This window comes from Streptomyces sp. NRRL F-6492 (genome assembly GCF_001280125.1).
GTDB lineage: Bacteria > Actinomycetota > Actinomycetes > Streptomycetales > Streptomycetaceae > Streptomyces.
Genome location: NZ_LGEG01000257.1, coordinates 1 through 56,058, shown reverse-complemented (window position 1 = coordinate 56,058; position 56,058 = coordinate 1). Strand labels below are relative to the sequence as shown.

Here is a 56,058-nt window from a genome sequence, read left to right as displayed (position 1 = left end):
GGTCCGGGGCCTGCGCCTGGGCCGGTACGGAGGCGGCGGGCCGCTCGGGCCCGGCGGCCGGCGCGGGAGCGGGGGCGGCGACGGGGGCGGGAGCGGGGCCGGAGGCCAGGATCGGGCCGGCCGGGGCCGCGGGCGGGTGGGGCGGGGCGTCGTCGTCCGAGGGGGCGGGCCGGCTCGTGCCGGGAACCCACGCGCCCCCGTTCCAGTACCGGATGTACCCGGGAATGGACGGGTCCGGGTAGTACCCCGCCTGCGGTACCTCTCCGCCGCCTCCAGGAGGAGTAGCCACTGCCCCGACTCCGTTCAGTCACAACGCCCTTGATCCGCACGGCAGCGCGCCGGGCGTGCCGCGCCCAGGGATGACAGTAACGAAGAACGTCGCCGAGGGAGGAAGGAGCGGGTGAGAAAGGCCGCCTTCGGGCGACACTCCCCGGAATCGGTCACTCCGTGTGATGTTCGGGCCGATGCCTTCCGTTCGCTCGTCCAGAGGAGCATGCCCGGCAGGACCCCGGGCACACGGGAGCGGAAAAAACTTCCCGGAAAAATCTTCCCGAAGTCGCGTAATGAGTCGCGGGCACCCCGCTCTCTCCTGGCGAAGGCCCGCCCGGGGCCGTCCGTGAGAAGGAGTACGACCATGCAGAACACCGACGACACCACCGTCGAGCGCGAGCTGGAGCTGAAGCTGGTGCTCTCCCCCGAGCGCGCCGTCCCGGTGCCCGCGCGGCTCGCCTACCGGACCGACGACCCGTACGCCGTCCACATCACCTTCCACGTCGGCACGGACCACCCGGTCCACTGGACCTTCGCGCGCGAACTGCTCGTCGAGGGCGTCTTCCGGGCCTGCGGCCACGGGGACGTCCGCATCTGGCCCACCAAGGTCGACGGCCGCGGCGTCGTCCTGATGGCGCTCTCCTCCCCCGACGGCGACGCCCTGCTCGAAGCCCCGTCCGCGCAGGTGTCCGCCTGGCTGGAGCGGACCCTGCGCGCCGTGCCGCCGGGCACCGAGTCGGAGCGGCTCGGCATCGACGACGGGCTCGCCGAACTGCTCGCGGCCACCGTGGCCGCCGACGACCTGTGGCTGCGCGACCCGTGGCCGTCGGACGAGTCGCAGGACGGCGAGCGCTGATCCCGTGCGCGGGCCCTTCCGGGGAGCCTCAGAAGAGCTTTCCGGGGTTGAGGAGCCCCAGGGGGTCGAAGGTCGCCTTGATCCCGCGCTGGAGCTCCAGGCCGACCGGTCCCAACTCGCGGGCCAGCCACTCCTTCTTGAGGACGCCGACGCCGTGCTCGCCGGTGATCGTGCCGCCGAGGGCGAGCCCGAGCGCCATGATCTCGTCGAAGGACTCGCGGGCCCGCCGCGACTCGTCCTCGTCGGTGTGGTCGAAGCAGACGACGGGGTGGGTGTTGCCGTCGCCCGCGTGCGCGCAGACGCCGATGGTCAGGCCGTACTTCTCCGCGACGGCCGCCGTGCCGTCGAGCATCTCGGCGAGCCGGGTGCGGGGCACGCACACGTCGTCGATCATCGTGGCGGACTTGATGGTCTCCAGGGCGGTGAGGGAGAGCCGGCGGGCCTGGAGGAGGAGTTCGGACTCGGCGGCGTCGGCGGCCGGCACGACCTCGGTGGCGCCCGCCGCCGTGCACAGCTCTCCGACGGCGGCCAGGTCGGCGGCCGGGTCGGGGGTGTCGAAGGCGCACAGGAGGAGCGCCTCGGTGGTGTCGGGCAGACCCATGCGCGCCAGCTCGTTGACGGCCCGGACGGTCGTGCGGTCCATCAGTTCGAGGAGCGACGGGGTGTGGCCTCGCTCCATGATCGCGCAGACGGCGGCGCAGGCGGCGGCCGCGGAGGGGAACTCGGCGGCGAGCGCGAGTTGTACCGGGGGCCGCGGCTTGAGGGCGAGGACGGCCTTCACGACGACGCCGAGGCTGCCCTCGGAGCCGACGAAGAGCCGGGTCAGGTCGTATCCGGCGACGCCCTTGGCGGTGCGGCGGCCGGTGGTCAGGAGCCGTCCGTCGGCGAGGACGACGTCGAGGCCGAGGACGTACTCGGCGGTGACCCCGTACTTGACGCAGCACAGGCCGCCGGAGGCGGTGCCGATGTTGCCGCCGATGGTGCACGTCTCCCAGCTGGAGGGGTCCGGCGGGTAGTACAGGCCCCGTTCGGCGACGGCCCGGGACAGCACGGCGTTGACCACGCCCGGTTCGACGACGGCGATCCGGTCGACGGGGTCGATCTCCAGGATCCGGTCCATCTTCACCAGGGAGAGCACGATGCAGTCGTCGGAGGCGTTGGCGCCGCCGGAGAGGCCGGTGCGGGCGCCCTGCGGGACGACGGGGACCCGGAGTTCGGTCGCGGTGCGCATGACGTGCCGCACCTGTTCCACGGTGCGCGGGAGCACCACGGCCGCGGGGGTGCCGGCCGTGCAGAAGCTCGCCATGTCGTGGGCGTAGGAGGAGGTCACGTCGGGGTCGGTGAGCAGGGCCTCGGCGGGCAGTCCGGTGAGCAGGCGCTCGTGGAGCCGTGACCGGAGGTCGTCCTTCTGCTGCCTCGGGAGCCGCTGCCTCTGGAGATCGTCCATGCGTCCAGCGTGGCACCCGGGGCCATCGGTGTGAACCCGCCGGAGCGGGCGCTTCGTGTGCTCTTCGTACGGCCGGGCGCGGGCGCACAGTGAGTGCCGTGAAGAGCCAGAACGTGTCGAGGGCGGTCCTCGCCGCCGGAGTGGGGGCGGTGCTCGCGGCGACGGCGCTGCTGTGCGCCCCGGAGTTCCTCGGCCGGGGGGCGCCGCCCCCGCCGGGACCGGCGGAGCGGGCGGTGATCGCGGCCCACGCGGGCGCGCCGGCGGCGCTCCCGGACCTGGCCGCGCTGATCGCGGACCGGGAGGCGTGGCTGCGCGCGCATCCGGACGACGGGGCGTCCTGGGCGGAGCTCGGCGCCGCGTACACGGAGCGCGGGACGCGCCTCGGGGACGTACGGGACTATCCGCGGGCCGAGGAGGCGCTGCGCCGCTCCCTGGCCGAGCGGCCCGCCGCGCGCGGCAACACGGCCGCGCAGCTGGGCCTGGGGGTCCTCGCGGGGGCGCGGGGCGACTGGCGGACGGCCAGGGAGTGGGGCGAGCGGGTGCGGAAGGTCGAGCCGGGACGCTGGCCGGTGTACCCGGTCCTGATCGACGCCTACAACGGCCTGGGCGCGTACGGGTCGGCGCGCGAGGCGATGGAGAAGCTGGAGGAGCTGCACACGGGCGCGGTGGTACGCGCGCGTGCCGCGCAGACGTACCGCGACCGGGGCTGGCGCGAGGACGCGGACGCGGCGGGCCTGGACGCGGTGGCGCTCGCGGGGGCGGACGCGGAGCGGGCGGCGGCCCTGGGGCGGCTCGGGGACCTGGCGTGGGAGCGGGGCGAGCCGGAGGAGGCCCTGGAGCGGTACGGGGCGGCGCTGCGGCTCGTACGGGACCACGGGCCCTCGCTCGCGGGCCGGGCGCGGGCGCTCGCGGCCCTGGGGCGCACGGACGAGGCCGTACGGGAGTGGTCGGCGGCCCTGGCCCGGCTGCCGCTGCCGGAGTACGTCCTGGAGGCGGGCGAGCTGTACGAGTCGCTGGGCCTGGCGGAGGAGGCGCGGGCGCGGTACGAGCGGCTGCGGACGGGCACCTGGGCGCGGGCGGAGGTGCCCCTGGGGCTGCTCGGCGCGGACCACGGCGACCCGGCGGCGGCGGTCGTCCGGCTGCGGGCGGAGTGGGCGCGCGGGCACCGCTCGGTGGGGGTGGCGGACGCGCTGGGGTGGGCGCTCTTCCGGTCGGGGCGGGCGGAGGAGGCCCTGGAGTACGTGAGGCGGGCCACGGACGAGGGGCTGCGGAGCGCCCTCTTCTCGTACCACCGGGGCGAGGTCGAGCGGGCCCTCGGCCTCCGGGGCCCGGCCCGGCGCCATCTGGCGGAGGCCCTGCGGATCAACCCGGCCTTCTCGCCCCTGCACGCCCCGAGGGCGGCGGCGGCGCTGGCGGCGGTCGGGGAGCCGCCGGACGAGCTGCCGGAGGGAGTGGAGCCCCCGCGCACGGAGAAGGCGGCCGCGGGGCCGGGCACGCGCGCGTAGGCACGGTGCGGGTGCGGGTGCCGTGCGGGACGGCGTACGGGGGACGTGCAGCCGGGTACGCGCGCGGAGGCGCGGTGCGGGTGCGGGCACGCGCGCGTAGGCACGGTGCGGGTGCGGGCACGCGCGCGTAGGCACGGTGCGGGTGCGGGTGCCGTGCGGGACGGCGTACGGGGGACGTGCAGCCGGGTACGCGCGCGTGTGGTCAGGTGCGCGCGCGTACCCGGCCGTCCTTGAAGGGTGGCGTCCCGGGCAGGCCCCGTGTCCCGCCGGAACGCCGGGGCCGGACGCCGGGTCCGGCGGACGGCCGGGCCCGGGCCGGCCCGGTCGGTGGCGCGGCGAGGGGGTCCGGGGTGCTGCCCCGGACCCCCTCGCGCGCGTGGGCGGCCCCTAGAGGTTGCCGCGCTTCTCCTGCTCGCGCTCGATCGCCTCGAACAGGGCCTTGAAGTTGCCCTTGCCGAAGCCCATCGAGCCGTGGCGCTCGATCATCTCGAAGAAGACGGTCGGGCGGTCCTGGACCGGCTTGGTGAAGATCTGGAGCAGGTAGCCGTCCTCGTCGCGGTCGACGAGGATCTTCAGCTCGCGCAGGGTCTCGACGGGCACCCGGGTCTCGCCGGCCCACTCGCCGAGGGTGTCGTAGTACGAGTCGGGGGTGTCGAGGAAGGCGACGCCCGCGGCCCGCATCGCGCGCACGGTGGAGACGATGTCGTTGGTGGCGAGGGCGATGTGCTGGACGCCGGCGCCGCCGTAGAACTCCAGGTACTCGTCGATCTGCGACTTCTTCTTCGCGATCGCGGGCTCGTTGATCGGGAACTTCACCTTGAGGGTGCCGTCCGCGACGACCTTCGACATGAGCGCCGAGTACTCGGTCGCGATGTCGTCGCCCACGAACTCCTTCATGTTCGTGAAGCCCATGACCTTGTTGTAGAACCCGACCCAGTCGTTCATCCGGCCGAGCTCGACGTTGCCGACGCAGTGGTCGATGGCCTGGAAGGTGCGCTTGGCCGGGGGCTCGACGATCGGGTTCGCGGCGACGAAGCCCGGCAGGTACGGGCCGCTGTAGCCGGAGCGCTCGACGAGGGTGTGGCGGGTCTTGCCGTAGGTGGCGATGGCGGCGAGGACGACGGTGCCGTGCTCGTCCTCCACCTCGTGCGGCTCGGTGACGCCGGTGGCGCCGTGCTCGACGGCGTACGCGTAGGCGGCGCGGGCGTCCGGGACCTCGATGGCCAGGTCGACGACGCCGTCGCCGTGCTCGGCGACGTGCTCGGCGAGGAAGCGGCCCCGGTCGGTGGAGGCCTTGATGACGGAGGTGAACACGAAGCGCGCGGCGCCGTTGGTGAGGACGTAGCTCGCCGTCTCGCGGCTGCCGTTCTCCGGTCCGGAGTAGGCGACCAGCTTCATGCCGAAGGCGGTGGAGTAGTAGTGGGCGGCCTGCTTGGCGTTGCCGACGGCGAAGACGACCGCGTCCATTCCCTTCACGGGGAAGGGATCGGCCTGCCGCGCCGTGGAGGGGGTGTGGTGGATGGTCTCAGTCATGGCAGCAATGTCCCTTCGTTCGGCAAGGTGCGCAAGAGTTTGCTGTTCCCCTGGTCAATCTGCACAGCGACACGCGAGCATGGCCGTGCGACTTGTACATCCTGACTACGGAGGGGCCGCTGTGGCGATCGATCATTTGGACGGGCGGCTGATCGCGCTGCTCGCGCGCGAGCCGCGCATAGGGGTCCTGGAGGCGTCCCGGCGGCTCGGGGTGGCGCGGGGGACGGTGCAGGCGCGGCTCGACCGGCTCCAGGCGTCGGGGGTGATCAGGGGGTTCGGGCCGGAGGTGGACCCGGCGGCGCTCGGCTATCCGGTGACTGCCTTCGCGACCCTGGAGATCAAGCAGGGGCAGGGCGCGGACGTGCGGGGGCACCTGGCGACGGTGCCGGAGGTCCTGGAGCTGCACACGACCACGGGGCACGGGGACATGCTCTGCCGACTGGTGGCCCGCTCCAACGCGGACCTCCAGCGGGTGATCGACAAGGTGGTGGGGTTCGAGGGGATCGTGCGGGCGTCCACGGCGATCGTGATGGAGAACCCGGTGCCGCTGCGGATCATCCCGCTGGTGGAGCAGGCGGCGAGCGGGGAGCCGCTGACGTGACGGGACCCGGCGGGCGCCGGGCCGGGGACGCAAAGGAAACACTGCAAAGAAGTACTTGCAAAGAAAGCCTTGCAAGTACTTCTTTGCACGTCTACGCTCAGGGCATGCCCGAGCCCGAGAAGCGCCCCGGGGAGACCCCCGGAGAACACGTCGTCCGCTCCCTGGACCCCCGCTCCCTGCGCGGCCTCGCCCACCCCCTCCGCATCCAGCTCCTGCGCGCCCTGCGCCGCCAGGGCTCCGCCACCGCCTCCCAACTGGCCGAGCGGCTGGGCGAGTCCAGCGGGGCGACCAGCTACCACCTGCGCCAGCTCGCCGCCCACGGCTTCGTCGAGGACGACCCGGAGCGCGGCAAGGGCCGGGAGCGGTGGTGGAAGGCGGTCCCGGGCGGCACGGTCTTCGACGAGTCGCTCTACCGGAACGAGGACCCGGAGGTCCGGGGCGCCGTCGACGTCTACCTCCACGAGATCGCGACGATCCACACCCAGGAGCTGAACACCTACCTCGGCACCCGGGGCGACTGGGACCAGAAGTGGCTCGGCTCCGCCGACATGAGCGACTTCACGCTGCGGCTGCCGCCCGCGAAGCTGCGCGAGCTCAGCGAGAAGGCGCACGCCCTGATGGAGGAGTACCGGACCGCCCCCGAGCAGGACGCGCCGGACGCCGAGCGCATACGGGTCCACCTCCACGCGTTCCCGCAGCGCGAGGACTGAGCGCCGCGCCCGCCGGGCATCCCGAACCCAGCACGGAAGGACCACGCACCATGCATGCCGACATCCACCTCCAGCTGCACGCCCTGACCGCCGCCGAGGCCCACCGCACCGCCGAACTCCGTTTCACCCGCGAGGAGTCCGCCTCCCCCTCCCTGCGCGTCCAGCTCGGCTGGCGCCTGGTCGAGCTGGGCCTGCGGCTCGCGACGCCCGCCGACCGCCCGGTCACCCTGGCCGCGTGACCGCGCCGGAGGGCGGAAAAAAGAAAGGGGACGCACGGCCGCTGGCCACCGTCCTGACCGCCAACGCCGTATCGATCACCGGCAGTTCGCTCACCCTCATCGGCGTCCCGTGGTTCGCCCTGGAGACCACGGGAAGCCCCGGCAAGGCCGGGCTCGTCGCCTTCTGCGCCGCCCTGCCCGTCCTCGTCTCCGCCCTCGCCGGCGGGCCGGTCATCGACCGGCTCGGCCGCCGCCGGGTCAGCGTCGCCTCCGACCTGGTCTGCGGCCTGGCGCTCGCCGCGATCCCGCTCCTGCACCACGCAGGGGCCCTGCGGTTCTGGATGCTGTGCGCCCTGATGGCGGTCAACGGCCTGTGCCACGCGCCCGGCGAGACGGCCCGGCGCGTCCTGGTCCCCGACCTGGCCGGGCGGGCCGGGACCTCGCTCACCCGGGCCGCCAGCCTGTACGACGCCGTGTCGCGCGGGGCCTGGATGGCGGGCGCCGCCGTCGCCGGGCTGCTCGTCGCGTTCATGGGCGCCGACACGGTCCTGCTCCTCGACTCCGCGACCTTCGTCCTCTCCGCGCTGCTCGTCCTGGCCGGACTGCGCGGGGTGCCCGCGGCGGAGCCGGTGCGCGACGGCCCGCGCCTCTCCCCCGCCCGCTACCGGGCCGATCTGCGCGAGGGATACGCCTTCCTGTTCCGGGCCAAACTGCTGCTCGGCATCACCGTGATGGTGATGGTGACCAACGGCCTCAGCCAGAGCTGGAGTTCGGTCCTGCTGCCGGTCCACGCCCGGGAGGAGCTGGGCGGCCCCGCCACCCAGGGCCTGCTCGTCGCGGTCTTCGGCGGCTGCGCCCTCGCGGGGGCGCTGCTCTACGGGGCGGTCGGGGAGCGCTTCCCGCGCCGGGCCGTGTTCACGGCCGGGTTCCTGGTCGGCGGCGCCCCGCCGTACGTGGTGGCCGCGCTCACCGACACCACGGCGCCGCTCCTGGTGACGCTCGCGGCGTCCGGGTTCGGCGCCGGGGTGCTCAACCCGATCCTGTCCACGGTGACGTACGAGCGGGTCCCCGAGGGGCTCCGCAGCCGGGTCATGGGCGCGAGCACGGCGGGGGTGCTGCTCACGACCCCGCTGGGCGGCCTCGCGGCCGGCCTCCTGGTCGAGCGGGTCGGCCTGTCGGCGACGCTGCTCGGGGTCGGGGCGCTCTACTTCCTGACGACGCTCTCGCCGCTGGTGTTCCCGGCGTGGCGGGACATGGACGCGAAGCCCGGGTCCGCCCCCGCCGAAGAAGGGGTCAGCAGGACGGGACCTTCGCGTCCTGCCCCTGCTCCAGGGCCCTGAGGGACGCCACCGCGTCGCCGAGGGCGGTGACGGGGACGAGCCGCATCCCCTTCGGCAGCTCGGCCTCCGCGTCCGAGCACTCCGCCTTCGGCACCAGGAAGACGGTGGCGCCGTCCCGGGCGGCGGCCTGCGTCTTGAGGGAGACCCCGCCGACGGCGCCGACCTTCCCGTCGGGCGCGATCGTGCCCGTACCGGCGACGGTCCGGCCGCCGGTGAGGTCGCCGCCGTCCCCGTCGCCGTCGAGCTTGTCGACGATGCCGAGGGAGAAGAGGAGCCCGGCGCTGGGACCGCCGACGTCGGCGAGGTTCAGGGTGACCCTCACCTTCTCGGGGTCCATCTTCAGATGGCCGAGGGCGGCGAGGGCGGCCGCGTCCTGCGACTGCTTCATCTGGCCGAGGTTGTGCTTCTCGATCTCCGCGTCCGACTTCCCCGAGGGGTAGACGGAGCCCTTCGGCAGGACGGCCCGGTCGGTGCGGAACCAGGCGTCGGTCACGTCCCCGAAGCGGATGTCCGCGGACGGCCCGGTCGCGAGGATCGTCGTCATCCGCAGCTGCCCCTCGGTCTCCCGCACCGGGGCGCCGGTGATCGTGATGACCGGCTTCCCCTTGTCCTCGCCGAGCACGTCGGCGGTCGAACCGGGCTGCGCGATCGCGTACGGCAGCGGCGCGAGCCCGACGACGGCGAGGAGCGCGACGACGGGCAGCGCGCCGAGCGCGAGGGCACGGGGACGGGAGAGACGGGAGAGCACGCGTCCAATCTACTGGGACGCGCGGGGGTACGGGGCCGGGGCACGGTCGGGGGGAGCGCGCACGGGCCCGGGCACGGTCAGGGGCGGGCCGGCCCCGAAGGCTCGGGCCCTGCCCGTACGCCCGTACCCGTCCCGGCCGCCGCGCGCCCTAGCGCAGCGCGTCCGCGACCTCGCGGGCCGCGTCGACCACCCTCGGGCCGACCCGCTCGGGGACGGCGTCGGCGAGCATGACGACGCCGACGCTGCCCTCGACGCCGGTCACGCCGACCAGGGGGGCGGCGGCGCCGCTCGCGCCGGCCTCCAGTTCGCCGTGGGTGAGGGTGTAGCCCGGTTCGGTCAGGCCGCCCTGGCGGGCGGCGAGGATGGCGCGGCCGGCCGCGCCCCGGTCCAGCGGGTGGCGGAAGCCGGCCCGGTAGGCCACGTGGTAGTCGGTCCAGGTCGGTTCGACGACCGCGACCGCGAGCGCCTCCGCCCCGTCGACCAGGGTGAGGTGGGCCGTCGCCCCTATGTCCTCGGCGAGCGAGCGCAGGGCGGGCAGCGCCGCCTCGCGCACCAGGGGGTGGACCTGGCGTCCGAGCCGCAGCACGCCGAGGCCGACGCGGGCGCGTCCGCCGAGGTCGCGGCGGACCAGGGCGTGCTGTTCCAGCGTGGCGAGCAGGCGGTAGACCACGGTCCGGTTGACGCCGAGTTTGTTGGACAACTCGGTGACCGTCAGGCCGTGGTCGGTGTCGGCGAGCAGTTTGAGGACTCTGAGTCCCCGGTCGAGCGTCTGGGAGGTCTCCGCGGTCACGACGCCCTCTCCTTCGGAGTGGGATGGAGGCGGGACTCTCACGGGGTTGCCTCGCCGGTCCCGCGGCGACGCACGTCAGAGGCCGCCGGCAGGAAGGGGTACACCGGCTGCGCTCCGCGGCGGCGCTGCCACGGGGCGAATGCTTTTGAGCCGGGACAGTAGCGACCCGCTCCGCTCAGCGGAAGACCTCGTCCAGAATCCGGGCGCCGGCGACCGGATGGAGACGTTTCGGGACCTTCGTCGGCCGGAGAGAGGACTTCGGGCGACAAGAACGGCTATGTCGTGCTCGTAGCGTGGAGGTGGTTCCGGAGCCGGCCGTGGGGGTCGGCACCGGTGCCGGTCCCGCGTCACGACGGGACGGCCGAGGCCCGTACGCGGCAGCGCGTACGGGCCTCGGGTCCATGGGCCGGTGCGGGTCTCAGCGCATGCGGGTGGCCCACTCCTGGACCTTCTTGATCCGCTCCCGGATCTGCCCCGCGGTGGCCTCCGCGCTCGGCGGGCCGCCGCACACCCGGCGCAGCTCGGTGTGGATGACGCCGTGCGGCTTGCCGCTCTGGTGCACGTACGCGCCGACCATCGTGTTCAGCTGCTTGCGCAGTTCGAGCATCTCCTTGTGGGAGACGACGGGCCGCCGCTCGGCGGGCAGCTCCAGGAGGTCCGCCTCGGTGTCCGGCTTCTTGCGGCTGTGCGCGATCTGCCGGGCCTGGCGCTTCTGGAGGAGGAGCTGCACCTGGTCGGGTTCGAGGAGGCCGGGGATGCCCAGGTAGTCCTGCTCCTCCTCGCTGCCGGGGTGGGCCTGCATGCCGAACTCGGCGCTGTTGTAGAGGACGCGGTCGAAGACGGCGTCGGACTCCAGCGCCTCGAAGGGCAGCATGTCCTGCTCCCCGGTGTCCTCGTCCTGCTGCTTCTCGGCCTCCGCCATCTCCTTCTCGGACTCGGCGTACGGGTCCTCGTCCTCGCCCGCCTTCTTCGGCCGGTCGAGCGTGTGGTCGCGCTCGACCTCCATCTCGTTGGCGAAGCCGAGGAGGCTGGGGATCGTGGGCAGGAACACGGACGCGGTCTCGCCGCGCCTGCGGGAACGCACGAAGCGGCCGACGGCCTGGGCGAAGAAGAGCGGCGTCGAGATCGTCGTCGCGTACACGCCGACCGCGAGGCGGGGGACGTCGACGCCCTCGGACACCATGCGGACCGCGACCATCCAGCGGTCCTCGCTCCCGCTGAACTCGTCGATGCGGTTCGAGGCGCCCGTGTCGTCGGAGAGGACGAGGGTGGGCCGGGTGCCGGTGATCTCGCGGATCAGCTTGGCGTACGCGCGGGCCGACTCCTGGTCGGAGGCGATGACGAGGCCGCCCGCGTCCGGGATGGACTTGCGGACCTCGGTGAGCCGCTGGTCGGCGGCGCGCAGCACGTTCGGCATCCAGTCGCCGCGCGGGTCGAGGGCGGTGCGCCAGGCCTGCGAGACCGCGTCCTTGGTCATCGGCTCGCCGAGGCGGGCGGCGATCTCGTCGCCGGCCTTGGTGCGCCAGCGCATGTTGCCGCTGTAGGAGAGGAAGATGACCGGCCGGACGACCCCGTCGCCGAGGGCGTTGCCGTAGCCGTACGTGTAGTCCGCGGACGACCGGCGGATGCCGTCGTTGCCCTCCTCGTACGTGACGAAGGGGATCGGGTTGGTGTCGGAGCGGAACGGGGTGCCGGTGAGCGCGAGGCGGCGCGTGGCGGGCTCGAAGGCCTCCAGGCAGGCCTCGCCCCAGGACTTGGAGTCTCCGGCGTGGTGGATCTCGTCCAGGATGACGAGGGTCTTGCGCTGCTCGCAGCGGTTGCGGTGGAGCATGGGCCGCACGCCGACGCCCGCGTAGGTGAGGGCGACGCCGTCGTACTCCTTGCTGAGCGGCCCCGCGCTGTACTCCGGGTCCAGCTTGATCCCTATGCGCGCGGCGGCCGCGGCCCACTGCTTCTTCAGGTGCTCGGTGGGCGCGATCACGGTGACCTGCTGCACGACGTGGTGGTGCAGGAGCCACGAGGCGAGGGTCAGCGCGAAGGTGGTCTTGCCGGCTCCTGGGGTGGCGACCGCGAGGAAGTCGCGGGGCTGCTCCTGGAGGTACTTCTCCATCGCGCCCTGCTGCCAGGCGCGCAGCTTGCCGGCGGTGCCCCAGGGGGCGCGGCCGGGGAAGGCGGGAGAGAGGTGGTGTGAGGAGGGGGCGGTGGTAGTCACGATCTCCGGTTCGACGCTCGTCCAGATATGACAACCGGGCCACCTTACCGGCGGCCCGGCCCGGACCTCGTACCCGACGGGGGGTCTCCCACCCGGGTGCGATTCACCTCACGTCGGGGTCGATCAGTGCCCGGAGGCCGGCCGCGATCTCCCCGACCCCGTCCGTCTCCCCGGTGGCGACGGCGATGACCAGGCGTTCCGCCGCGTCGACGTCGGGACGGAGCTGGACGCCGTTCAGGGCGAGGAGGGTCACGCAGGAGAGCCGGGCGGTGCGCTTGTTCCCGTCGACGGCGGGGTGGTTCACGGCGAGGGACTGCAGGAGCGCGGCGGCCTTGCCCAGCAGGTCCGGGTACGCCTCCTCGCCGAACACCGTGGCCGAGGGCCGGTGGACGGCCGAGTCGAGCAGTCCGGCGTCGCGGACGACGAAGGGCTGGTCGTCCACGGCGTGCTCGGCGACGATCAGGACGTCCGCGGTGGAGAGGCGGACGCGGCTCACTTGAGCCGCTCCATCAGCTCGTGCCACTTGGCGGCCTGCTCCTCGGCGGCCCGGCGCACGGCCGCCTCCCGGGCGGGAGCGTCGGCTTCCCGCCGTACGGGGGCTCCGGGGCGGTCGTCGTGGGAGTGCGGGTGCGTGGCCATGCCGGAACGGTAGCGATCGGCGCCGTACCGGTGCCATCGGATTCAGTCCCGGGCCACCGGCTCCCCGTGCAGCCGCGTCGCCACCCACGCCCCCGCCGCCGCCACCCCCGCCATCGGCAGGAAGACCGCCGCGAAGGCGGCCGTGTGGGAGCCGGTGGCGGCCGTGTGGGAGGTGACCGCGTGGCCCACCGCGCCGCCGCCGAGGGCCGCGAAGGCCGCGCCGCCGGCCGCGAGCAGCAGGACGTTGGAGAGGCCGTCGGAGATCTGGAGGGCGGCCGAGTTCGCGCCCGCCTCCTCCGGGGCGGAGAGCTTCAGCAGGAGCACGCTCGTGGAGGAGATCACCGCGCCCATGCCGAGGCAGCCGAAGGCCCAGGCCACCGCGACGGTCCACACGGGAACGGCGGTGATCAGGACGCTCGGCGCCGTCGCGATCGCGAGGGCGACCAGGACCATCCCGAGGACGACGAGACGCTCCCGGTACGGCTCCGTCCACGGCCGGGACTGGATCCAGGAGCCGAGCGCCCAGGTGAGGCCGCCGACGGCCAGGGAGAGACCGGCGAGGGTGGGGCTCAGGCCCCGCTGGGTGACCAGCATCAGGGGTACGAACGACTCGGCGGCGATGAAGGACCCGGCCGCGATCCCGCGCAGCAGGACCACGGAGGGCAGGCCGCGGGCGGCCCGGTGGGTGCCGCGCGGCAGCAGCCCCCGCACGGCGGGCACGAGGAGCGCGGCGCCCGCGGCGGCGGGCAGCAGGGAGAGCCAGCGCAGCTCCTGCCCGGCGTACTGGAGGAGCCCGGCGCCCGCGGAGATGCCGAGCGCCAGCCGGATCCGGCGCCGGTCCCAGGGCGCGACGGGCGCCTCCGGGTCGGCGGGGCCCGAGGCGGTGCGGCGGATCGCGGGGAGGGCGAGGGCGAGCGGCAGGACGACGAGGACCGGGATGCCGACGAAGACCCAGCGCCAGCCCAGGTGCTCGGTGATCGTGCCGGAGGCGAGCGGCCCGACGACGGAGGGGACGACCCAGCTGGCGGCGAAGGCCGCCATGATCGCGGGCCTGAGGTGCTCGTCGTAGGCCCGGCTGACGACCACGTACAGGGCGACGATGACGAGGCCGCCGCCGAGGCCCTGCACGGCCCGGCCCAGGACGAACGTCCCCATGACGCCGGCGGTCCCGGAGAGGAGCAGCCCGGCGGCGAAGGCGGACATGCCGGCGGCGAGGGGGCCGAGCGGGCCCTTCCGGTCGGACCACTGGCCGGCCAGGACCATGCCGAAGAGGCTGGTGGTGAAGTACGCGGAGAAGGCGAAGGCGTAGACGGAGACGCCGTTCAGCTCGCGGGCGGCGACGGGCATGGCGGTGCCGACGGCGGTCGCCTCGAAGGCGATGAGCAGGACGACGGAGACGATGCCGATGCTGAGCGCCCGGTGGGCCGGGTCGAGGACGGACCCCTGGCCGGCGGTCCCCCGGTCTCCGGGGCGGTCGGCGGGGGTTCCGGGGCTCGGGTCGACGGCGGCGTCGGTGCCGGCGTCTCGGGGTTCGAGGGCGCTCATCCCCCCAGAGTAAGAGGTGTAGACCTGAATGACCCCTGTCGGAAGTCCGGTGACCGCTCGGCCCTCGGACCTACGACCGCGAACGGAGTGTTGCGGGCGTGTGGCAGTCGCGTGGCACGGCCCCGCGCACCCTTGAGCCCCCTCGGACCGCGCCCTACCGTCGTACTCGTCGCCACCGCACGACCGTGTGCCCGAGTGGTTCAGGGACTCGCCTGCAAAGCGAGTTACGCGGGTTCAATTCCCGCCACGGTCTCCGCAGCGCCTCGGCCCCCGGACCCTCGGTCCGGGGGCCGAGGCCGTTCCCGCGCCCCTCTCGTGGCCCTCCCGCGCCCCTCCCGCGCCCCTCCCGTGGCCGGAGCGCGACGTCTCGATAGGCTCGTTCCCGCTCCGGTGGCCCCGGGGCGTCGGAGCTACGGGGGGACGAGCCGGTGGAACAGGCGCGCACGCGACGGGAGTCCGCGCGGCGGATCGGACCGTACCGGCTGGTCACCCGTCTCGATCCGCCCGGCTCCCCCGCCCCCTGCCGCCGGTTCGTGGCCCGGGGCGAGGACGGGCGCACGGTCCTGCTGAGCACCCCGCTGCCGGGCGCCGACCCGGCCCGCTTCGCGGCGGAGGCCGGGGCGGGGCGCCACCTGGCGGGGCCGTGGCTGGCGCCGGTGACGGAGGTGTCGGCCCCCTCCCCGGAGCCCGGAGCCGGACCCGGACCCACCGCCCCCGCCTGGTACGCCACCCCCTACCTCCCCGTCCTCCCCCTCCCCGTCGCCCTCGCCGTCCACGGCGGGCCGCTGCCGGAGGCGGTCGTGCGGGGCGTCGGGGTCGCGCTCGCCGAGACGCTCGCCGCCGTGCACGCGGGGGGCCTCGCGCACGCCGGGGTCTCCCCGGCCGCCGTGCTGATCGCCGCCGGCGGGCCGCTGCTGAGCTGTTTCGGGGCGGTACGGGCCGCGGGGCCCGACGGCGAGCCGCGCGCCGCGCTGCCCGGGGTCGATCCCGGGGCCCTCGCCCCCGAGCAGGCGGCCGGGGGACGCCCGCGCCCGCCGGGGGACGTGTTCGCGCTCGGCGCCGTCCTCGCGTACGCCGCCACCGGCCACACCGTGCCCGAGCGCGACGAGCTGCCGCCCGGACTGCGGCCGGTGGTCGCCGCCTGTCTGGCCCGCGACCCCGCCGACCGGCCCACCGCCGCCGCCCTGGCGGCCTCGCTCGCCCCGCCGGCCCCCGCCGCCTCCCCGCTCTCCCCCGGGTGGCTGCCCGGCCGGGTGGTCGCCGCGCTCGCCCGCCAGTCCGCCGAGCTCCTCGCCGCCGAGCCGCCGCCGCTCCCCGGACGGGCGGCCCCCGGCCCCGTACCCGCCTGAACGCGCCCCGCGCCCGTACCCGCCTGAACGCCCCCACCCCTGGATCGCACGGACCTGACCTCATGCTGTCGCCCCTGACCCACGACGACCCGGCCGCCGTCGCCACGTACCGTCTCCTCGCCCGCCTCGGCGCCGGCGGCATGGGCACGGTCTATCTGGCGCGGACCCCGGGCGGCCGGACGGTCGCCCTGAAGACCGTGCACGCCCGGCTCGCCGCCGATCCCGCCTTCCGCGGCCGGTTCCGGCTGGAGACGGACGCGGCGCGGATCATCGGCGCGCGCCACGGCGCGGCCGTCGTCGACGCCGACCCGCTGGCCGAGACCCCGTGGCTGGCCACCGAGTACGTCCTCGGGCCGCCCCTGGACGACGCCGTCGCGCTCGGCGGCCCGCTCCCCGAGCCGACCGTCCGCGCGCTCGGCGCCGCGCTCGCCGGGGCCCTCGCCCAGCTGCACTCCTCGGAGGTGGTCCACCGCGACCTGAAGCCCTCGAACGTCCTCGTCACCGCCCACGGCCCGAAGATCATCGACTTCGGCATCGCCCGCGCGGCCGGCGACGACCACCTCACCCGCACCGGGACGGCGGCCGGCACCCCGGCGTTCATGTCGCCGGAGCAGGCGGGCGGACACGAACACGGCCCGGCGGGCGACGTGTTCGCGCTCGCCGGCGTCCTCGTCTTCGCGGCCGCCGGCCACGGGCCCTTCGGCACGGGCTCCCCCGCCGACCTCCTGTACCGCGTGCGGTACGCCGAGCCCGACCTCACCGGCGTGCCGGAGGCGCTGCTGCCGCTCCTGACGGCGTGCCTCGCCAAGGACCCGGCGGCCCGCCCCACCACCGCCGTCCTCGTGGAGCACCTGCACGACGGGCACGGGGAGTTCGCGGACCACCTGCCCCCGCTGGTCCTCGCCGACATCGGCCGCCGGGCGACCGACGTGTGGCTGCACGCCCCGCACCGGCTCCCGGCCCCGGAGGGGGCCGTCGCGGCGCAGACCGCGCCCGCCGCCCCGCTCTCCCGCCGCCGGCTGTTCTCCGCGGGCGGCGCCGTCCTGCTCGGGGCGGCGGGCGCGGGCGGCGGCCTCTGGGCGTGGCGGGGCGCGCGGCGGGACGCCGCACCGTCCGGCGGGGCCACCGCCGGGCCCACCGCCGTCCCCGCCCCGACGGCCGCGGACGGGGCGCCCGCGCCGCTGTGGCAGGGCAAGGCGTTCGACCGCGAGCAGCGGATCACCCCGCTGGTCGCGGACGGTGTCGTCGGCTTCGCCGAGACCGCGGAGTTCCGGGCGCTCGGCATGCGCGACGGCGCCGAACTCTGGTCGGAGAGCGCGGTGACGGAGCCCCGTCAGATCACCACCGACGGCACGGTCTTCCACCTGTCGAGCGGCGAGTTCGAGGGCCCCGGCGTCCTCCACATCCGTACGCGCGTGGCCCGCACCGGCGCGGAGACGGCCCGGGCGATCGACCTGAAGGGCTTCGAGGGCTCCTACAAGGGCACCGAACTCCTCACCGCCTCCGACGGCGTGCTCTTCGCCGCCTCCCGGCGGGGCGACTGGGACGTCTCCGGCGACCGGGACGACACCGGCTGGCACCTGATCGCCGTCGACGTGCGCGAGGGCCGGGAGCTGTGGCGGCGGCCGTACGCGTGGGACGGCGTCCGCCCCTGGCTCTCCCGGGTCGTCGGCGACCGGCTGGTCCTCGGCAAGAACAGCGGCGACCTGGACTCCTTCCTGGTCCAGGCGCGCGACGTGCGCACCGGCCGGCAGCTGTGGCAGCGGCGGCTGCCCCTGAAGGAGTCCTCCTCGTACGTCCCCGGTCAGCTGGTGACCGACGAGCGGCACGTCTACCTGGGCGGCGACCGGCTGCGGGCCCTGCGCCTCACGGACGGCGCCGTCGCCTGGGAGTACGGCTCCGGTTCCGCCCCCACCTGCTACGGGGTGCCGGCCGTCGCGGACGGCCTCGTCCACGCGCAGGAGCGGCGCGAGACCCCGGGCCTGGTGTCCGTCGGGGCCGGCGACGGCCGCAGGCACCGGACGGAGGCGCCGTCCGGCCGCTCCCTGTCCCCGTACCTCTTCGCCACCCCCGTGGTCGGCGAGAAGTACGTGTACACGCCCGTGCGCGGCGGCCTCCACGCGGTCGCCCTGGACGGCTACCGCTCGGACTGGGTCTTCCGGACGGAGGCGAGCCGCTTCGTGACCGACAAGGAGAGGACCCGGCTCTTCGGGGCCGGCGCGACGTCCGTGGTGTCCCTCCCGCTCGCCTGACGAACCCGTCCCCGCCCCACCCCTCGCCCGCCCCTCTCCCCGGAAGCGTTCCCATGACCCCTCAGCCCCTCGCCGCCGGCGATCCGCTCCGGCTCGGCCCGTACCGGCTCCTCGGCGTCCTCGGCGAGGGCGGCATGGGCAAGGTGTACGTCGGCCGGGACGGCGCCGGGACGCCCGCCGCCGTCAAGGTCCTGCGCCCCGAGCTCGCCCACGACCCGCACCTCGCCCAGCGGTTCGTCCGCGAGGCCGACATGGCGCGGGCGGTCACCGGCGGGGGCGTGGCGCGGATCCTCGGGGCGCGGACCGAGGGCGGGCGGCCGTGGATCGCGGCCGAGTTCCTCGCCGGACCGACCCTCGACGAGGCCGTCCGCGCGTACGGGCCGCTGGACCCGCCGGCGGTCCGCGCCCTCGCCGCCCGGCTCGCCGGGGCGCTGTACGACATCCACGCGGCCGGGCTCGTGCACCGGGACCTCAAGCCCGCGAACATCGTGCTGACCTCGACCGGCCCCCGGGTCATCGACTTCGGCATCGCCCGCCCCGAGCACGGCCTCACCCTCACCACCACCGGCCAGATCCCGGTCACGCCGGGGTACGGGGCCCCGGAGCAGGTCCTCGGGCAGCGCGTCGGCCCGCCGGCCGACGTCTTCTCGCTCGGGGCGGTCCTGGTCCACGCGGCGAGCGGGCGGCGCGCCTTCGACGCCGCGCACGTGGCGGCGCTCCAGTACGAGGTGGTGCACGGCGCCCCGGACCTGAGCGGGGTGCCGCCGGAGCTGCGGGAGCTGATCGGCCCGTGCCTGGCGAAGGACCCGGCGCTCCGTCCGGCGCCCCCGGGGATCGCCGCGGCCTTCGCGCCGCCGAAGGACGCGGACCGGGTGTGGCGCAAGGGGCCGCTCGCGGAGGACATCAAGCGGCGCGAGGCCGCGGTGAGGCGTCTGACGGCGCCCGCCGACACCACCGTGCCCGGGTCGGGTCCGCCGTCCCGGCGCCGTTTCCTCACCGGGGCGGCCGTGGGCGTGGCGGTGCTCGGCGCGGGCGGCGGGGCGGGCGCCTGGTGGCTGAACCGGGGCGGAAAGTCACCGACCGCGGACGTGCCGCCGGCCGCGGCGACCCCCGAGGCGGCCTTCGCCTCGGTCGTCGACACCGAGCCGGGCGAGGCGCCGGAGCCGCTGTGGGGCCCGGTCGACGGGACGGGGCCGGGGGAGGAACTCCCGCTGCCGGTAAGGGACGTGGTGATCGTGCGGGCGGAGAGGGGCGGGCTGCTCGCCCTGTCCGTGACGGACGGGAAGGAGCGGTGGCGGGCGGAGGACGTCGCCGCGGGCGCCGGTTTCGTGTCCGTCGCGGACCGGATGGTGGTCGGCGTCGGCGGGGACGGCTCCCTGCGCGCGTTCGTCGCCTCCACCGGCCGGCCCGTCTGGCGGAGCGGGTCCGGCGTGCGGGACGTCCTCGCCGCCGACCACGCGCGGGTCTACCTGGTGACGGAGGAGAACGAGCTGCGGGCCGTCGACGCCTGGACCCTCGCCACCGCCTGGACGCGCCCGATGACCTCGCCCCGCTCCCCGAACGGCGCCGCGCGGGCCGTCGTGGGCGACGGCAGGCTCGTGATCCACGGCAGGGACGGCCGGGTCGCCGCCCTCCACACCGGGACCGGCCGGACGGAATGGCAGTTCACGGGCCAGGGCACCGACGGGCAGGCTCCGGCGTTCGGCAGCAACATCGTCTACTTCGGCGGCCCCGAACTGACCGCCCGCCGCCTCGACCGGGGCGACCTCCTGTGGAAGGAGGAGGCCGGGCGGGAGGAGGTCGGCTGGGGCACCCCCACCGCGAGCGGCGTCGCCGTCTTCGCGGTCAACTCCTACAACGCCTACCGCTACGGCACCCTGGCGGGCGTCCGCTTCCCGACCACGGACTGGTACGAGGTCCTGGACGGCACGGGCCCCGGCACGATCTCGCCCCCGGCCGTGGAGGGCGCGACGGTCTGGCTCCACGCCCCCGACGGCAGCCGCCTCCAGGTCGTCCACAAGGAGACCCACGACCGCCTCTTCTCCCTCGGCATGAAGGGCGCGGGCGGCTACCGGATGGCGAGCGGCGGCAACCGCGTCTTCCTCGTCCGGGACGGCCGGATCGCGGCGATGCCGGTGTACGGGGAGTGAGGAGGGCCCTCCGCGCCGGCGAGGCGCGTTCACGCCGGGTGCGGGGCTCCTGTTACCCGTCTCGGGCTGGCCGAGGATGTTCTTGACCATGCCTGGTCGAGCGGGTGACGCTCGTGCAACCAGACGCAACCGAGTAGTCAGGGAGCAAGGCCATGGCTCTAGTCTTCTTCGGCAAGGACCCCAACAGCAACGGCGACAACTGCCCCAGCGTGTGGGTGGACGAGAAGTCGGCGGACCTTGTTCTCCAGGGTTGGAAGGCCGACGAGGCGACCGAAGCGGAATGCCTCAAGACAGGCAGCATCCCGGAAACCGAGGGCGTGTTCCGCATCCCGGCGAGCATGGTGGATCAGATCAGGAAGGCGTGTGATGAAGCCGAGCAGCGTGCCGCCGTTCAGTGAGCTGATCGCAGGGTGCCGGAGATCGGCCGTCCACCTGGAGCTGCGCGACTCGTACGGCATCGCCTCGGAGGACGCGGACTTCGCCGAGTGGCGAGAGCTGGGAGAGATCAGCCCGGCTTCCGTCGAGCGTCGGCGTGACTGGCTCGACCTCGTGCGAGAGGCCACGGCTCGTGGCGTCGTCATGCGCCGAGCCCGCATCGTGTCCGTGCCGGTGAGCGAGTACATCCGGTACGAGCACGCGGGTACGCACCTGAACGTCGGGGCCGGTGAGCTGATCCGCTGGCTTCCCCGCCCCGAGGCCGCCACGCTGGCTCTGCCCGGCGCCGACTTCTGGCTGTTCGACGACCGCCTGATCCGCTTCGGTCACTTCGCCGGAGACGGGGAGTTCGTGAGCCACGAGCTGAACGAGGCCCCCGAGGTGGTCAAGCTCTGCGCCGACGCGTTCGAGTCGGTCTGGGAACGCGCCACATCGCACGAGAGGTTCATGGTCTAACCCGCTCCAGCGGTTCGCCACCAGCTCATGCCCAGTTACCAGTCATCCAGCGTCGAGGCCGCGCGCAAGGACGTCGCCGCACGTCTGCGGGAGATCCGCCGCGATTCGGGGTTGAAGGGGCATGAGCTGGCGGCGTCCTGCGGCTGGCACAAGTCCAAGGTCTCCCGGATCGAGAACGCGGTCACTCCCCCGTCCGACACGGACATCCGCGACTGGTGCGTCGGGTGCGATGCCGAGGACCAGGCTCCGGACATCATCGCCGCGTCTCGCACGGCCGACTCCATGTACCTGGAGTGGAGGCGGCTCCAGCACACGGGCCTGCGACAGCTCCAGGAGTCCCGTGTCCCGCTGTACGAGCGGACCAAGCTCCACCGGGGCTATGCCTCGCACGTCATGCCGGGTCTGTTCCAGACGCCGGCGTACGCGTCTGCCCTGCTGGATGCGGTCGGGCGGTTCCACCGAGCGCCTAAGGACACGGCCGAAGCGGTGGACGCCCGGATGGCCCGAGCCCGCGTCCTCCACGAGCAGGGACACCGCTTCGTGTTCCTGATCGAGGAGGCCGTACTGCGGTACCGGCTGGGGGACGCCGAGTGCATGGCGGGCCAGCTCGGACACCTGCTCTCGGTCATGTCGCTACCAGCCGTCTCGGTCGGCGTGATTCCCTTCGCGACCCGAGAGCGAGGGATATGGACCCTGGAGACGTTCGACATCTTCGATGACGCTCGGGTCCATGTGGAACTTCTGACGGCTCAGGTGACGCTCACAACGCCGAGCGAAGTGGCGATGTACGTACGAGCCTTCGGGGACCTTCGAGAGCTGGCGGTGTACGGCTCAGACGCACGGGCTTGCGTGGCAGAGGCCTTGGCCGCGCTCGGCTAGAAAGTCGTGTGCAACCGCGTAGAACTCACTTGGGCCTGGCCTCTCCGGCTTCCTAGCGTGGTCGTCAAGCAGACGATGCTAGGAGTGGGCATGGCCAAGTCGATCACCACACCCAAGACCTACCCGAGCGCTCCGGTGGTGCTGCCGGATCGCATGAGCGAGCAGGAGCCCACTCCCATCAACGGATGCGCCGGATGCAGTGAGCTGGCCGCCGTGCGCGCTCGCGCTCGACGGGGCGGCGACATGACCACGGTGTCCGACTGCAACGTCCTGATGCGCAGGCACCCCGAGGGGCACTGAGCGCGCCGCCGTTACTCCTTGTCGCCCGTCACGAAGGAGCCTCGGCCCAACTCGGTACGCAGGCGTCCCTCTTCGCGCAGGGCGACCACGGCCTTCTGAACGGTCGACGGGACCACCTCCAGCTCGGCGGCCAACTGGTTCACGGGCGGGAAGCGTGATCCGGGCTCCCACTCGCCGGCGTCGAGACGGCGACGGAGTTCGTCTGCCACCTGCGGCCATACGGGCTTGCTGCGGTCGAGATCCATGACGTCAGCGTCCGCGTATCTGCGTGTTCACGCGACCGCGTATACGCGAATACGCATACACGCGTATGCTCCGAGGGAGTGACAACAGAAGACCCCCGCGACCGTGCGACCGGTCCGGGGGCGTGGCCGATCACCCAAGGAGTGACCGACGTGCGTAGCGTACTTGCCCTCTTCCTGGCTTGGTTCATGCCCTCCACAGGCACGCGCCGGGCCAGTGCCAGTAGGCCGGCGAATGGGCCTACCCCTCCTGCCTCTCCGACGCGACGGCTTCTGATCACACGCGAGCCGGTGGATACGGGACTCCCCGCCCTCCGCTCCCCCCGAGAGCCCCGGTACCTGCGCGGCGAAGACGTAGCACTGGTTCGCCCGTACTACGTCCGCTTCGAGGAGGACCAGGAGCGCCGGCGTCAGCGTGACCGGCGTACGGCCCTGTTCCTCGCCACGGTCGGCATCGACTTCCAGGGGGCCTCGGCATGAGCAGGAACCCTCGGCGCCGTCAGAAGCCGGTCCGGATGTGCTCGGACTGCGAGCAGATCACCGACCAGCCGATCGTCATCCAGCGCATCGAACCCAAGGACGGGATCGGCTGGAGCCTGTACGCGTGCCTGACGTGCGCGCCCAAGCACATGAGCGCGCTCGGCGCTCGGATCCTCTGGCTCTTCCATGCGGCTGACTGCTGGGAGTGCAACCACGAGGCCGAGTGCCCGATCAGCCTGGTCCTGCGCCGGGCCTTCGAGCCGAAGTCACAGCCAAGACCAGCACCGAGGACAGAGCGGTATGACGGCCCCATCAGAACGGAAGCACCGGGTACCCCGGGCCGGTCGTACGGGTGGCGGGAAGCCGTGGTCCATCTGGTCATTCGGAGACCTGTGCGGCTACTGCTGCGGCAAGCTCTCTGTCTGGTGCCCGAACTGCGGCGGCTTCGCCGGGTGTGGAACGTGCAGGCATACATTCAAGGTTCCCTGCCCGGTCTGCTCGGGCGGCCTGCTGGAGAAGTGGGCACCGTGATCGCGCCTGTCCAGCTCTGGCCGCCACTCGTGACGCCGTTCCCGGTGTTCGGGAGGGCCCCGTACCAGTAGCGGCACGGGGCCAGGAAGGCCAGCTCTCCCCGCGGGCTACCCCTGCGGCGCCGCGACGGCCGCCTGGGGCCGGATCGGGAGGCGGTTGACCGGGCGGCCGGTGGCCGCGCGGACCGCCGCCGCGACCGCGGCGGGCGAGGTGACGACGGGGACGGCGCTCGCGGCCTTGGCGCCGAAGGGGGCCACCACGTCGCGCTCCTCGACCAGCTTCACGATCCGGATGTCCGGGGCGTCCAGGGAGGTCGGGAGGGCGTAGCCGGTGAAGTCGGGGTGGCGGACCAAGCCGCGGGCGGTGCGGAGGTTCTCCGTGAGGGCCGCGCCGACGCCCTGGGTGACGCCCGCCTCGATGCGGGTGGCGAGCTGGGCCGGGTTGAGGATCCGGCCGACGTCCTGGGCGACGGCCATCTCCACGACGCGCACGGCGCCGAGTTCGACGTCCACGTCCACGACCGCGCGGATCGCGCAGAAGGCCAGGCCCACGAAGGCGTCGCCCTGGCCCGCGTCGTCCAGGGGCTCGGTGGGGTGGGGGCGGCACTGGGCGGTGGCCCAGAGCTCCTTGCCGTCCAGCGCCTCGGTGACCGTGGTCGACAGGACGCCGTCGTACGAGGTGATCTTGCCGTCGGTGATCTGGAGCAGCTCGGTCGACATGCCGAACTTGTGGGCGAGGGGCTGGAGGAGCTGGGTGCGGACCATCTTCGCGGCCCGCTCGACGGCCCCGCCCGAGACCCAGGTGTGCCGGCCGTGGGCGGCCGGTCCGGCGGGCGGCTGGTCGGTGTCGACGGGGGCGACGTGCACCTCGTCGATGCCCAGGGTCTCCTGCACGATCTGGCGGGCGAGCGTGGAGAAGCCCGAACCGGTGTCCACGGCCGAGCAGATGACCGTGGCCGTCCCGTCCACGACCCGCACGGTCGCCGTGGAGACCTCGTCGGTGCCCTCCGCGCCGAGCATGTGGACCATGCCGAGCGCGTAGCCGACGCCCCGCCGCACCGCACCGGGTTCGCCCGCGCCCTCGGGTCCTCCGGGCAGCAGCCACTCGCCCTCGGGGGTGTCCTTGGGCAGCGGGGGCAGCGGGAAGTCCCTTACGGCGGAGAGGAGTTCGGCGACCGGGGCCGGGCAGGTGACCGTCTGGCCGGTGGGCAGGATGTCGCCGGTCGCCATGACGTTGCGCATGCGCAGCTCGGCCGGGTCCACGCCCAGCTTGGCCGCGAGCTTGTCCATCTGCGCCTCGTACGCGGCGCACACCTGCATCGCGCCCTCGCCCCGCACGTGGCCGGACGGCGGGTTGTTCGTGCGGACGGCCCAGCCCTCGACGAAGGCGTGCGGGACGACGTACGGGCCGCAGGCGAAGGCCACGGCCGCCGCGAGGGACTCGGACGAGGAGTCGGCGTACGCGCCGCCGTCGAGCAGGATCTGCGCCTCCACCTTCACCAGGCGCCCCTCCGCGTCCGCGTGGTGCCGGTAGCGCAGCAGGGTGGGGTGGCGGTGGGCGTGGCCGAGGAACGACTCCTCGCGCGTGGCGGTGAGTTTGACCGGGCAGCCGGTGCGCAGCGCGAGCAGGCCCAGCGGGATCTGGAAGCCCGGGTCCTCGCGGTCGCCGGTGGCGCCCGGGACGCCGGTGACGACCAGTTTGACCTGGTCGGGCGTCAGGCCGAAGCAGGCGGCGGCCAGGTCGCGGTCGGTGTGCGGGTCGGTGGAGGCGGTGTAGAGCTCCACCCCTCCGTCGGGGCGCGGGACGGCGAGGCCCGCCTCGGCGCCGATCGGCGCCGGGTCCTGCCGCCCGATCCGGTACAGGCCCTCGACGACGACCTCGCCGGCCGCCTCCGGGTCGCCGAAGCGGAGCGGGATGTGCCGGATCAGGTTCCCGTCGGGGTGCAGCGGCTCGGCCGCGAACGCCTTCTCCGGGTCGGTGACCGGTTCGAGGACCTCGTACTCGACGGCGATGGCGGCGGCGGCGAGCCGGGCCGTGTCGGGGTGGTCGGCGGCGACGGCCGCGAGGGCCTCGCCGTGGTGCCGGACCAGGTCGGAGGCGAAGACGGGCCGGTCGGCGACCCGGCGCCCGTAGGTGGCCGCGCCCGGCACGTCGGCGGCCGTCACCACGGCCCGCACGCCCGGCATGGCGACGGCGGCGGAGGTGTCGACGGAGACGATCCGGGCGTGCGGGTGCGGGGAGCGCAGGATCGCGGCCCAGAGCAGGCCTTCGGCCCACAGGTCGGAGGCGTACGGGAAGGTGCCCTCGGTCTTCGCGCGGGACTCGGCCTGCGGGAGCGAGGTGCCGAGGCCGTGGGCGGCCGGCTCCTGTCCGAGGGGTCCGGGGACGTCCGTGACCGTGACCGTGGGAACGGCGGTGGTCGCGTCGCTGCTCACGCCTTGCCTCCGTCGTGCGGGTGCGGGATCTGGTGCGGGACACGGACGTCGTCGGCGCTCTCGGGCGCGTGGGCGGCGGCGCCGGCCTCGCGCTCGGCGACGACGTCCCGTACGGCTTCGAGGACGCCCCGGTAGCCGGAGCAGCGGCACAGGTTGCCGGCGAGCGCCTGGCGGGTCTCCAGCTCGGTGGGGGCGTGGTTGCCCTCCAGGAGGTCGTGCACGGTCATGCACATGCCGGGGATGCAGAAGCCGCACTGGACGGTGCCGCACCTGGCCATGGCCCGCTGCACGTCGGAGGGCTCGCCGTCGACCGCGAGGCCCTCGACCGTCCGCACCTCGCTCCCGGCGGCGGTCGCCGCGGGGACCAGGCAGGAGGCGACGAGCCGCCCGTCGACCTGCACGTTGCACGCGCCGCACTCGCCCTGCGAGCAGCCGTCCTTGGCCCCGGCCAGCCCGAGGCGCTCGCGCAGCACGTAGAGCAGCGACTCGCCGATCCAGGAACCGGTGACGGGCCGGTCCACGCCGTTGACCCGGAGGGCGTACGAGGTGTGGGGGTGCTCGTCGCTGTCGGTGGAGGCGTGGACCTCCGCCGCGACGGGGGGCACGGGGTCGGGAACGTCCGTGTCGAGGACGGTCTCCGCGCGGAGACCGGCGTCCGTCCCGGGGGCGGGATCCGCTTCGGGGGCGTCCGGTCCTGAGGCGTCCCGCAGGGCTTCGGGGACGTCCTGTACGGCCTCCGGGGCCGCCTCGGGAGCCGGGTCCGCCCCGGGGGCGCCGGAAGCGTCCCGCAGGGCTTCGGGGGCTTCCCGCACGGCTTCCGCGGCCGCGTCCCCGGCGGTCTCCGGCTCGGCCCCGGGCTCGGGCTCGGGCTCCGGCTCGGGCTCGGGTTCCTCCCGGAGCGCCCAGGGCGCGGGCGCGCCGCCCGGGAGGGTCGCCGGGGCCTCGGCGGGGACGTACCACTGGCCCGTGTCGCCGGGGCCGGGAGCGGCGTCGGGGGCCGGGGGGTGCTCCGCCGTGCCCGCGAAGTGCCACTCGGCCGTCGCGTGCGGGTCCGGCTCGCCGTACCCGGACCGGTCGAAGGGCTCGCCCTGCTGCTCGAAGTACTCGAAACCGCCCCGGTCGCCCTCGAAGTCCCGCGGCTGCTCGTAGCCCTGACCCGGCTCGAAGGCCCGGTCAGGCTCGAAGGCCTGCTCCGACCCGAAGGCCTGATCCGGCTCGTAGCCCCGGTCCGGTTCGAAGCCCTGCTCCCGCTCGTAGCGCTGCTCCGGCTCGTAGCCCCGGTCCTGCTCGTAGCCCTGCTCCGGCTCGAAGGCCCGGTCCCGCTCGTAGCCCCGGCCCTGCGCCTGGTCGAAGTACGGCCGTACCGGATCCGCCTCGGCCGGCGGGTGGGCCGGCCAGCCGCCGGTGGCCGCCGGGTCGGCCTCGGGGGCCGGGGCGAGCGGCTGGAGCGGGGTGATCATCGGCGGCACGTAGTCGTGGCCGGGCGCCTCCAGGGGCACGCCGTCCAGCATGAAGTCCGGCGGCAGCTGCACGAAGGCGGTCGCGTCGCCGTCGTACCCCTCGCTCTGCGGGATCGGCTCCCAGCCGCCCTGGTTGCCCTGCTGTTCGTCGCTGCTCACGCGAGTGCCCTCCCCAGTGCCCGTCGGGCGAGTGCGGCGACGGTGCGCCGCAGGTGCAGTACGGCCGGGGGCAGCTGTTCGCCCCCTTGCGGGTCCGGGATGCAGGCGGCGGCGACGTACTCGCCGAACGCCGTCAGCGCCTCCGGCGCGAGCCCCCGGTCGTTGTCCCAGTCCACCAGCGAGGCGATCCAGCGCTCGGCCTCCAGCGGGCGCAGCGGCATCGGCGCGACGGCGCCGACGGCGCAGCGCACCCCGCGCCGGGCCGGGTCGAGGACGACGGCGACGGAGGCGGAGGCGCGGGCCGGGCCGGTGCGGCCGGTGGCCTTGACGAAGACCTGGGGGGCGTGGAGCAGCGGCACCCGGACGAAGGCCACGAGCTCGCCGGGGGCGAGCAGGTCGCGGCCCGCGAGCAGGTGGGAGACGGGGATCTCGCGGCTGCCGAGCGGCCCGAGGACGACGAGGTCGGCCTCCAGGGCGGCGAGGACGGGCAGCGAGTCGCCGGTGGGCGCGGCGGTGACGACGTTGCCGCCGAGGGTGCCGGCGTTGCGGATCTGCGGCGGCCCGGCGGCGCGGGCGGCGGCGGCGAGGGCCGGGATGAGGGCGGCGAAGTCGGGGCGGCCCATGCGGGCGTGGGTGAGGCCCGCGCCGAGGAGGGCGTGGCCGTCCTGGTACTGCCAGCCGCGGATCTCGTTGATGCGGCTCAGGCCGACGAGCCCGGCGGGCCTGAGCTGGCCCTTGTTGACGGCGGCCATGAGGTCGGTGCCGCCGGCGACGGGGACGGCGGCCGGCATGGCCGTGAGCGCCGCCACGGCCTCGTCGAGCGAGGCGGGCAGCGTCACGGCCTGCGCCGTCTGTGGTGCGTGCGTGGTCAACCCGCTGCCCCTTCCCGGTGTCCCGGCGGTCCCCGACTGTGCCCGGCCGTCGCGCCTGCGTGTGGGCGTACCGTACGTGCTCACGGGCCGGACGTGGCAACTCTGGCACATCTTCCGAGCGGTCCGGCGCGAGGGTCCGCGAAGGACTGTTCCGTCCGGGACGTCCCGGGAGCGGCGGGGAGTTCCGTTTCGCCGCTCTTGGGCGGCGGGGTTCGCCGCTCCCGGGTGACGGGGGTGCGGAGGGCCTCACACGTTCGGGGGCGTTCCCTCCAGGGGCCTGCCGAGGATCCCGGGGCGCCGTTGCCGGGGCAGGGGTCCGGAAGGGGGCCGGTGGTCGACGCCGAGGGCGTCCAGGCGCCGGCGGTGGGTGTCCATGCGGCGCTCGAAACCGGTGTAGTCGCGGGCCTCGGGGGCGGGGAGCGCGGACCAGGCGACCTCGGCGAAGGCGGCGAGGCGGGGGAAGACCTGGTAGTCGACGCGGGAGCGGTTCTCCATCACCTCGGTCCAGACGTTGGCCTGGGTTCCCAGGATGTGGGCGGCGGCCTCCTCGGAGAGGCCGGGCGGGACGGGCTCGAAGCGGTAGACGTCCTCCAGGGTGCGGACGTACCCGATGGGCACCGGCTCGTCCTCGCCCGGCGCCTGGCGGTGGTCCAGGTAGACGTGCTGCTCGGGGCACATGACGACGTCGTGGCCGGCCTCGGCGGCGGCGATCCCGCCGCCGTAGCCGCGCCAGGAGGAGACGGCCGCGCCCTCGGCGAGGCCGCCCTCCAGGATCTCGTCCCAGCCGATCAGGCGGCGTCCCCGGGCGGCGAGCCAGCGGTCGAAGTGACGGATGAACCAGGACTGGAGTTCGTCCTCGCCGGCGAGGCCCAGCTCCCGGATGCGGGCCTGGGCGGCCGGGGAGGCCTTCCACTGGTCCTTGGGGCACTCGTCGCCGCCGACGTGCACGAAGGTGGACGGGAAGAGCTCCAGGACCTCCTCGAACACGCCCTCGTAGAAGCGGAGGACGTGTTCGGTGGGGGCGAGGACGTTCGGGTTGACGCCCCAGGTGTCCCAGACGGTGAGGGCGGCGGTGTCGACGACGTCGGCGTTGCCGAGTTCCGGGTAGGCGGCGATGGCGGCCTGCGAGTGGCCGGGGAGGTCGATCTCGGGGACGACGGTGATGTGCCGCTCGGCGGCGTACGCGACGATCTCGCGGATGTCGTCCCGGGTGTAGAAGCCGCCGTGCGGGGTGTCGGTCCACAGCGGCGAGGCCCGGTGGCCCCACTTGCTGCGGGCCCGCCAGGAGCCGACCTCGGTGAGCCTCGGGTGGCGCTCGATCTCGATGCGCCAGCCCTGGTCGTCGGTGAGGTGGAAGTGGAAGACGTTGAGCTTGTGGGCGGCGAGGAGGTCGAGCAGGCGCAGGACGTCGTCCTTGGCCGTGAAGTGCCGGGAGACGTCGAGCAGGAGGCCGCGCCAGCCGAAGCGGGGGGCGTCCTCGACCGTCGTGTACGGGAGGGTCCACGCCCGGCCGGTCACGGGCGCCCGGCGGTACGCGTCGGGGCCGAGGAGCTGACGGAGGGTCTGGGCGCCCCAGAACACCCCGGCGGGGCCGCCGCCCTCGACGAGGACGGCCGCTCCGGGGTCCTCGGTGGTCAGCCGGTACCCCTCGGGGCCGTGCTCCCGCGCCACCTCCTCACTGGTCCGCAGGCGTACGGCGCGCTCCCCCGTCCCGTCGGGGAGCGGCAGTCCGGTGGCGGCGCCCAGGGCGGCCCGCAGCCAGCGGGCGGTGCCCTCGGTGCCGGGTCCGGCGTCGAGCACGGTCCGCTCGTCGAGCGCGACGTGCCCGGGGGCGCTCCCCCGGCGCACGGCCGACAGCGGGGCGGGGATCAGGTCCATGGGGTGGGTCATCGCGTCAGTCCTTCACCGCTCCGCCGAGTCCCGAGACCAGGCGGCGCTGTACGAGTACGAAGAAGACGAGCACCGGGACGGTCATCACGGTCGAGCCGGCCATGATGCCTCCCCAGTCGTTCTCGTCGGGCTTGAAGAAGACGAGCAGGGCCATGGGCAGGGTCGACTGCGAGGTGTCGCTGATGAGGAACGACTTCGCGAAGAGGAAGTCGTTCCAGGTGGAGATGAACGAGAAGACGCTGGTGGCGACCAGGCCGGGGAAGACCAGCGGGAAGAGGATCTGCCACAGGAACCGGGCGCGGCTCGCGCCGTCGATCTGCGCCTGCTCCTCCAGGGCCTCGGGGACCGCCCGGACGAAGCCGCGCAGCATCCAGATCGCGAACGGCAGGGAGAACGCGATGTGCGGCAGGATCAGCGAGCCGAGGGTGTTGAGCTGCCCGAAGTCCCGCATGAGGAAGAACATCGGGATGGTCAGCGCCTCGACGGGCACCATCTGGGCGACCAGGAACATGATCAGGAGCGTCGTCCGGAACCTGAACCGGAACCGGGTGACGGCGGTCGCCGCGAGGAAGGCGATGAGCGCGGAGGCGAGGACGACGGTGACGGCGACGACCAGCGAGTTGAGGAAGTAGCGGCCGAAGTCCTGCTGTTCGAAGACGCGCCGGAAGGAGTCCAGGGACGGCGAGAGCGTCCACGGGCGCGGATCCGTGGACTGGATCTCGCCGGCCGGCTTGAAGGCCGAGAGGACCATCCAGTACAGCGGGAAGGCGACGGCGGCGGCGACGAGGAGGGTGACGGCCTCGGCGGCGAGGCGTCCGGGGCGCCGGACGCCCAGGGTCCGGAGGGCGCTCACAGTTCTTCTCCCTGGCGTCGCAGCAGGCGGAGGTACGCGAGCGTCACGGCCAGCAGGATCAGCAGCATGACGACGCCGATCGCCGAGCCCAGGCTGTACTGGGACGAGGCGAAGGCCTTCTGGTAGGCGTACACGTTGAGGACGAGGTTCTGGCCGGCGATGCCGCCGCCGTTCGTCATCACGTAGATCTGGGTGAAGAGCTTGAAGTCCCAGATGATCGACTGGATCGTGACGACGACCAGGATGGGCCGGAGGATCGGCGCGGTGACCGAGCGCCAGGTCCGCCACTGCGAGGCGCCGTCGAGGGCGGCGGCCTCCAGGACCTCGGTCGGGACGGCCCGGATGCCCGCGTAGACGGTGACCATCACGAACGGGAAGGAGCACCAGACGACTTCGAGGAGGACGAGGGCGAAGGCGCTGTACCGCCCGTACGTCCAGGAGAAGTCGCCGAGTCCGAGGAGCCGGTTGACGGGGCCGAAGTCGGGGTCGAAGAGGAAGACCCAGACGGTGGAGCCGGTGACGGCGGGGGTGGCCCAGGCGCCGAGCGCGGCCATCATCAGGACGAGCCGGGGCAGGGCGCGCACGCGCGTGAGGAGGACGGCGAGGGCGCAGCCGACGGCGAGGGTGGTGACGACGCAGGCGGCGGCGAAGACGACGGTGGCGAGGAGGACCTGCCAGAACTGCGGGTCGGAGAAGAGCGCCGCGTAGTTCCCGAACCCCCGGAACGAGGTGGGTTCGCCGCCGCTGACCTGGGCCTGGGTGTACTCCAGGAAGGAGATCAGGCCCAGTTGGTAGACGGGGTAGACGAGCAGGGCGCCGAGGACGACGAGGGCGGGCAGCAGGTAGAGCCAGGGGGTCCAGGCGCCGGGGCGGCGGGGGCCGCGGGCCCCGGGGGCGGGACCCGGGGCCGTGTCGGGCCGCTTCTCGACGGGCGGGGTGAGCTGGGTGGTCATGCGGATCAGCCGGCCGGCGCGAAGGCCGCGTCCATCTTCTTCGCGGCGTCGTCCGCCGCCGCCTTGACGTCCTTACGGCCGCTGACGATCTCCTGGAACATCGTGGGCAGGACGAGGGAGGCGTCGATCTGTCCCCAGCCGGGGGACGCCGGGACGAACTTCGCGCCGGCGGCGAGGGTGTCGGTGAAGGGCTTCACGAAGGGCTGGCGTCGGGCGGCGGCGGCCCGCGTGTCGGTGTACGTGGGCAGGAAGCCCATCGCGTCGAAGAGCCGGCCCTGGGTCTCCTTGCCGGTGAGGGACTTGAGGAGGTCGACGGCGAGGGTGCGGTGGGTGGTGCTCTTCAGGACGCCGATGTTGTTGCCGCCGGCGAAGGCCGGGGCGATCGAGCCGGGGGTGGTGCCGGGCAGCGGGACGACGGCGTACTTGCCCTTCACCGTGCCGGCCTCGACGGCCGCGTGGCTGAAGTCGCCGCCGATGGCCATGCCGGCCTTGCCGGAGGCGAAGGCGGTGACGGTGGCGTTGCCGCCCATCTGGGCGCACTTGGCGGCCGGACAGTTGTCGTCGCCGAAGAGCGAGGTGTACGTGGTGATGCCCTTGAGGGCGTCCGGGCCGTTGATGGCGGCCTGGTAGGAGTCGCCCCGCGCGGTGGCGAGTTCGCCGCCGGCGGCCCAGACGAAGGGCATGGCTCCGTAGGTGTAGGCGCCGCCGACGGCGATGCCGTACAGCTCGGGCCTGGCCTTGCGGATCTTCTTGGCGGTCTCGACGAGTTCGGCCTGGGACCTGGGGGCGGTCAGGCCGAGTTCCCGGAAGACGTCGGTGCGGTAGTAGAGGGCGCGGATGCCGACGAAGAAGGGGGCGCCGTAGACCTTGCCGCCGACGGTGACGGACTGGCGGGCGGTGGGGTCGGTGTCCTTCGCCTCGTCCCAGGCGGCGAACTCGGCGCTGATGTCGGCGAGCCCGCCGTCCTTGACGTATCCGGCGGTGTCGGTGTTGCCGTACTCGACGAGGTCGGGGGCCGACTTCGGGTCGTTGAAGGCGGCCTTGACGCGCTGGGCGCGGGTCTCGACGGGGATGTACTCGACCTCGACCTTCGCACCCTTGTTGCGCTGCTCGAAGGCGGCGACGGCCTGCTCGACGGCCTGCGCCTTGGGCTCGTTGCTCACCTCCTGGAAGAGCCAGACGCGCAGGGTGCCGCTCTTCTCGTCCGTCGTGGCCTTCCCGTCCGAGGTCTGGGGCGCGCAGGCGGTGGCGGTGAGCCCGGCCAGCAGGAGCGCGGCGGCCGTGGCGGTGACGCTTGCAGGAAGCTTCATGGCGGATCCCCTCCAGGTACGTGCGTTGCAGCATGTGCAACGAGCGTTTCGCGCTGCACAACACGCGTGAGGCTAGGCGGACTCCGGGCGGGCCGACAAGAGGTCTCGACCACCTCAACCACTCCGTGACCGGCGAAAGCACCCTGCGCAACGGGGACGCTCCCGGCGGAGCCGGAAAAACGGAACGGCCCCCGCCGCGCGCGCCGAAGCACGCACGACGGGGGCCGTCACCGGCTCGCCCCGACGGCGGGACCTGACTTACTCGCCCTTGCCGCCCTTGTCCTTGTCCTTGTCGCCGCCGGCGCCCATGGATTCGTAGATCTCCTTGCACATCGGACAGACCGGGTACTTCTTGGGGTCGCGCCCCGGCACCCAGACCTTTCCGCACAGCGCCACGACGGGCGTGCCGTCCAGGGCGCTCGCCATGATCTTGTCCTTCTGGACGTAATGGGCGTAGCGCTCGTGGTCGCCGTCACCGTGGGACACCTGCGGCGTCGGCTCGACGAGGGTCCCCGTACCTGCCCCGCGCTCGGGCTCGAGAGTGCTCATAACCGCCAAGGGTACTGAAAGCCGGGCCCTCGGTCGGGGACGGGTCGCCGTCAGTTGAGGGACGGGTCGTCCGGATACGTCGCGATCATCGCGAGCTCGCCGCGCTGCCGCCGCAGCACCTGCCGCCAGAGCGCCTCGGGGCGCGGCGAGGAGACGTCGCCGGGCTCCGACTCGACCACGTACCAGGCCCCGTCGCCGAGCTCGGTCTCCAGCTGGCCGGGGCCCCAGCCCGCGTACCCGGCGAAGATCCGCAGCGAGCCGAGCGCCGGTCCGAGCAGCTCGGGCGGGGCCTCCAGGTCGACCAGGCCGATCGCCCCGTGCACCCGCCGCCAGCCGAGCGGGCCCTCGTCGCCGGGGATCACGGCGATGCCGAGGGCCGCGTCGAGGGAGACGGGGCCGCCCTGGAAGACCACCCCGGGCTCGCCGGCGAGGTCCGCCCAGGAGGCGAGGACGTCACCGACGGTGACCGGCGTCGGCCGGTTGAGGACCACGCCGAGCGAGCCCTCGTCGTCGTGGTCGAGCAGCAGCACCACCGCGCGGTCGAAATTCGGGTCCGCGAGGGCGGGGGTGGCCACGAGCAGCCGTCCTGTGAGCGAGGACACCTCGGTCATGCGAGACATGATCCCGCATCTTCGGCTTCCGCGTGGCCCGTCGGGCGCGAAGCCGGGAAGCGGGAGGCCGCCGCAGTTCAGAGGGGACGGGGCCGGGCGGCGCGGACGGGCCGCCGGGGCAACCGGACGGTGACGCTCCGCAAGATCACACGAACAGAGGGTGTTGTGCCGAATTCATTACGTCTGACAGGTCCCCGTGGGCATCCGAACGAGGTTCCATGGCCCCTTACCCTTTTCACTGGCCACCCGTCGGACCCACTTTCGGAACGCGAGATTCATGACCGGCACAGACAGCCACGATGTACTGCTCGTCCATGGCGGCACCCCGCTGGAGGGCGAGATCCGCGTCCGCGGCGCGAAGAACCTCGTGCCCAAGGCGATGGTCGCCGCTCTGCTCGGCAGCGGCCCCAGCCGCCTGCGCAACGTGCCCGACATCCGTGACGTCCGCGTGGTCCGCGGACTGCTCCAGTTGCACGGAGTGACGGTCCGTCCGGGCGAGGAGCCCGGCGAACTCGTCCTCGACCCGACGCACGTCGAGTCCGCGAACGTCGCCGACATCGACGCCCACGCCGGCTCGTCCCGCATCCCGATCCTCTTCTGCGGCCCGCTGCTGCACCGGCTCGGCCACGCCTTCATCCCGGGCCTGGGCGGCTGCGACATCGGCGGCCGGCCCATCGACTTCCACTTCGACGTGCTGCGCCAGTTCGGCGCCACCATCGAGAAGCGGGCGGACGGGCAGTACCTGGAGGCCCCGCAGCGGCTCCGCGGCTGCAAGATCCGGCTGCCGTACCCCTCGGTCGGCTCGACCGAGCAGGTGCTGCTGACGGCGGTTCTCGCCGAGGGCGTCACCGAGCTGTCGAACGCGGCCGTGGAGCCCGAGATCGAGGACCTGATCTGCGTCCTGCAGAAGATGGGCGCGATCATCTCCATGGACACCGACCGGACGATCCGGATCACCGGTGTCGACAAGCTCGACGGCTACACCCACCGGGCGCTCCCGGACCGCCTGGAGGCGGCCTCCTGGGCGTCGGCGGCGCTGGCCACCGGGGGCAACATCTACGTGCGCGGTGCCCAGCAGCGCTCGATGATGACCTTCCTCAACACGTACCGGAAGGTCGGCGGCGCCTTCGAGATCGACGACGACGGCATCCGCTTCTGGCACCCGGGCGGCTCGCTCAACGCGATCGCCCTGGAGACGGACGTGCACCCCGGCTTCCAGACCGACTGGCAGCAGCCGCTGGTGGTGGCCCTGACGCAGGCCTCCGGCCTCTCCATCGTCCACGAGACGGTGTACGAGTCGCGGCTCGGCTTCACCTCCGCGCTGAACCAGATGGGCGCGCACATCCAGCTGTACCGCGAGTGCCTGGGCGGCTCCGACTGCCGCTTCGGCCAGCGGAACTTCCTGCACTCGGCGGTCGTGTCCGGCCCGACCCGGCTGCAGGGCGCCGACCTGGTCATCCCCGACCTGCGCGGCGGCTTCTCGTACCTGATCGCGGCGCTCGCGGCCCAGGGCACCTCCCGGGTCCACGGCATCGAGCTGATCAACCGCGGCTACGAGAACTTCATGGAGAAGCTGATCGAGCTCGGCGCCAAGGTCGAGCTGCCGGGCAGCGCGCTGGTCTAGCGCCCCGCGGACGTCCGCACCGTACGGCCCCACGCACGCGCGTGGGGCCGTACGGCCTTGTGGGGGCTACCGGGCACTCCACGGGGGCGTACGGCCTTGTGGGGGCCACCGGGCACTCCACGGAGGCCGTACGGGCTTCCACCGGGGCCGTACGGGCTTCCACGGGGACGTACGGGCTCCGAAGAAGGCGTACGGGCTCCGCAGGCCCACGTGCGCGCGTGGAGCCGTACGGCGCGTTCTGGCGGGCGAACAAAAGGGCGGCCACCCCGTGCCGGGGTGGCCGCCCTTCGTGCGCCTACAGGCCGCTTACTTGCCCTTGGCGGCTTCCTTGAGCTTCGAGCCCGCGGAGACCTTCACGCTGTAGCCGGCCGGGGGTGCGAGCGGCACGGTGGGTGCGCTCGAAGGTCAGGAAGCCGGGGATGGTGACCTTCTCGTCGCCCTTGGCGACGACCTCACCGACGGTCTCGGCGAGAGCGGCCAGCACGGCGTCGGCGTCCTTGCGGGTCACCTCGGCGCGGTCGGCCAGGGCGGCCACCAGCTCACTGCGGTTCATGTTGTTACTCCCGTGTTCTTCTTGCCTGTAAGGCGTGCCACGCGGCGGAAGCCGCGCGATTGGGTACAGCGAAGCCGATGCTGCCAGGGCCCTCGGACAGTCCCCGGACCCGGGTCACATGACAGACCCTCGCGCCCAAACACGCATCCTGCCCCCACCAGCGGCGGGAACGCCAATCCGGCACCCCCGCGGGTCACGCGAAAAGCACCGGAACCCCGCGGTGGTGACGTTCTGTCGACTCCCCGCACACCACGCGGAGCCGGAAAGCCACCCTAAAGGCGGGTTTGCGCCACCGCGAATCGCGACGCGCCGTCAGAGCCCGGCCGGGGCCGCGCCGCCGCCCGCCGCCTTCGCCGCGGTGCGGACCGCGCCGGCGACCGCGCCCGCCACCTTGTCGTTGAAGACCGACGGGATGATGTAGTTCGGGTTGAGCTCGTCCTCGGTGACCACGTCGGCGAGGGCCGCGGCGGCCGCCAGCATCATGTCCGTGTTGACCGTGCGGGACTGGGCGTCGAGCAGGCCGCGGAAGACGCCGGGGAAGACCAGGACGTTGTTGATCTGGTTGGGGAAGTCGGAGCGGCCGGTGGCGACGACGGCGGCCGTCCGGCGCGCCTCGGCCGGGTCGACCTCCGGGTCGGGGTTCGCGAGCGCGAACACGATGGCGCCCTCCGCCATGGCGGCGACGTCCTCCGCGCCGAGCAGGTTCGGGGCCGAGACGCCGATGAAGACGTCCGCGCCGACGACGGCCTGCTTGAGGGTGCCGGTGACGCCCTCGGGGTTGGTGTTGTCCGCGATCCAGCGCAGCGGCGAGTCGGCCGGGGCCTCGACCAGGTCCTCGCGGTCCGCGTGGACGACGCCCTTGATGTCGGCGACGACGGCGTGCTTGACGCCCGCGGCGATCAGCAGCTTCAGGATGGCCGTGCCGGCCGCGCCGGCGCCGGACATGACGACCCGCACGTCGCCGATGCCCTTGCCGACGACGCGCAGCGCGTTGGTGAGGGCGGCGAGGACGACGATGGCGGTGCCGTGCTGGTCGTCGTGGAAGACGGGGATGTCGAGGGCCTCGCGCAGCCGGGCCTCGATCTCGAAGCAGCGCGGCGCGGAGATGTCCTCCAGGTTGATGCCCGCGAAGCCGGGGGCGATGGCCTTGACGATCGCGACGATCTCGTCGGTGTCCTGGGTGTCCAGGCAGAGCGGCCAGGCGTCGATGCCGGCGAAGCGCTTGAAGAGGGCGGCCTTGCCCTCCATGACGGGCAGGGCGGCCTTGGGGCCGATGTTGCCGAGGCCGAGGACGGCGGAGCCGTCGGTGACGACCGCGACGGAGTTGCGCTTGATGGTGAGGCGGCGGGCGTCCTCGGGGTTCTCGGCGATCGCCATGCAGACCCGGGCGACGCCGGGGGTGTAGATCATGGAGAGGTCGTCGCGGTTGCGGATGGGGTGCTTGGACGCCATCTCGATCTTGCCGCCGAGGTGCATCAGGAAGGTGCGGTCGGAGACCTTGCCGAGGGTGACGCCCTCGATGCCGCGCAGCTGCTCCACGATCAGGTCGGCGTGGGCCGTGGAGGTCGCGGCGATGGTGACGTCGATGCGGAGCTTCTCGTGGCCGGAGGCGGTCACGTCGAGGCCGGTGACGGAACCGCCGGACGACTCCACCGCCGTGGTGAGCTGGGAGACCGCGGTCCCGCTCGCGGGAACCTCCAGCCGGACCGTCATCGAGTACGAGACGCTGGGCGCCGTTGCCATGGCCGAGTTCCTCTGCTTTCCCTGAGCTTCGTTGCTACGCCGCCCGGGCTGGTTGCCCGGCGGCGCCCTCCGATGGTCGCACCTACCAGCGAGTAGCAGGTAATGCGGTCATTTTGTTTTCGGAAAGTAGTTTCCACCATACGAGAGGGGCTCGGGAAACAGAAGAGGTCCCCGCCACCGGGGGTGACGAGGACCTCGACTTCGTACGTACGTCCAAAGGACGGCTGGGCGCGCGTCCGAAGGACTGCTTAGGTGGCACCGACCCGCCATGCTCGCCTCGCGGCAAGTGGTCCCTCTGAGGGACGAAGGTTGGGCCCGGGGGCTTGGATCGAGCCGGTGCCACACCCAGGCTAACAAACCGCTCCCGTTGGTGATTCCAGCGCCACAGGTTGACCTGAAAACGGCTGCGGTCCCGGCCCGCGGCGGGCCCGTCGCGGCCGTGGCCTCAGTCCCGCAGCAGGTCCGGCACCCCCGCCCCGTCCGGCAGGTCGCCGGCCCCCGCGACCACCGTGAGCTGCTGCGTCGCCCGGGTCAGGGCCACGTAGAGCACCCGCAGGCCGGCCGGGGACTCGTCCGCGATCTCCGCGGGCGAGACGACCACCGTCGCGTCGTACTCCAGGCCCTTCGCCTCCAGGGAGCCGAGCGCCACCACCCGGTCGCCGAGCTCCGCGAGCCAGCGGGCGGCCTCCCCGCGCCGCCGCATGGCGACGACGACGCCGACCGTGCCCTCCACCTGTTCGAGCAGCCTTCGCGCCTCGAAACGTACGGTTTCGGCCAGATCCGCGTCCCGGGCGCCCTCCGGGACCGCGACGAACCGGGGCTCGACGCCGGTCGAGCGGACCGCACGGGGCGACTCCTTGCCCGGCATGGCGAGGGCGAGGACCTTGGCGGCCAGCTCGGCGATCTCGGCCGGGTTGCGGTAGTTCACGGTCAGCTCGAAGCGGCGGCGCGGCCGGGAGCCGAGCGCCTCGTCCCGGGCCGCGGCGGCCTCGTCCGGGTCGGACCAGGAGGACTGCGCCGGGTCCCCGACCACCGTCCAGGTGGCGTGCCGGCCGCGCCGCCCGACCATCCGCCACTGCATGGGCGTGAGGTCCTGGGCCTCGTCGACGATCACGTGCGCGTACTCGGTGCGCTCCGCCGCGAGCCGCTCGGCCCGCTCGCGCTGGGTCTCCTCCCGGACCGGCATCAGCTCCTCCAGGCCCGTGAGCTGGTCCAGCGGGTCGTACTCGCGCCGCTTCCGGGGCCGGGCCGGGGCGCCGAGCAGGGTGTTCAGCTCGTCGAGGAGGGCCACGTCGTGGACGGAGAGCTCCGGGCGGCGCAGCGAGCGGGCCAGCCTGCGCACCTCGCCGGGGTTGAGGATCCGGCGGGCCCAGCGGCCGAGGCGCCGCTCGTCGGCCATCGCGCCGAGGACCCCGCGGGGGGTCAGCTCGGGCCACCAGGCGTCGAGGAAGCCGAGGAAGGAGTCCTCGGTGGAGACGTCCTCGTCGAAGGAGGAGCGCAGCTCGGCGGCCAGCTCGGGGTCGCTGTGCCGGCCGACCGCGCCGGACTTGGCGTAGAGCGCGTCGAGCAGCAGCCGGCGGGCGCGCGGGCGGAGCAGGTTGACGGGGGCGGTGCCGCCGAGGACGTTGTGGCGGATGCGCCGCAGCTCGTCCGCCTCCAGCTCCAGGCGGCGCCCGAAGGCGACGACGCGCAGACGGTTGGGGGTGCCGGCGGAGACGGGCTCCTCCTCCCCCAGCTCGGGCTGCGCCCTGGGCGCCGGGGTCTCCAGGGCGCCCCTGGCCGCCTTGCGGAGCACCGCGAGCATCCGGGAGGAGCCCTTGATCCGGGCGACGGCCGGGTCGTCGTACGCGGTGGCCTCGGCGCCGTCGACCAGCGAGCCGACCGCCCGGATGGCGACCTGGCCCTCCTCGCCGAGCGAGGGCAGGACGCCCTCGGTGTACGAGACGAGGAGCGGGGTCGGGGAGACGATCAGGATGCCGCCCGCGTACCGCCGCCGGTCCTGGTAGAGCAGGTACGCGGCCCGGTGCAGGGCCACGGCCGTCTTGCCGGTGCCGGGGCCGCCCTCCACGTACGTCACGGAGGCGGCGGGCGCCCGGATGACGAGGTCCTGTTCGGCCTGGATGGAGGAGACGATGTCCCGCATGGTGTGACCGCGGGCCTGGCCGAGGGCGGCCATCAGGGCGCCGTCGCCGATGACGGGCAGCTCCTGCCCGTCGAGCGTGGCCCGCAGCTCGGGGCGCATCAGGTCGTCCTCGACGCCGAGGACCCGGCGGCCCTTGGAGCGGATGACCCGGCGGCGCACGACCCGGCCGGGGTCGACGGGGGTCGACCGGTAGAAGGGCGCGGCGGCGGGCGCGCGCCAGTCGATGACGAGCGGCGCGTAGTCGGAGTCGAGGACGCCGATGCGGCCGATGTGGAGGGTCTCTCCGATGTCGGCGGTGTTGTCCGGGCGTACGGCGTCCTCGGCGGGCTCGACGGAGGTGTACGCCCCGTCGGGTCCCTTCTTCCCGTCCTTCCCGTAGAGGAGGTCGATGCGTCCGAAGAGGAAGTCCTCGAACTCGTTGTTGAGCCGGTTGAGGTGGATGCCGGCCCGGAAGACCTGGGCGTCGCGCTCGGCGAGCGCGCCGGGCGTGCCGACCTGACCGCGCCGGGCGGCGTCGTTCATCAGGAACTCCGCCTCGTGGATCTTCTCCTCCAGCCGGCGGTAGACCTGGTCAAGATGTTCCTGCTCGACACCGATCTCACGGTCCCTGACCGTGTCCACGGCTTCCTGCGCGGCCACCTAAGGCCCCCTTCTCACGTGCACTGGGCAGCCGTCGAGCGTACGCCACCGGGAGCCGCCGTGTCAGGCGGGCGGGGGGTCGTCGTGCAGGAGCCGCTGGAAGAGGTGGTGGTCGCGCCATTCGCCGTCGATGTGGAGGAGGCGGGGGGCGGTGCCGATGCGGACGAACCCGCCCTTGGCGAGGACCCGTTGGGAGGCGTGGTTGTCGAGGAGGGTCCCGGCCTCGACGCGGTGCAGCCCGAGCTCCTCGCGGGCGGCCCGGCAGGCCTCGGCGACGAGCGCGGTGGCCAGGCCGCGTCCGGCGTGGTCCCGGTCGATCCAGTAGCCGAGGGAGGCGCCGCAGAGGGGTCCGCGGACGATCCCGGAGAGCGTGGCGACGCCCACGATCTCGTCCCCGTCGACGGCGAACCACCGCACCCCGCCGTCCGCGAGCCGCTCGACCTGTCCCTCGACGGTGTAGTACCGCTCGGCCCGGTACGGCTCCCAGGGCTTCATGTACTCCCGGTTCCGCACCACCGCACGGGCGAGGGCGGGGGCGTCGTCGGGAGCGGCGGGGCGGATGCGGGGGCCTTCGGCGGTCATGCGCGTACGGTAGCGGCCCGCCCGGCCCGTTCCCACCCGTTCGTACGGCAGCGGCCCGCCCGGCCCCGTTCCTATCCGTCGTACTTGTCGTCCGCCGCCGGGTCCAGGGCGAGCCGGTAGCCCCGCTTGACCACGGTCTGGATCAGTTTCGGGGTGCCGAGGGCGGTGCGGAGGCGGGCCATCGCCGTCTCCACCGCGTGCTCGTCGCGGCCCGCTCCCGGCAGGGCGCGCAGCAGGTCGGCGCGGGAGACCACCCAGCCGGGGCGGCGGGTGAGGAGGCCGAGGAGGGCCATGCCGGCGGGCGGGACGGGGCGCAGGGCGCCGTCGACGAGGACGGCGTGGCCGCGCACCTCCACCCGGTGCCCGGCGACCGGCAGGACCCGGGCGCGGGCGGGCAGTTCGGTGCAGAGGATCTGGACGAGCGGCCCGAGCCGGAAGCGCTCCGGCTGGTACGTGTCGACGCCCTCCGCCTGGAGCGGCAGCGCGGTCACGGGCCCCACGCACACCGCGAGCACGTCGTGCCGCAGCGCCGCGACGAGCTCCGCCCGCACCCCCCGCTCCCCGGCCCGGGAGAGCAGCGAGGCGGCGGCCGGGGCACTGGTGAAGGTCACCGCGTCCAGGCCCCCGGCGAGGACCGCGTCGAGGAGCCGGTCGAGCGGGCCGAGGTCCTCCGGCGGCATCCAGCGGTAGACGGGGACGACGACGACCTCGGCCCCGCCCGCCGTCAGCGCCTCCACGAAGCCGGGCAGCGGCTCCCCGTGCAGCTGGAGCGCGATCCGGCGGCCGTCCACCCCTTCGGCGAGGAGCCGGTCGAGGACCTCGGCCATGGACTCCGAGGACGGCGACCAGGACTCGGTGAGTCCGGCGGCCCGTACGGCCCCCTTGACCTTCGGTCCCCGGGCGAGGAGTTCGACGTCCCGCAGGACGGCGAGGAGCTCCTCGCCGCACCCCCAGCCGTCGGCGGCCTCGACCCAGCCCCGGAAGCCGATCGCCGTGGTGGCGACGACGACGTCCGGGGCGTGGCCGACGAGTTCCTTGGTGGCGGCGAGGAGTTCGGTGTCGTCGGCGAGCGGCACGATCCGCAGGGCGGGGCCGTGGACGACGGCGGCGCCGCGCCGGCGCAGCAGGGCGATGAGTTCGTCCGCGCGCCGCGCCGCGGTGACGCCGACGGTGAAGCCGGCGAGGGGGCCGTGTTCTTGCTCGTCCATGGACGCAGAGCCTGACGGGGACGCGTGACGGACGCGGTTCGCCCGTATTTCCTGGTCGTTACGGTCCGTGCCGGACACCGGGGATCACACCTTCGCGTAACCGGGCCGGGGCTCCGGCTCCGTGACGTCCTCGGCGGTCTCGGGCACGGCCGCCGGCCGTCGAAGGTATACCGCCCGGGTGACGCCCATGCAGGCGGCGTAGAAGACGAGGAAGGCGACGAAGGCGGCGGTGCCGGTGCCGTAGGTCTGGAAGGACTGCCGGAAGGCGAGGTTGATGCCGAGTCCGCCGAGCGCGCCGACCGCCCCGATGAGGCCCATGGCGGCGCCGGAGAGGCGCCGGCCGTACGCCTCGGCGTCCTCGCCCGCGAGCCCCTTCCGGTGCCCCTGGGCGAGGAAGATCGCGGGGATCATCTTGTACGTGGAGCCGTTGCCGAGGCCGCTGAGGACGAAGAGGCAGATGAAGCCGGCGAGGAAGACGGCGAGCGACTCGGTCACGGAGGCGTAGATCACCACGGAGGTCGCGGCGGCCATCGCGGCGAAGGTCCACAGGGTGATGCGGGCGCCGCCGTGGCGGTCGGCGAGGGAGCCGCCGACGGGCCGGACGAGCGAGCCGAGCAGGGGCCCGACGAAGGTGAGCGAGGCCGCCTGGAGCGGGGTGCGGCCGAACTGGGTCTGGAGCACCAGGCCGAAGGCGAAGCTGTAGCCGATGAAGGAGCCGAAGGTGCCGACGTAGAGGAAGGCCATGATCCAGGTGTGCCGGGCCCGCACGGCCTCCTTCGCGGCCCCGGTGTCGTTCCTGACGGGGGCGAGGTTGTCCATGAAGAGCGCGGAGCACGTGGCGGCGACCACGACCAGGGGCAGGTAGACGCCGAGCACGATCCGGGGGTGCGTGGCGCCCGCGGTCCCGATGACGAGGAGGCCGACGAGCTGCACGACGGGGACGCCGATGTTGCCGCCGCCCGCGTTGAGCCCGAGCGCCCAGCCCTTCTTCCGCAGCGGGAAGAAGGCGTTGATGTTGGTCATGGAGGAGGCGAAGTTGCCGCCGCCGACGCCGGTGAGGGCCGCCACCAGGACGAAGGTGGTGTACGACGTCCCGGGCTCCATGACCGTGAAGGCGAGACCGGTCGGCAGCAGGAGCAGCAGGGCGCTGAAGACGGTCCAGTTCCGGCCGCCGAAGCGGGCGACGGCGAAGGTGTACGGGATCCGGATCAGCGCGCCGACGAAGGTGGCGGTGCCGATCAGGAAGAACTTGCCGGCGGGGTCGACGCCGTACTGCGGTCCCATGAAGAGGACCATGACCGACCACAGGCTCCAGACCGAGAAGCCGATGTGCTCGGAGAGGACGGAGAAGATCAGGTTCCGCCTCGCGATCCGCTCCCCCTTCTCACGCCAGAAGGTCTCGTCCTCCGGTTCCCACCGTTCGATCCACCGGCCGCCCATGTCGCACCTCCGCGGTGTCGGGTCCTGGGGCGTCCACAGCCCCGGTCCTCCTGGCGACGACGCTAGGGAGGCCGCGTTTCAGGCCGGTGCCGCGAGGTGACGGCGGCGGAACCTTGCTCTCACCCGGGGGGCGCGGTCGCTGTGAGCGGGAGCGCGGTCGTCGCGGGCGGGGGGCCGGGGAGGCCCGGCTCGTCCTCCGGCAGCCAGGAGTCCGGCGGGCGGACGAGCCAGCCCTCCCGGGCGCCGATCTCGGCGGCGGCGGTCCGCAGGGCGTCCAGGCCGGGGTGGCGGAGCCCCTTGCGCCACACCAGGCTCACGGGCGAGAGGGGGACGGGGTCGACGAGCGGCCGCAGGACGCAGCCGGGCATGGGCGGGAACTCGACGACGGCGAGCACCGGGTGGCGGTGCTTGGCCATGATCCGGCGGAACTCCTCCTTGCCGACCGCGAGCGGGGCGGGCGGGGCGACCTCGATGCCGCGCCCGGCGAAGAGCCGGACGGCGAGGTCGGTCCACTCGGGGGTGCGCTCGTTCCCGGCCCCGGCGTAGATCCGCTCCCCGGCGAGGGCGGCGAGCGGTACTTCGGGGAGCCGGGCGAGGGGGTGGTCGTCGGGCAGGATCACGGCCATCGGCTCGTACCGCACGAACTGCGCGTCGAGCCCGGCCCGCAGGTCGGCCGCGAGGCCGCCGTACCGGCCGAAGGAGGTGTCGAGCCGGCCGGCGAGGAGGGCCCGCGCGGCGCCGGTGAGGCCGCTCTCGTACCGGGCCATCAGTTCGAGGTCGGGGGCGAGTTCGCGGGCCCGGCGCAGGACGCGCTCGTGGGCGAGGTCGGGGCTGTTGAGGTCGACGAGGAGGGGCCGGGGCGCGCCCCGGAAGGCCTCGCTCAGCTCGTCGTGGGCGGCGAGCACCCGGCGCGCGTACGGCAGGAGCCGCTCGCCGTCGGGGGTGAGGGAGACCTGCCGGGTGGTCCGGACGAACAGCTCGGCGCCCAGCTCGCGCTCAAGCCGCCGGACGTCCCGGCTGAGGGCCTGCTGGGCGACGTAGAGGCGGGCGGCGGCGCGGGTGAAGTGCAGCTCCTCGGCGACGGCGGTGAAGGCGCGCAGGAGACGGGGGTCGGTGTCGTACGGGGAGGCCACCGCCGCATTCAACAACACGGGTGCGTGAATGGCCATCGATCAGGTGTTGGACCGGCCGGGCCCGCGCGGCCGAACCTTGATCCATGCCGCAACCGGACCTCACCCTCACCCCGGCGGGCCCGGCCCTCGCGCCGCGCTACGCCGACCACACGGACCACACGGACCACACAGACCGCACCGACCGCACCGACCGGCCGCACGACCTCGGCCGGAGCCCCCGCGACCGTGCCCCCGCCCCCTCGCCCCGCGCTTCCCGCGCTTCCCGCAACCCCTACCGCCGCCTCTTCGCCCGCCCCGGCACCCTCGCCTTCACCGCCGGGGGGCTGATCGGCCGGCTGCCCGCGGGCATGTTCGGCGTCAGCGCCGTGATCATGATCGCGTCGGCGTACGGCTCCTACGCCCTGGCCGGCGCGGTCACCGCCACCGGTCTCGCCGTCGGTTCCGTCGTGGCCCCCCTGACCGCCCGGCTCGTCGACCGGTACGGGCAGGCCAGGGTCGCGGTCCCGGCCGCCGCGTACGCCCTCCTCGGCCAGCTGGTCCTGGCGCTGTGCGTCCACGAACGGGCCCCGGTCTGGACGCTCTTCGCGGCGGTCGCCCTCACCGCCACGTTCCCGAACACCGGCGGGATGTCCCGGGCCCGCTGGGCGCACCTCCTGCGGGACGAGCCGGACGCGCTGCACACCGCGAACTCCTTCGAGCAGGCCGCCGACGAGCTCTGCTTCATGCTGGGCCCGGTGCTCGCCGCCCTCTTCTGCTCGGCGCTCTTCCCCGAGGCCGGCACGCTCGCGGCCGGCGCGTTCCTCCTCGGGGGGACCCTCCTCTTCACCGCCCAGCGCTCCACCGAACCGCCGGTCGCCCCGCGCACCCCGGCGGGCTCCCCGCTGCGGGCCCCCGGCATGGTGCCGCTGCTCGCGGTCTTCCTGGCCACCGGGGCGCTCTTCGGCTCCATGGAGGTGGTGACCCTGGCGTACGTGGACGGGCCCCTCGCCGGACCGGTCCTCGCCCTCCAGGCGGCGGGCTCCTGCGCCGCCGGCCTGCTCTACGGCCGGGTCCGCCGCACCGCCCGGCTGCGCACCTGTCTGGCCGCGATGGCGGCCCTGACGACGCTGCCGCTGCTCGCCGCCTCGACCGGCTTCCTGCCCGCCCTGGCCGCCGGCCTGCTCGTGGCGGGCATGGCGACGGCGCCGACGATGGTGACGGGCATGGGCCTGGTCCAGCGCCTCACGCCCGCCGCCCAGCTCAACGAGGGCATGACCCTGGCCGTGACCGCGCTCCTGGCCGGCATCGCGACCGGTTCGGCCACCGGCGGCTGGGCCGCCGACCACGGCCCGTTCGCCGCGTTCGGCTTCCTGGTCCCGCTCGCTGCGGCCGCGACGGCGTTCGCCCTGTGCACGGCGGCGGACCTGGCGGCGGGCATGACGAAGGCCCGGCGGTCGTGGTGACCACCGGGCCTGCGCCCACATGGGATGAGTGGAGATGGCGGGAATCGAACCCGCGTCCAACGGTACGGAAACAGAGCTTCTCCGTGTGCAGTCCGCTACGAGTTTCTCAGCCCCGGAGATCACGCGGACAAGTCTCCGACGGGCTCAGTCACTGTTTGGTTTCCCTCCAACCCCCGTGACCGGGGCTAGAGGTTTAGATCCCTAGATGACGCCAGGATCCGGGTCGGGACCATCCCCGGGCTGACGCTCCTCACAGAGGCTTCTGTTCGTTACCTAGAAATTAGGCAGCGAGGGCGAAGCGGGAGTTATCGCTCTTGGTGTTGGCGATTATTGGTTGCGACATATGGTTTACGAGATCATTGCCGCTTCCTCGACACGCTTCCTCTGCATCGGTATCCGCTGTCGAAACCGATCATCCCCATGTTGATTTTTCAAAGGTCGCACCCGCCGTGGGGTGCGTGCCCCATCGTACGTGACCGACGGCGGCCGTCGCCAGCGCATTCCCGGCGACCGGTCCCCCGGCTAGAGGGACTGGCCCGCGCGCTGGCGCCGCTTGGCCGCCGCGACGGCGCGGCTCGTCTCGCGCGTGTCCTGCTTCTCGCGGAGGGTCTGGCGCTTGTCGTACTCCTTCTTGCCCTTGGCGAGGGCGATCTCGACCTTGACCCGGCCGTTGAGGAAGTACAGGGCGAGGGGCACGATCGTGTGACCCGTCTCCTGGGACTTCGCCTCCAGCTTGTCGATCTCCTCCCGGTGCAGCAGCAGCTTGCGCTTCCGCTTGGCCGAGTGGTTGGTCCAGCTGCCCTGCATGTACTCCGGGACGTGGATGTTGTGCAGCCACGCCTCGTGGTTGTCGATCTGGACGAAGCCGTCGACCAGCGAGGCCCGCCCCATCCGCAGCGACTTGACCTCGGTGCCCATGAGCACCACACCGCACTCGTAGGTGTCGATGATGAGGTAGTCGTGCCGCGCCTTCTTGTTCTGCGCGATCAGCTTGCGCTCCGGCGCCTTGTCCTGGTTCTTCTTGGCAGGCTTGCCCTGCACGTTCACGAGTCCCTTTGCCATAGTGCGGTCATTTTCGCACTACGAGCCCCCTCCGAGGCCACTCAATACCGTCCTCGCCCGTTCCTCGGCCCGCTCCGCCGCCGTCAGGTCCGGGGTGATGCCGCGTCCGTCGACGGCGTGCCCGGCGGGCGTCCGGTAGTGGCCGACGGTCAGCTCGGCGACCGAGCCGTCGGGCAGGGTGCTCGGCATCTGGACCGAGCCCTTGCCGAAGGTCCGGGAGCCGACCGTGACGGCCCGCCCCCGGTCCTGGAGGGCGCCGGTGAGCAGTTCGGCCGCGCTCATCGTGCCCCCGTCGACCAGCGCCACCAGGGGCCGCTCGGTGTCGCCGCCGCCCTCCGCGTACACGGCCCGCTCCTCGCCCTCCACGTCGTACGTGGCGACGAGCCCGCCGTCCAGGAAGGCGGAGGCGGCGGTGGCGGCCTCCGCGACCAGGCCGCCCGCGTTGCCCCGCAGGTCGAGCAGGACGCCGGCGCCGGCCGGGGCGTCCCGCACCGCGTCCCGCACGCGCGTGCCGACGCCCTTGGTGAAGGCCTCGACCCGGATCAGCACGGCCCCGTCGTCGAGGCGGCGGACGGTCACCGGGTCCGTCGCGAGCCGGGCCCGGCGCAGGGTCTGCGTCCAGGCGGCGCGCCCGCGCTCGACCCGCAGGGCGACGGACGAGCCCGGCACCCCGTCGCCGCGCAGCAGCGCGACGGCCTCGGAGACGGAGAGCCCGTCGACCGGTCGGCCGTCGACGGAGACGAGCCGGTCGCCGGCGCGGAGCCCGGCCCGGGCGGCGGGGCCGCCGGCCTGGACCCGGGTCACCCGGACGCGGTCGTCGCCGGCCCGGCCCGCGGAGAGCCCGACGCCCGTGTAGGTCCCGTCGAGGGCCTGCTCGAACTCCGCGTACTCCCGCTTGTCGTACACCGCGCCCCAGCGGTCGCCGCTGCGGCTGACGAACTCCTCGGCGGCCTTCTTGCCCGACTTCCCGTCGGCCATGGCCGCGGCGGCGGCGCGGCGGAGGGCGGCGCCGTCGACGGGCGGCCGGTCCTCGGGCCGCTGCCCCGCGCCCGGGGACGCCCCGGTCCGCTTGACCGCCGGCTCCTGCCGGGGCAGCGAGCCCGTGGCGGCGGCGGTGGCGAGGACGCCGGTGAAGACCAACGTCAGAACGGCCCCACGGAGCACTCCGCGGGGCCGGATACAGAGGAGGTCGGTGCCGTCCGGCATGTCGCCCACTCTAGGACAAGACGATGGCGCCGCACGGGCTTTGGCCGTACGACGCCATCCGCGCAGGGGGGTGTCTTCTCACACCTTCAGGTACTTGCGCAGCGCGATGAGAGCCGCCACGGCGGGCATCAGGAGGCCGATGGCGATCACCAGCGGCAGCTTGGCGAAGACCGCGTCCCAGCCGATGAACTGGATGAGCTGGACCTTGTCGGCGAGGGCGATGCCGTGGTCGATCAGGAAGTACCGGCCGGCGAGCAGCAGCACGCAGGCGACGCCGCCGCCGAGGAGTCCGGCGAAGGCGGCCTCCATGATGAACGGCATCTGGATGTAGAAGCTGGACGCGCCGACGAGCCGCATGATCCCCGTCTCGCGGCGGCGGCTGAAGGCCGAGACGCGCACGGTGTTGACGATCAGCATCAGCGCGATGACCAGCATCAGGCCCATGACGCAGAGCGCGGCGATGTTCATGCCGTTCATCAGGTCGAAGAGGTTCTGCAGGATGTTCCGCTGGTCCTGGACCGACTCGACGCCGTCCCGGCCGGCGAAGGCCGTGGCGACCACCTTGTACTTCTCCGGGTCCTTGAGCTTGACCCGGAACGACGACGGCATCTGGTCCGGCGTCACCACGGAGGCGAGGGCGGTCTCGCCGTACTGCTCCTTGTAGTGCTTGTAGGCCTCGTCGGACGTCTCGTAGTGGACGGACTCGACGATGTCCATGTCCTTCAGGTCGGCCTCGATCCGCTCCTTCTGCTGTCCGGTGACCGCGCCCTTGGGGCACTTGCCCGCGGTGGCCGCGTCGGCCTTGTTGCAGAGGTAGATGGAGACGTTGACCTTGTCGTACCAGTAGTCCTTCATCGTGCTGACCTGCTCGCGCATGAGCAGCGCGCCGCCGAACAGGGCGAGCGAGAGGGCCACGGAGACGATGACGGCGAAGGTCATCGTGAGATTGCGCCGGAGACCGACGCCGATCTCGGAGAGCACGAACTGAGCGCGCATGGGTCTGCTTTCTCCTACTCGCTACAGGCTCAGTGCTGGTATCCGTAGACGCCGCGCGCCTGGTCGCGGACGAGGCGGCCCTTTTCCAGCTCGATGACGCGCTTGCGCATCTGGTCGACGATGTTCTGGTCGTGGGTCGCCATGACGACGGTGGTTCCCGTCCTGTTGATGCGGTCGAGCAGCTTCATGATGCCGACGGAGGTCTGCGGGTCGAGGTTGCCGGTGGGCTCGTCGGCGATCAGCAGCATCGGACGGTTGACGAAGGCCCGGGCGATGGCGACGCGCTGCTGCTCACCGCCGGAGAGCTCGCCCGGCATCCGGTCCTCCTTGCCGCCGAGGCCGACCAGGTCGAGCACCTGCGGCACGGCCTTGCGGATCTCGCCGCGCGGCTTGCCGATGACCTCCTGGGCGAAGGCCACGTTCTGGGCGACGGTCTTGTTGGGCAGCAGGCGGAAGTCCTGGAAGACCGTCCCGAGCTGGCGCCGCATGTGCGGCACCTTCCAGTTGGACAGCCGGGCCAGGTCCTTGCCGAGGACGTGCACCTGGCCTTGGCTGGCGCGCTCCTCACGCAGGAGCAGCCGCAGGAAGGTCGACTTTCCGGAGCCGGAGGAACCGACGAGGAAGACGAACTCCCCCTTCTCGATCTCCAGGGACACATCCCGGAGCGCGGGGCGGTTCTGCTTCGGATAGGACTTGGAGACGTTGTCGAATCGGATCACGAATGCACCACGGTCGGCCGGGAGTAGGTGTGCGTGACCTTACGCGACCGGGGACGGCCCCCGCAGTCGCGGTCCTGGCTTGTGCGGTATATCCTTTTCGCCCTTCCGGGCGGAGCACGACCGGCCGGCGGGGCGCGCCGAAACGGCGCGGAGCTGGCACAGTGGTAGGGGAACGTCCGGATCCCTCCGGTCGTTGCCCTGGTGGGTACCCCAGTGCGGGAGGAGGAGAGCGCATGACCTACGACCGACTGGTGTGCGCCAACTGCGCGGCCCCGGTCGCCGAGGGCCGCTGCCCCGTCTGCCGCGCGAACCGGGAGCGACTGACCCCCCAGGGTCTTTCCCCCGCCATGCTGCTGACGGTGGCGATCGCCCTCCTGGCGGCGATCGCGCTGCTCGCGGCGGTCCGTACGGCCTAGGGCCCGCCCGGACGGCCCATACGAGCCGGAACGTGAGAAGGGCCGGGGAGAGGTCTCCCCGGCCCTTCGTCATGCCCTGCGCACGCGCGGAGGCGTTACGCGGCGGTACGGCCGCCGGCGACGAGGCGCGGCAGCATGCGGAAGCCGATGCCTCCGGCGATCATGGTCGCGGCGCCGATGATCAGGAACGAGGTCTCGGCCGCACCGGTCTCGGCGAGCTCCTCCTTGGCCTGACCCTGCTGCACGGGCTGCGAGCCGGCGTTCTGGGTGTCGGGGTTGTTGTTGCCGGCGTCGACGCACTCGGCACCGTCGAGGTCGACGGTGCAGGTACCGGCGCCACCGGTCGCGGCGGAACCGCCGGTGGCGGTGGAGCCACCAGTGGCGGTGGAACCACCGTTGGCGGTGGAACCACCGGTGGCAGTGGAACCACCGGTGGTGCCCGAGCCACCGGTGTTGCCCGAGCCACCGTTGTTGCCCGAGCCACCGTTGTTGCCGTTACCGCCGTTGTTGCCGTTACCGCCGTTGTTGCCGTTACCGCCGTTGTTGCCATTGCCACCAGCGGCGTCGTTACCGCCCGCGGCGTCGTTGCCACCGGCCGCGTCGTTACCGCCCGCGGCGTCGTTACCGCCCGCAGCGTCGTTACCGCCCGCAGCGTCGTTGCCACCGGCCGCGTCGTTGCCACCGGCCGCGTCGTTGCCACCGGCCGCGTCGTTGCCACCCGCAGCGTCGTTGCCACCGGCCGCGTCGTTACCGCCCGCAGCATCGTTACCGCCAGCGGCGTCATTCCCGCCCGCAGCGTCGTTACCACCGGCCGCGTCGTTACCGCCCGCAGCATCGTTACCGCCAGCGGCGTCATTCCCGCCCGCAGCGTCGTTACCACCGGCAGCATCGTTACCGCCCGCAGCATCATTGCCACCGGCCGCGTCGTTGCCGCCCGCAGCATCGTTGCCACCGGCGGTGTCGGTGCCACCGCTCTCGGCGCCCTCGATGGTGCCGACGATCGTGTTGCCGTCGGTGTCGCCCTCGCTCTGGAGGGTGATCTCCTCGGACTGGTTCGTGTCCGAACCGAAACTGTCGACGGCCTGTGCGGCGCCGGCCGCCGTCAGGGACGCACCGGCGATGATCACGGCACTGGCCGCGACCCGCACCAGGCGGACCCGCGTCTTGTTGGTCATCTGGCTGCTACCCCCAGTAGCTCATCTCGTCATGGGGCAGCGCTCGGGGCCTGCGCGGCAGGGGCGGCGGTCACGACCGGACCGGCCCCCGTTCACACGCGTCCCAGAAATGCGCATGCCAGTACGTCACCCTTCCGAGTTTCCGAAGAAGCGTCAAGGTCGTTGCGCGTGCGATGCCCGAAAGATCACTTGCTGACCGACATGCGACGATGCAACTGTGACGTAAACCCTGAACTACGGGCCCCGCCGCGTCAGTTCCCTTGTCGACAAAGCGTCCTGACGGACCGTCTCCCGCTTGCTCCAGCGAATACCCGGCGCATGCGGAGGGAGGGCGGAACGGCACCGGGCCCCGCACCGTGTCGGTGCGGGGCCCGTGAGGAGGAGGAGCCGGAGGCTACTTGTCCTGCTGCTTGCGCCAGCGGATGCCCGCCTCCAGGAAGCCGTCGATCTCGCCGTCCAGGACGGCCTGCGGGTTGCCGACCTCGAACTCCGTACGGAGGTCCTTGACCATCTGGTACGGGTGGAGGACGTACGAGCGCATCTGGTTGCCCCAGGAGCTGCCGCTGTCCTTCAGCGCGTCCATCTTGGCGCGCTCCTCCTGGCGCTGGCGCTCCAGGAGCTTGGCCTGGAGGACGTTCATGGCGCTCGCCTTGTTCTGGATCTGGGAGCGCTCGTTCTGGCAGGAGACCACGATGCCGGTCGGCAGGTGCGTGATGCGCACGGCCGAGTCGGTCGTGTTGACGCCCTGGCCGCCGGGGCCCGACGCGCGGTAGACGTCGACGCGCAGCTCGGACTCGTCGATCTCGACGTGGTCGGAGGACTCGACGACCGGCAGGATCTCGACGCCCGCGAAGGAGGTCTGGCGGCGCCCCTGGTTGTCGAAGGGCGAGATGCGGACGAGGCGGTGGGTGCCCTGCTCGACGGAGAGCGTGCCGTAGGCGTACGGGGCCTTCACCACGAAGGTGGTCGACTTGATGCCGGCCTCCTCCGCGTACGAGGTCTCGTAGATCTCGGTGGAGTAGCCGTGGCGCTCCGCCCAGCGCAGGTACATGCGCTGGAGCCGCTCGGCGAAGTCGGAGGCGTCGACGCCGCCGGCCTCGGCCCGGATGTTGACCAGGGCCTCGCGCTCGTCGTACTCGCCGGAGAGGAGGGTGCGGACCTCCATCTCGTCGAGGGCCTTGCGGACGGAGGTCAGCTCCGTCTCGGCCTCGGCGAGGGTGTCCGGGTCGTCCATCTCCTCGGCGAGCTCGAAGAGCACCCCGAGGTCGTCGATCCGCCCGCGCAGGGTCTCGGCCTTGCGGACCTCGGCCTGGAGGTGCGAAAGCTTGCTCGTGATCTTCTGCGCCGCCTCCGGGTCGTCCCACAGGGACGGGGCCGCGGCCTGCTCTTCGAGCACGGCGATGTCGGCCCTCAGCTTCTCGAGGTCCAGGACGGCCTCGATCGACCCCATGGTCGAGGAGAGGGACTTCAGCTCTTCGGATACGTCGACGACTGCCACGCGTCCAGCGTAACGGCTCCGGGCGGGGAGCCGAACCTGCGGCCGCCGGGGGTGTCTCGGCGGTCCGCGGACACCCCCTAGGGGAGGGGGGAGGACTGCTGCGAGTCCTGGGGCGGGGCCTCCCCGTCGCCGGAGGCGACGTAGTAGCCGCCGGCGCCCAGCGCTCCCGTGATCACGACCGCCGCGACGGCGAAGGCGATCCGGCGCTTGCGGACCGCGCCCGCCTTGTGGCGGGCCGAGCCGGGGCGGCGGGCGCCGGGGGCCCCCGGGACCACGACCGCTGCGGCGGGGAAGGCGATCCGGCGCTGGCGGCCCGCCCCCGCCTTGTGGCGGGCGGGGCCGGGGGGGGGGGCGCCCGCCGGGCGGGGGGCGCGGGCCGTGCCGAGGGGGCCGCCGGAGAGCTCGTCGGGGGCCGGGACCCGCATGGAGGTGTGGGTGTCGCGGTGGGAGTCGGCGGAGGCGCCGGGGACGAGCGGGACGGCGGCCCGGCGGGGGCCGGGCTCGGCGGCGCCCGTCGCGGTGGCGGAGTACGCGTCGTCCTCGTACGGCTCCGGGGCCGGCTCCGCGTCGGGCTCGTCCACGTCCAGCGGCGGGATGCCCTTGAGCAGCGGCAGGACGTCCTTGAGGCGGGCGGCGAGCTCGGAGGCGCGCAGCCGGGAGGCCGGGGCCTTGGCGAGGCACTGCACGAGCAGCTGCCACAGCTCCTCGGGGATGCCGGGCAGCGGGACGACGGTCTCGGTGACGTGGCGGCGCAGGACCGCGCCGGGGTGGCCGCCGCCGAACGGGGTGAAGCCGGCGAGCAGCTCGTACAGGACGGTCGCGAGGGCGTAGATGTCGACGGCGGCGCGCGGCGGGAGGCCCTCGACGATCTCGGGGGCGAGGTAGTCGGGGGTGCCGATGATCCGGGTGGCCTTGGTGCGGCCGGGGGTGTCGATGAGCTTGGCGACGCCGAAGTCGGTGAGGAGGGCGGGGTGGGCGCCGCCGGGGCCGAGCGGGCCCTCCATGTCGAGCAGGATGTTCTCGGGCTTGACGTCGCGGTGGACGACCCCGGCGGCGTGCGCGGCGGCCAGGGCGTCGGCGACGTCGGCGACGATCGCGACGGCGGCCTCGGGGGCGAGCCGGCGCTCGCGGTCGAGGCGGGTGCGCAGGTCGGTGCCGCGCACGAGGTCCATGACGAGGGCGAGGTCGTTGCCGTCGACGACGAGGTCGCGGACCTTGACCACGCGGGGGTGGTCGAGTCCGAGCAGGGCGGTCCGCTCCCGGACGAAGCGGCCGACGAGTTCCTGGTCGGAGGCCAGGTCCTCGCGCAGCAGTTTGACGGCGACGGGCCCCTCGGGGCCCTCGCCGAGCCACACCGTTCCGGCGCTGCCCCGCCCGAGGATCTGGTGGGCGGTGTAGCGGCTGCCGATGTTCCGTGCCAAGACTGCTCCCTCAGCGGCTGCGGTTCACGCCAAACGTACGCGTCCGCGGGCGCCGGTCGTCACTTCCGGGAGGAAAACACCCCCCGGAAGTCGACAAATCAACAGTATTACTGTCCCGTACCGCCGGTAGCACCCGTTCCGGTGCCGGTTCCGGTCCCGGTGCTCGCGCTGTCGAACAGCTCGGACACCCAGGTGCTGAACGACGAGACGCCGTCGCCGATCGCCTCCCAGTAGCCCTTGCCCTCGGCGACCCAGCTCTGGAGCGGGGTCAGCTCCCAGACGAGCCAGCCGGCGACCACGAACAGGACGATCATGACCAGGCAGCCCTTGAGGCAGCCGAGGCCCGGGATCCGCACCGGGTTGGCGCTGCGCCGGCGCGGTTCGCGCGGCGGGCGCGGCTCGCGCGGTGCCGGGGCCTGGGGCGGCGGCTGCGGGGGCGTGTACTGCTGCCGGGGCGGGGCGTACTGCTGCTGGGGGG

49 protein-coding genes, 1 tRNA gene, 1 other RNA gene and 2 pseudogenes are annotated in these 56,058 nt (G+C 73.4%); 18 read left to right on the top strand and 35 right to left on the bottom strand.

Features of this window, described 5'->3' with window-relative positions; genetic code table 11:
- Positions 1-289, bottom strand: a 289-nt coding sequence (locus ADL08_RS36080; protein ID WP_159048508.1) for a DUF2510 domain-containing protein, incomplete at its 3' end; no start/stop codon positions are given.
- Between the two features lie 345 nt (positions 290-634).
- Here ADL08_RS36080 and ADL08_RS29850 point away from each other — a divergent pair.
- Positions 635-1,126 (top strand): SsgA family sporulation/cell division regulator, encoded by a 492-nt coding sequence (locus ADL08_RS29850; protein ID WP_053648469.1) that lies wholly within the window; start codon positions 635-637, stop codon positions 1,124-1,126.
- A gap of 28 nt (positions 1,127-1,154) precedes the next feature.
- Here the strand turns inward: ADL08_RS29850 and ADL08_RS29845 are convergent, their stop codons facing one another.
- Entirely contained in the window at positions 1,155-2,573 is a 1,419-nt protein-coding gene (locus ADL08_RS29845) for an FAD-binding oxidoreductase (RefSeq protein WP_053648467.1), read from the bottom strand.
- Between the two features lie 98 nt (positions 2,574-2,671).
- On the opposite strand from ADL08_RS29845, the gene ADL08_RS29840 reads away from it, so the two are divergent.
- Positions 2,672-4,078, top strand: a complete 1,407-nt coding sequence (locus ADL08_RS29840; RefSeq protein ID WP_234352313.1) for a tetratricopeptide repeat protein — start codon at positions 2,672-2,674, stop codon at positions 4,076-4,078.
- Positions 4,079-4,465: 387 nt separating this feature from the next.
- Here the strand turns inward: ADL08_RS29840 and hppD are convergent, their stop codons facing one another.
- Entirely contained in the window at positions 4,466-5,611 is a 1,146-nt protein-coding gene (gene hppD, locus ADL08_RS29835; RefSeq protein WP_053648463.1) for a 4-hydroxyphenylpyruvate dioxygenase, read from the bottom strand.
- A gap of 121 nt (positions 5,612-5,732) precedes the next feature.
- Between hppD and ADL08_RS29830 the strand changes: the two genes are divergently transcribed.
- The 4 genes from ADL08_RS29830 to ADL08_RS29815 all read left to right on the top strand — a co-directional run bounded on the left by ADL08_RS29830 (position 5,733) and on the right by ADL08_RS29815 (position 8,480).
- Entirely contained in the window at positions 5,733-6,212 is a 480-nt protein-coding gene (locus ADL08_RS29830; protein WP_053648461.1) for an Lrp/AsnC family transcriptional regulator, read from the top strand.
- Between the two features lie 104 nt (positions 6,213-6,316).
- Entirely contained in the window at positions 6,317-6,922 is a 606-nt protein-coding gene (locus ADL08_RS29825) for an ArsR/SmtB family transcription factor (protein WP_053648473.1), read from the top strand.
- A 50-nt stretch (positions 6,923-6,972) separates the two neighbouring features.
- Entirely contained in the window at positions 6,973-7,161 is a 189-nt protein-coding gene (locus ADL08_RS29820) for a hypothetical protein (RefSeq protein WP_053648459.1), read from the top strand.
- Complete coding sequence (locus ADL08_RS29815; protein WP_053648457.1) at positions 7,158-8,480, top strand: MFS transporter; 1,323 nt, start codon at positions 7,158-7,160, stop codon at positions 8,478-8,480. The genes ADL08_RS29820 and ADL08_RS29815 overlap by 4 nt, the downstream gene beginning before the upstream one ends.
- Here ADL08_RS29815 and ADL08_RS29810 read toward each other — a convergent pair.
- The 6 genes from ADL08_RS29810 to ADL08_RS29790 all read right to left on the bottom strand — a co-directional run bounded on the left by ADL08_RS29810 (position 8,434) and on the right by ADL08_RS29790 (position 14,414).
- Positions 8,434-9,228 carry a S16 family serine protease gene (locus tag ADL08_RS29810; RefSeq protein WP_053648455.1) on the bottom strand — a complete coding sequence of 265 codons (795 nt, stop codon included), beginning with the start codon at positions 9,226-9,228 and terminating at the stop codon, positions 8,434-8,436. The genes ADL08_RS29815 and ADL08_RS29810 overlap by 47 nt on opposite strands.
- 148 nt (positions 9,229-9,376) lie before the next feature.
- A complete protein-coding gene (locus tag ADL08_RS29805; protein ID WP_053648453.1) occupies positions 9,377-10,018 on the bottom strand; it encodes an IclR family transcriptional regulator in 642 nt (213 codons plus the stop codon).
- Between the two features lie 418 nt (positions 10,019-10,436).
- Positions 10,437-12,233 (bottom strand): DEAD/DEAH box helicase, encoded by a 1,797-nt coding sequence (locus ADL08_RS29800; RefSeq protein WP_053648451.1) that lies wholly within the window; start codon positions 12,231-12,233, stop codon positions 10,437-10,439.
- 100 nt (positions 12,234-12,333) lie between these two features.
- The gene (locus ADL08_RS29795) at positions 12,334-12,726 is read right to left on the bottom strand and encodes a type II toxin-antitoxin system death-on-curing family toxin (RefSeq protein WP_053648449.1); all 393 of its coding nucleotides are present in this window, start codon (positions 12,724-12,726) and stop codon (positions 12,334-12,336) included.
- A complete protein-coding gene (locus ADL08_RS37380) occupies positions 12,723-12,869 on the bottom strand; it encodes a hypothetical protein (protein WP_159043146.1) in 147 nt (48 codons plus the stop codon). Before ADL08_RS37380 ends, ADL08_RS29795 begins: the two co-directional genes overlap by 4 nt.
- A gap of 42 nt (positions 12,870-12,911) precedes the next feature.
- Entirely contained in the window at positions 12,912-14,414 is a 1,503-nt protein-coding gene (locus tag ADL08_RS29790; RefSeq protein ID WP_053648447.1) for an MFS transporter, read from the bottom strand.
- Between the two features lie 181 nt (positions 14,415-14,595).
- Here ADL08_RS29790 and ADL08_RS29785 point away from each other — a divergent pair.
- The 8 genes from ADL08_RS29785 (at position 14,596) to ADL08_RS29750 (ending at position 22,235) form a co-directional block, all read left to right on the top strand.
- Positions 14,596-14,667: transfer RNA gene (locus ADL08_RS29785), tRNA-Cys, on the top strand.
- A gap of 175 nt (positions 14,668-14,842) precedes the next feature.
- Positions 14,843-15,763 carry a serine/threonine protein kinase gene (locus ADL08_RS29780; RefSeq protein ID WP_053648445.1) on the top strand — a complete coding sequence of 307 codons (921 nt, stop codon included), beginning with the start codon at positions 14,843-14,845 and terminating at the stop codon, positions 15,761-15,763.
- Positions 15,764-15,825: 62 nt separating this feature from the next.
- The gene (locus ADL08_RS29775; RefSeq protein ID WP_053648443.1) at positions 15,826-18,015 is read left to right on the top strand and encodes a protein kinase domain-containing protein; all 2,190 of its coding nucleotides are present in this window, start codon (positions 15,826-15,828) and stop codon (positions 18,013-18,015) included.
- A 53-nt stretch (positions 18,016-18,068) separates the two neighbouring features.
- Complete coding sequence (locus ADL08_RS29770) at positions 18,069-20,165, top strand: serine/threonine-protein kinase (RefSeq protein WP_053648441.1); 2,097 nt, start codon at positions 18,069-18,071, stop codon at positions 20,163-20,165.
- Between the two features lie 152 nt (positions 20,166-20,317).
- Positions 20,318-20,563 (top strand): hypothetical protein, encoded by a 246-nt coding sequence (locus ADL08_RS29765; RefSeq protein WP_053648440.1) that lies wholly within the window; start codon positions 20,318-20,320, stop codon positions 20,561-20,563.
- Complete coding sequence (locus tag ADL08_RS29760; protein WP_053648433.1) at positions 20,532-21,056, top strand: DUF6879 family protein; 525 nt, start codon at positions 20,532-20,534, stop codon at positions 21,054-21,056. Before ADL08_RS29765 ends, ADL08_RS29760 begins: the two co-directional genes overlap by 32 nt.
- A gap of 27 nt (positions 21,057-21,083) precedes the next feature.
- Positions 21,084-21,935 (top strand): helix-turn-helix domain-containing protein, encoded by an 852-nt coding sequence (locus ADL08_RS29755; protein ID WP_053648431.1) that lies wholly within the window; start codon positions 21,084-21,086, stop codon positions 21,933-21,935.
- 102 nt (positions 21,936-22,037) lie between these two features.
- On the top strand, positions 22,038-22,235 hold the full coding sequence (locus ADL08_RS29750) for a hypothetical protein (protein ID WP_053648471.1): 198 nt from the start codon (positions 22,038-22,040) through the stop codon (positions 22,233-22,235).
- Between the two features lie 11 nt (positions 22,236-22,246).
- Here the strand turns inward: ADL08_RS29750 and ADL08_RS29745 are convergent, their stop codons facing one another.
- Positions 22,247-22,480, bottom strand: a complete 234-nt coding sequence (locus tag ADL08_RS29745; protein WP_053648429.1) for a GntR family transcriptional regulator — start codon at positions 22,478-22,480, stop codon at positions 22,247-22,249.
- A gap of 473 nt (positions 22,481-22,953) precedes the next feature.
- On the opposite strand from ADL08_RS29745, the gene ADL08_RS29735 reads away from it, so the two are divergent.
- A complete protein-coding gene (locus ADL08_RS29735; protein WP_053648426.1) occupies positions 22,954-23,559 on the top strand; it encodes a hypothetical protein in 606 nt (201 codons plus the stop codon).
- A 36-nt stretch (positions 23,560-23,595) separates the two neighbouring features.
- Here the strand turns inward: ADL08_RS29735 and ADL08_RS29730 are convergent, their stop codons facing one another.
- From ADL08_RS29730 to ADL08_RS29690, 9 genes are all read right to left on the bottom strand, one after another.
- Positions 23,596-25,923 carry a xanthine dehydrogenase family protein molybdopterin-binding subunit gene (locus ADL08_RS29730; protein WP_053648423.1) on the bottom strand — a complete coding sequence of 776 codons (2,328 nt, stop codon included), beginning with the start codon at positions 25,921-25,923 and terminating at the stop codon, positions 23,596-23,598.
- Positions 25,920-27,542, bottom strand: a complete 1,623-nt coding sequence (locus ADL08_RS39260; protein WP_053648422.1) for a (2Fe-2S)-binding protein — start codon at positions 27,540-27,542, stop codon at positions 25,920-25,922. The genes ADL08_RS29730 and ADL08_RS39260 overlap by 4 nt, the downstream gene beginning before the upstream one ends.
- Entirely contained in the window at positions 27,539-28,414 is an 876-nt protein-coding gene (locus ADL08_RS29720; RefSeq protein ID WP_053648420.1) for an FAD binding domain-containing protein, read from the bottom strand. Before ADL08_RS29720 ends, ADL08_RS39260 begins: the two co-directional genes overlap by 4 nt.
- A 246-nt stretch (positions 28,415-28,660) precedes the next feature.
- Positions 28,661-30,304, bottom strand: coding sequence for a beta-N-acetylhexosaminidase (locus tag ADL08_RS29715; RefSeq protein ID WP_053648418.1), 1,644 nt, complete (start codon positions 30,302-30,304; stop codon positions 28,661-28,663).
- A 4-nt stretch (positions 30,305-30,308) separates the two neighbouring features.
- On the bottom strand, positions 30,309-31,157 hold the full coding sequence (locus ADL08_RS29710; protein ID WP_053648416.1) for a carbohydrate ABC transporter permease: 849 nt from the start codon (positions 31,155-31,157) through the stop codon (positions 30,309-30,311).
- Positions 31,154-32,110: a carbohydrate ABC transporter permease gene (locus ADL08_RS29705; protein ID WP_053648414.1), complete on the bottom strand. Its 957-nt coding sequence runs from the start codon at positions 32,108-32,110 to the stop codon at positions 31,154-31,156. Before ADL08_RS29705 ends, ADL08_RS29710 begins: the two co-directional genes overlap by 4 nt.
- Positions 32,111-32,115: 5 nt before the next feature.
- Positions 32,116-33,420: an extracellular solute-binding protein gene (locus tag ADL08_RS29700; protein WP_053648412.1), complete on the bottom strand. Its 1,305-nt coding sequence runs from the start codon at positions 33,418-33,420 to the stop codon at positions 32,116-32,118.
- Positions 33,421-33,678: 258 nt separating this feature from the next.
- Positions 33,679-33,969: a DUF3039 domain-containing protein gene (locus ADL08_RS29695; protein ID WP_053648410.1), complete on the bottom strand. Its 291-nt coding sequence runs from the start codon at positions 33,967-33,969 to the stop codon at positions 33,679-33,681.
- Positions 33,970-34,019: 50 nt separating this feature from the next.
- Positions 34,020-34,580 carry a YqgE/AlgH family protein gene (locus ADL08_RS29690; protein WP_053648409.1) on the bottom strand — a complete coding sequence of 187 codons (561 nt, stop codon included), beginning with the start codon at positions 34,578-34,580 and terminating at the stop codon, positions 34,020-34,022.
- A 277-nt stretch (positions 34,581-34,857) separates the two neighbouring features.
- On the opposite strand from ADL08_RS29690, the gene murA reads away from it, so the two are divergent.
- Positions 34,858-36,204 carry a UDP-N-acetylglucosamine 1-carboxyvinyltransferase gene (murA, locus tag ADL08_RS29685; protein WP_053648407.1) on the top strand — a complete coding sequence of 449 codons (1,347 nt, stop codon included), beginning with the start codon at positions 34,858-34,860 and terminating at the stop codon, positions 36,202-36,204.
- A 306-nt stretch (positions 36,205-36,510) separates the two neighbouring features.
- On the opposite strand, the pseudogene ADL08_RS29680 reads toward murA, so the two are convergent.
- The 7 genes and pseudogenes from ADL08_RS29680 to ADL08_RS29650 all read right to left on the bottom strand — a co-directional run bounded on the left by ADL08_RS29680 (position 36,511) and on the right by ADL08_RS29650 (position 45,681).
- A pseudogene (locus ADL08_RS29680) lies at positions 36,511-36,757 on the bottom strand (HU family DNA-binding protein).
- Positions 36,758-37,069: 312 nt separating this feature from the next.
- The gene (locus ADL08_RS29675) at positions 37,070-38,500 is read right to left on the bottom strand and encodes an NAD-dependent malic enzyme (protein ID WP_053648405.1); all 1,431 of its coding nucleotides are present in this window, start codon (positions 38,498-38,500) and stop codon (positions 37,070-37,072) included.
- Positions 38,501-38,945: 445 nt separating this feature from the next.
- Positions 38,946-41,282 (bottom strand): HelD family protein, encoded by a 2,337-nt coding sequence (locus ADL08_RS29670; RefSeq protein WP_053648403.1) that lies wholly within the window; start codon positions 41,280-41,282, stop codon positions 38,946-38,948.
- Between the two features lie 63 nt (positions 41,283-41,345).
- Positions 41,346-41,864, bottom strand: coding sequence for a GNAT family N-acetyltransferase (locus tag ADL08_RS29665; RefSeq protein WP_053648401.1), 519 nt, complete (start codon positions 41,862-41,864; stop codon positions 41,346-41,348).
- Positions 41,865-41,935: 71 nt separating this feature from the next.
- Complete coding sequence (locus ADL08_RS29660) at positions 41,936-43,072, bottom strand: uroporphyrinogen-III synthase (RefSeq protein ID WP_053648399.1); 1,137 nt, start codon at positions 43,070-43,072, stop codon at positions 41,936-41,938.
- 84 nt (positions 43,073-43,156) lie between these two features.
- The gene (locus tag ADL08_RS29655) at positions 43,157-44,512 is read right to left on the bottom strand and encodes a nitrate/nitrite transporter (protein ID WP_053648397.1); all 1,356 of its coding nucleotides are present in this window, start codon (positions 44,510-44,512) and stop codon (positions 43,157-43,159) included.
- A gap of 119 nt (positions 44,513-44,631) precedes the next feature.
- Complete coding sequence (locus ADL08_RS29650) at positions 44,632-45,681, bottom strand: LysR family transcriptional regulator (protein ID WP_053648395.1); 1,050 nt, start codon at positions 45,679-45,681, stop codon at positions 44,632-44,634.
- Between the two features lie 47 nt (positions 45,682-45,728).
- On the opposite strand from ADL08_RS29650, the gene ADL08_RS29645 reads away from it, so the two are divergent.
- The gene (locus tag ADL08_RS29645; protein ID WP_078968515.1) at positions 45,729-47,087 is read left to right on the top strand and encodes an MFS transporter; all 1,359 of its coding nucleotides are present in this window, start codon (positions 45,729-45,731) and stop codon (positions 47,085-47,087) included.
- A gap of 26 nt (positions 47,088-47,113) precedes the next feature.
- Here ADL08_RS29645 and ssrA read toward each other — a convergent pair.
- The 5 genes from ssrA to ftsE all read right to left on the bottom strand — a co-directional run bounded on the left by ssrA (position 47,114) and on the right by ftsE (position 51,070).
- Positions 47,114-47,507, bottom strand: a transfer-messenger RNA (tmRNA) gene (gene ssrA, locus ADL08_RS34890).
- 102 nt (positions 47,508-47,609) lie between these two features.
- The gene (gene smpB / locus ADL08_RS29640) at positions 47,610-48,149 is read right to left on the bottom strand and encodes an SsrA-binding protein SmpB (protein WP_053648394.1); all 540 of its coding nucleotides are present in this window, start codon (positions 48,147-48,149) and stop codon (positions 47,610-47,612) included.
- An 18-nt stretch (positions 48,150-48,167) separates the two neighbouring features.
- Positions 48,168-49,355 (bottom strand): S41 family peptidase, encoded by a 1,188-nt coding sequence (locus ADL08_RS29635; RefSeq protein ID WP_053648393.1) that lies wholly within the window; start codon positions 49,353-49,355, stop codon positions 48,168-48,170.
- Between the two features lie 78 nt (positions 49,356-49,433).
- Positions 49,434-50,351, bottom strand: a complete 918-nt coding sequence (gene ftsX / locus ADL08_RS29630; protein WP_053648392.1) for a permease-like cell division protein FtsX — start codon at positions 50,349-50,351, stop codon at positions 49,434-49,436.
- Positions 50,352-50,380: 29 nt separating this feature from the next.
- The gene (gene ftsE / locus ADL08_RS29625; protein ID WP_053648390.1) at positions 50,381-51,070 is read right to left on the bottom strand and encodes a cell division ATP-binding protein FtsE; all 690 of its coding nucleotides are present in this window, start codon (positions 51,068-51,070) and stop codon (positions 50,381-50,383) included.
- Between the two features lie 233 nt (positions 51,071-51,303).
- Here ftsE and ADL08_RS29620 point away from each other — a divergent pair, with 233 nt between their 5' ends.
- A complete protein-coding gene (locus tag ADL08_RS29620) occupies positions 51,304-51,486 on the top strand; it encodes a hypothetical protein (protein WP_053648388.1) in 183 nt (60 codons plus the stop codon).
- A 95-nt stretch (positions 51,487-51,581) separates the two neighbouring features.
- On the opposite strand, the gene ADL08_RS29615 is transcribed toward ADL08_RS29620, so the two are convergent.
- The 4 genes and pseudogenes from ADL08_RS29615 to ADL08_RS29600 all read right to left on the bottom strand — a co-directional run.
- Positions 51,582-52,661 (bottom strand): hypothetical protein, encoded by a 1,080-nt coding sequence (locus ADL08_RS29615; protein WP_053648386.1) that lies wholly within the window; start codon positions 52,659-52,661, stop codon positions 51,582-51,584.
- 394 nt (positions 52,662-53,055) lie between these two features.
- Complete coding sequence (prfB, locus tag ADL08_RS29610) at positions 53,056-54,159, bottom strand: peptide chain release factor 2 (RefSeq protein WP_053648385.1); 1,104 nt, start codon at positions 54,157-54,159, stop codon at positions 53,056-53,058.
- Positions 54,160-54,236: 77 nt separating this feature from the next.
- Complete coding sequence (locus ADL08_RS29605; protein WP_053648383.1) at positions 54,237-55,580, bottom strand: serine/threonine-protein kinase; 1,344 nt, start codon at positions 55,578-55,580, stop codon at positions 54,237-54,239.
- Positions 55,581-55,687: 107 nt separating this feature from the next.
- Positions 55,688-56,058: pseudogene (locus ADL08_RS29600) on the bottom strand (serine/threonine protein kinase); the annotation flags it as partial.

What these genes read in the sequence shown, in the direction of transcription:
- ADL08_RS29850 (WP_053648469.1), top strand. Translation starts at nt 635, where the DNA reads ATGCAGAACACCGACGACACCACCGTCGAGCGCGAGCTGGAGCTGAAG.
- ADL08_RS29845 (WP_053648467.1), bottom strand. Translation starts at nt 2,573, where the DNA reads ATGGACGATCTCCAGAGGCAGCGGCTCCCGAGGCAGCAGAAGGACGAC.
- hppD (WP_053648463.1), bottom strand. Translation starts at nt 5,611, where the DNA reads ATGACTGAGACCATCCACCACACCCCCTCCACGGCGCGGCAGGCCGAT.
- ADL08_RS29825 (WP_053648473.1), top strand. Translation starts at nt 6,317, where the DNA reads ATGCCCGAGCCCGAGAAGCGCCCCGGGGAGACCCCCGGAGAACACGTC.
- ADL08_RS29820 (WP_053648459.1), top strand. Translation starts at nt 6,973, where the DNA reads ATGCATGCCGACATCCACCTCCAGCTGCACGCCCTGACCGCCGCCGAG.
- ADL08_RS37380 (WP_159043146.1), bottom strand. Translation starts at nt 12,869, where the DNA reads ATGGCCACGCACCCGCACTCCCACGACGACCGCCCCGGAGCCCCCGTA.
- ADL08_RS29790 (WP_053648447.1), bottom strand. Translation starts at nt 14,414, where the DNA reads ATGAGCGCCCTCGAACCCCGAGACGCCGGCACCGACGCCGCCGTCGAC.
- ADL08_RS29775 (WP_053648443.1), top strand. Translation starts at nt 15,826, where the DNA reads ATGCTGTCGCCCCTGACCCACGACGACCCGGCCGCCGTCGCCACGTAC.
- ADL08_RS29770 (WP_053648441.1), top strand. Translation starts at nt 18,069, where the DNA reads ATGACCCCTCAGCCCCTCGCCGCCGGCGATCCGCTCCGGCTCGGCCCG.
- ADL08_RS29765 (WP_053648440.1), top strand. Translation starts at nt 20,318, where the DNA reads ATGGCTCTAGTCTTCTTCGGCAAGGACCCCAACAGCAACGGCGACAAC.
- ADL08_RS29760 (WP_053648433.1), top strand. Translation starts at nt 20,532, where the DNA reads ATGAAGCCGAGCAGCGTGCCGCCGTTCAGTGAGCTGATCGCAGGGTGC.
- ADL08_RS29755 (WP_053648431.1), top strand. Translation starts at nt 21,084, where the DNA reads ATGCCCAGTTACCAGTCATCCAGCGTCGAGGCCGCGCGCAAGGACGTC.
- ADL08_RS29745 (WP_053648429.1), bottom strand. Translation starts at nt 22,480, where the DNA reads ATGGATCTCGACCGCAGCAAGCCCGTATGGCCGCAGGTGGCAGACGAA.
- ADL08_RS29735 (WP_053648426.1), top strand. Translation starts at nt 22,954, where the DNA reads ATGAGCAGGAACCCTCGGCGCCGTCAGAAGCCGGTCCGGATGTGCTCG.
- ADL08_RS29715 (WP_053648418.1), bottom strand. Translation starts at nt 30,304, where the DNA reads ATGACCCACCCCATGGACCTGATCCCCGCCCCGCTGTCGGCCGTGCGC.
- ADL08_RS29705 (WP_053648414.1), bottom strand. Translation starts at nt 32,110, where the DNA reads ATGACCACCCAGCTCACCCCGCCCGTCGAGAAGCGGCCCGACACGGCC.
- ADL08_RS29700 (WP_053648412.1), bottom strand. Translation starts at nt 33,420, where the DNA reads ATGAAGCTTCCTGCAAGCGTCACCGCCACGGCCGCCGCGCTCCTGCTG.
- ADL08_RS29695 (WP_053648410.1), bottom strand. Translation starts at nt 33,969, where the DNA reads ATGAGCACTCTCGAGCCCGAGCGCGGGGCAGGTACGGGGACCCTCGTC.
- ADL08_RS29690 (WP_053648409.1), bottom strand. Translation starts at nt 34,580, where the DNA reads ATGACCGAGGTGTCCTCGCTCACAGGACGGCTGCTCGTGGCCACCCCC.
- murA (WP_053648407.1), top strand. Translation starts at nt 34,858, where the DNA reads ATGACCGGCACAGACAGCCACGATGTACTGCTCGTCCATGGCGGCACC.
- ADL08_RS29675 (WP_053648405.1), bottom strand. Translation starts at nt 38,500, where the DNA reads ATGGCAACGGCGCCCAGCGTCTCGTACTCGATGACGGTCCGGCTGGAG.
- ADL08_RS29665 (WP_053648401.1), bottom strand. Translation starts at nt 41,864, where the DNA reads ATGACCGCCGAAGGCCCCCGCATCCGCCCCGCCGCTCCCGACGACGCC.
- ADL08_RS29660 (WP_053648399.1), bottom strand. Translation starts at nt 43,072, where the DNA reads ATGGACGAGCAAGAACACGGCCCCCTCGCCGGCTTCACCGTCGGCGTC.
- ADL08_RS29655 (WP_053648397.1), bottom strand. Translation starts at nt 44,512, where the DNA reads ATGGGCGGCCGGTGGATCGAACGGTGGGAACCGGAGGACGAGACCTTC.
- ADL08_RS29650 (WP_053648395.1), bottom strand. Translation starts at nt 45,681, where the DNA reads ATGGCCATTCACGCACCCGTGTTGTTGAATGCGGCGGTGGCCTCCCCG.
- ADL08_RS29645 (WP_078968515.1), top strand. Translation starts at nt 45,729, where the DNA reads ATGCCGCAACCGGACCTCACCCTCACCCCGGCGGGCCCGGCCCTCGCG.
- smpB (WP_053648394.1), bottom strand. Translation starts at nt 48,149, where the DNA reads ATGGCAAAGGGACTCGTGAACGTGCAGGGCAAGCCTGCCAAGAAGAAC.
- ADL08_RS29635 (WP_053648393.1), bottom strand. Translation starts at nt 49,355, where the DNA reads ATGCCGGACGGCACCGACCTCCTCTGTATCCGGCCCCGCGGAGTGCTC.
- ftsX (WP_053648392.1), bottom strand. Translation starts at nt 50,351, where the DNA reads ATGCGCGCTCAGTTCGTGCTCTCCGAGATCGGCGTCGGTCTCCGGCGC.
- ADL08_RS29620 (WP_053648388.1), top strand. Translation starts at nt 51,304, where the DNA reads ATGACCTACGACCGACTGGTGTGCGCCAACTGCGCGGCCCCGGTCGCC.
- ADL08_RS29615 (WP_053648386.1), bottom strand. Translation starts at nt 52,661, where the DNA reads ATGACCAACAAGACGCGGGTCCGCCTGGTGCGGGTCGCGGCCAGTGCC.